This is a genomic window from Blastococcus litoris (assembly GCF_003075095.1).
Classification (GTDB): domain Bacteria; phylum Actinomycetota; class Actinomycetes; order Mycobacteriales; family Geodermatophilaceae; genus Blastococcus_B; species Blastococcus_B litoris.
Genome location: NZ_QCZF01000005.1, coordinates 340475 through 396596 on the forward strand (window position 1 = coordinate 340475; position 56122 = coordinate 396596).

The 56122-nt window shown below is 74.2% G+C and carries 56 protein-coding genes and 1 tRNA gene (2 of these 57 cut by a window edge); 25 read left to right on the top strand and 32 right to left on the bottom strand.

Annotation, left to right across the window (positions count from 1 at the left end; genetic code table 11):
• Together DCS98_RS13320 and DCS98_RS13325 are read right to left on the bottom strand one after the other, a co-directional pair.
• Nucleotides 1–440, bottom strand: the beginning of a protein-coding gene (locus DCS98_RS13320; protein WP_116451834.1) for an elongation factor G-like protein EF-G2. 1627 nt of this gene lie to the left of the window's left edge; 440 of the gene's 2067 nt are visible here — the first part of the coding sequence; its start codon is at nucleotides 438–440; its stop codon lies beyond the left edge, outside the window.
• A gap of 12 nt (nucleotides 441–452) precedes the next feature.
• On the bottom strand, nucleotides 453–653 hold the full coding sequence (locus tag DCS98_RS13325) for a DUF1918 domain-containing protein (protein WP_116451835.1): 201 nt from the start codon (nucleotides 651–653) through the stop codon (nucleotides 453–455).
• A 160-nt stretch (nucleotides 654–813) separates the two neighbouring features.
• Here DCS98_RS13325 and DCS98_RS13330 point away from each other — a divergent pair, with 160 nt between their 5' ends.
• The 4 genes from DCS98_RS13330 to DCS98_RS13340 all read left to right on the top strand — a co-directional run bounded on the left by DCS98_RS13330 (nucleotide 814) and on the right by DCS98_RS13340 (nucleotide 3590).
• Nucleotides 814–1245, top strand: coding sequence for a hypothetical protein (locus tag DCS98_RS13330; RefSeq protein WP_116451836.1), 432 nt, complete (start codon nucleotides 814–816; stop codon nucleotides 1243–1245).
• 160 nt (nucleotides 1246–1405) lie between these two features.
• Nucleotides 1406–2041 (top strand): hypothetical protein, encoded by a 636-nt coding sequence (locus DCS98_RS13335; RefSeq protein ID WP_116451837.1) that lies wholly within the window; start codon nucleotides 1406–1408, stop codon nucleotides 2039–2041.
• Nucleotides 2042–2112: 71 nt separating this feature from the next.
• Nucleotides 2113–2274 (top strand): hypothetical protein, encoded by a 162-nt coding sequence (locus tag DCS98_RS23025; protein WP_164704551.1) that lies wholly within the window; start codon nucleotides 2113–2115, stop codon nucleotides 2272–2274.
• Between the two features lie 29 nt (nucleotides 2275–2303).
• A complete protein-coding gene (locus tag DCS98_RS13340; protein WP_116451838.1) occupies nucleotides 2304–3590 on the top strand; it encodes a cation:proton antiporter domain-containing protein in 1287 nt (428 codons plus the stop codon).
• Nucleotides 3591–3735: 145 nt separating this feature from the next.
• On the opposite strand, the gene DCS98_RS13345 is transcribed toward DCS98_RS13340, so the two are convergent.
• Nucleotides 3736–4884, bottom strand: coding sequence for a S1C family serine protease (locus DCS98_RS13345; protein WP_241037911.1), 1149 nt, complete (start codon nucleotides 4882–4884; stop codon nucleotides 3736–3738).
• A 424-nt stretch (nucleotides 4885–5308) separates the two neighbouring features.
• On the opposite strand from DCS98_RS13345, the gene DCS98_RS13350 reads away from it, so the two are divergent.
• The 5 genes from DCS98_RS13350 (at nucleotide 5309) to DCS98_RS23030 (ending at nucleotide 9811) form a co-directional block, all read left to right on the top strand.
• Nucleotides 5309–7372 carry a PEP/pyruvate-binding domain-containing protein gene (locus DCS98_RS13350; RefSeq protein WP_116451839.1) on the top strand — a complete coding sequence of 688 codons (2064 nt, stop codon included), beginning with the start codon at nucleotides 5309–5311 and terminating at the stop codon, nucleotides 7370–7372.
• Complete coding sequence (locus tag DCS98_RS13355; RefSeq protein WP_116451840.1) at nucleotides 7369–7914, top strand: hypothetical protein; 546 nt, start codon at nucleotides 7369–7371, stop codon at nucleotides 7912–7914. The genes DCS98_RS13350 and DCS98_RS13355 overlap by 4 nt, the downstream gene beginning before the upstream one ends.
• On the top strand, nucleotides 7911–8321 hold the full coding sequence (locus DCS98_RS13360; RefSeq protein WP_116451841.1) for a hypothetical protein: 411 nt from the start codon (nucleotides 7911–7913) through the stop codon (nucleotides 8319–8321). Before DCS98_RS13355 ends, DCS98_RS13360 begins: the two co-directional genes overlap by 4 nt.
• A 93-nt stretch (nucleotides 8322–8414) precedes the next feature.
• Nucleotides 8415–9383, top strand: a complete 969-nt coding sequence (locus tag DCS98_RS13365; RefSeq protein ID WP_116451842.1) for a metallophosphoesterase family protein — start codon at nucleotides 8415–8417, stop codon at nucleotides 9381–9383.
• On the top strand, nucleotides 9380–9811 hold the full coding sequence (locus DCS98_RS23030; RefSeq protein ID WP_164704552.1) for a hypothetical protein: 432 nt from the start codon (nucleotides 9380–9382) through the stop codon (nucleotides 9809–9811). The genes DCS98_RS13365 and DCS98_RS23030 overlap by 4 nt, the downstream gene beginning before the upstream one ends.
• A gap of 95 nt (nucleotides 9812–9906) precedes the next feature.
• Here the strand turns inward: DCS98_RS23030 and DCS98_RS23920 are convergent, their stop codons facing one another.
• From DCS98_RS23920 to DCS98_RS13410, 9 genes are all read right to left on the bottom strand, one after another.
• Nucleotides 9907–10167: a formate/nitrite transporter family protein gene (locus DCS98_RS23920; RefSeq protein WP_277394612.1), complete on the bottom strand. Its 261-nt coding sequence runs from the start codon at nucleotides 10165–10167 to the stop codon at nucleotides 9907–9909.
• Nucleotides 10125–10547 carry a formate/nitrite transporter family protein gene (locus DCS98_RS23350; protein WP_206340248.1) on the bottom strand — a complete coding sequence of 141 codons (423 nt, stop codon included), beginning with the start codon at nucleotides 10545–10547 and terminating at the stop codon, nucleotides 10125–10127. The genes DCS98_RS23920 and DCS98_RS23350 overlap by 43 nt, the downstream gene beginning before the upstream one ends.
• Before the next feature lie 222 nt (nucleotides 10548–10769).
• On the bottom strand, nucleotides 10770–12344 hold the full coding sequence (locus DCS98_RS13380; protein WP_206340249.1) for a molybdopterin-dependent oxidoreductase: 1575 nt from the start codon (nucleotides 12342–12344) through the stop codon (nucleotides 10770–10772).
• A gap of 239 nt (nucleotides 12345–12583) precedes the next feature.
• Entirely contained in the window at nucleotides 12584–12997 is a 414-nt protein-coding gene (locus DCS98_RS13385; protein ID WP_116451844.1) for a hypothetical protein, read from the bottom strand.
• Between the two features lie 13 nt (nucleotides 12998–13010).
• Nucleotides 13011–13814 carry a TIGR02587 family membrane protein gene (locus DCS98_RS13390; RefSeq protein ID WP_116451845.1) on the bottom strand — a complete coding sequence of 268 codons (804 nt, stop codon included), beginning with the start codon at nucleotides 13812–13814 and terminating at the stop codon, nucleotides 13011–13013.
• Between the two features lie 211 nt (nucleotides 13815–14025).
• Nucleotides 14026–15243: a phospholipase D-like domain-containing protein gene (locus DCS98_RS13395; RefSeq protein ID WP_116451846.1), complete on the bottom strand. Its 1218-nt coding sequence runs from the start codon at nucleotides 15241–15243 to the stop codon at nucleotides 14026–14028.
• Nucleotides 15236–15724 carry a nuclear transport factor 2 family protein gene (locus tag DCS98_RS13400; protein ID WP_206340250.1) on the bottom strand — a complete coding sequence of 163 codons (489 nt, stop codon included), beginning with the start codon at nucleotides 15722–15724 and terminating at the stop codon, nucleotides 15236–15238. Before DCS98_RS13400 ends, DCS98_RS13395 begins: the two co-directional genes overlap by 8 nt.
• Nucleotides 15725–15796: 72 nt before the next feature.
• Complete coding sequence (locus tag DCS98_RS13405; RefSeq protein WP_164704553.1) at nucleotides 15797–16423, bottom strand: iron transporter; 627 nt, start codon at nucleotides 16421–16423, stop codon at nucleotides 15797–15799.
• Between the two features lie 183 nt (nucleotides 16424–16606).
• Nucleotides 16607–17578 carry a YihY/virulence factor BrkB family protein gene (locus tag DCS98_RS13410; protein ID WP_206340251.1) on the bottom strand — a complete coding sequence of 324 codons (972 nt, stop codon included), beginning with the start codon at nucleotides 17576–17578 and terminating at the stop codon, nucleotides 16607–16609.
• Between the two features lie 400 nt (nucleotides 17579–17978).
• Here DCS98_RS13410 and DCS98_RS13415 point away from each other — a divergent pair, with 400 nt between their 5' ends.
• The 6 genes from DCS98_RS13415 (at nucleotide 17979) to DCS98_RS13440 (ending at nucleotide 24739) form a co-directional block, all read left to right on the top strand.
• Nucleotides 17979–19112 carry an FUSC family protein gene (locus tag DCS98_RS13415; RefSeq protein WP_116451849.1) on the top strand — a complete coding sequence of 378 codons (1134 nt, stop codon included), beginning with the start codon at nucleotides 17979–17981 and terminating at the stop codon, nucleotides 19110–19112.
• 109 nt (nucleotides 19113–19221) lie between these two features.
• Nucleotides 19222–20724 carry a phosphatase PAP2 family protein gene (locus DCS98_RS13420; protein ID WP_116451850.1) on the top strand — a complete coding sequence of 501 codons (1503 nt, stop codon included), beginning with the start codon at nucleotides 19222–19224 and terminating at the stop codon, nucleotides 20722–20724.
• A complete protein-coding gene (locus tag DCS98_RS13425; RefSeq protein WP_116451851.1) occupies nucleotides 20721–21728 on the top strand; it encodes an alpha/beta fold hydrolase in 1008 nt (335 codons plus the stop codon). Before DCS98_RS13420 ends, DCS98_RS13425 begins: the two co-directional genes overlap by 4 nt.
• Complete coding sequence (locus DCS98_RS13430; RefSeq protein ID WP_116451852.1) at nucleotides 21725–22606, top strand: metallophosphoesterase; 882 nt, start codon at nucleotides 21725–21727, stop codon at nucleotides 22604–22606. The genes DCS98_RS13425 and DCS98_RS13430 overlap by 4 nt, the downstream gene beginning before the upstream one ends.
• Nucleotides 22607–22746: 140 nt before the next feature.
• Nucleotides 22747–23685: an alpha/beta fold hydrolase gene (locus tag DCS98_RS13435; RefSeq protein WP_116451853.1), complete on the top strand. Its 939-nt coding sequence runs from the start codon at nucleotides 22747–22749 to the stop codon at nucleotides 23683–23685.
• 274 nt (nucleotides 23686–23959) lie between these two features.
• Nucleotides 23960–24739, top strand: a complete 780-nt coding sequence (locus tag DCS98_RS13440) for a hypothetical protein (protein WP_164704554.1) — start codon at nucleotides 23960–23962, stop codon at nucleotides 24737–24739.
• Between the two features lie 278 nt (nucleotides 24740–25017).
• Here the strand turns inward: DCS98_RS13440 and DCS98_RS13445 are convergent, their stop codons facing one another.
• Both DCS98_RS13445 and DCS98_RS13450 read right to left on the bottom strand, forming a co-directional pair.
• Nucleotides 25018–25782: an LmeA family phospholipid-binding protein gene (locus DCS98_RS13445; protein ID WP_164704555.1), complete on the bottom strand. Its 765-nt coding sequence runs from the start codon at nucleotides 25780–25782 to the stop codon at nucleotides 25018–25020.
• Entirely contained in the window at nucleotides 25779–28088 is a 2310-nt protein-coding gene (locus DCS98_RS13450) for an MMPL family transporter (RefSeq protein ID WP_241037921.1), read from the bottom strand. The genes DCS98_RS13445 and DCS98_RS13450 overlap by 4 nt, the downstream gene beginning before the upstream one ends.
• 105 nt (nucleotides 28089–28193) lie before the next feature.
• Here DCS98_RS13450 and DCS98_RS13455 point away from each other — a divergent pair, with 105 nt between their 5' ends.
• On the top strand, nucleotides 28194–28757 hold the full coding sequence (locus tag DCS98_RS13455; protein WP_116451856.1) for a hypothetical protein: 564 nt from the start codon (nucleotides 28194–28196) through the stop codon (nucleotides 28755–28757).
• 52 nt (nucleotides 28758–28809) lie between these two features.
• On the opposite strand, the gene DCS98_RS23035 is transcribed toward DCS98_RS13455, so the two are convergent.
• Nucleotides 28810–29439 (bottom strand): hypothetical protein, encoded by a 630-nt coding sequence (locus DCS98_RS23035; protein ID WP_164704556.1) that lies wholly within the window; start codon nucleotides 29437–29439, stop codon nucleotides 28810–28812.
• Nucleotides 29440–29924: 485 nt separating this feature from the next.
• Here DCS98_RS23035 and DCS98_RS13465 point away from each other — a divergent pair, with 485 nt between their 5' ends.
• Nucleotides 29925–31094 (top strand): AI-2E family transporter, encoded by a 1170-nt coding sequence (locus DCS98_RS13465; protein WP_164704557.1) that lies wholly within the window; start codon nucleotides 29925–29927, stop codon nucleotides 31092–31094.
• Nucleotides 31095–31365: 271 nt separating this feature from the next.
• Nucleotides 31366–31527 carry a hypothetical protein gene (locus DCS98_RS23040; RefSeq protein WP_164704558.1) on the top strand — a complete coding sequence of 54 codons (162 nt, stop codon included), beginning with the start codon at nucleotides 31366–31368 and terminating at the stop codon, nucleotides 31525–31527.
• A 240-nt stretch (nucleotides 31528–31767) separates the two neighbouring features.
• On the opposite strand, the gene DCS98_RS13475 is transcribed toward DCS98_RS23040, so the two are convergent.
• Nucleotides 31768–31841, bottom strand: a tRNA-Pro gene (locus DCS98_RS13475).
• A 228-nt stretch (nucleotides 31842–32069) separates the two neighbouring features.
• On the opposite strand from DCS98_RS13475, the gene DCS98_RS13480 reads away from it, so the two are divergent.
• A complete protein-coding gene (locus DCS98_RS13480; RefSeq protein ID WP_241037923.1) occupies nucleotides 32070–34205 on the top strand; it encodes an MMPL family transporter in 2136 nt (711 codons plus the stop codon).
• A gap of 12 nt (nucleotides 34206–34217) precedes the next feature.
• Here DCS98_RS13480 and der read toward each other — a convergent pair whose 3' ends face one another.
• The 8 genes from der to DCS98_RS13515 form a co-directional block, all read right to left on the bottom strand.
• A complete protein-coding gene (gene der / locus DCS98_RS13485; protein WP_116451859.1) occupies nucleotides 34218–35564 on the bottom strand; it encodes a ribosome biogenesis GTPase Der in 1347 nt (448 codons plus the stop codon).
• Complete coding sequence (cmk, locus tag DCS98_RS13490; protein ID WP_116451860.1) at nucleotides 35561–36250, bottom strand: (d)CMP kinase; 690 nt, start codon at nucleotides 36248–36250, stop codon at nucleotides 35561–35563. Before cmk ends, der begins: the two co-directional genes overlap by 4 nt.
• Entirely contained in the window at nucleotides 36247–36609 is a 363-nt protein-coding gene (gene aroH / locus DCS98_RS13495) for a chorismate mutase (RefSeq protein WP_116451861.1), read from the bottom strand. The genes cmk and aroH overlap by 4 nt, the downstream gene beginning before the upstream one ends.
• 89 nt (nucleotides 36610–36698) lie before the next feature.
• Nucleotides 36699–37775 (bottom strand): ABC transporter ATP-binding protein, encoded by a 1077-nt coding sequence (locus DCS98_RS13500; protein WP_116451862.1) that lies wholly within the window; start codon nucleotides 37773–37775, stop codon nucleotides 36699–36701.
• 67 nt (nucleotides 37776–37842) lie between these two features.
• Entirely contained in the window at nucleotides 37843–38106 is a 264-nt protein-coding gene (locus DCS98_RS23925) for an acetylxylan esterase (RefSeq protein WP_277394613.1), read from the bottom strand.
• Complete coding sequence (locus tag DCS98_RS13505; protein WP_277394614.1) at nucleotides 38082–38834, bottom strand: acetylxylan esterase; 753 nt, start codon at nucleotides 38832–38834, stop codon at nucleotides 38082–38084. Before DCS98_RS13505 ends, DCS98_RS23925 begins: the two co-directional genes overlap by 25 nt.
• Nucleotides 38834–41176, bottom strand: a complete 2343-nt coding sequence (locus DCS98_RS13510; protein WP_116451863.1) for a beta-xylosidase/alpha-l-arabinosidase — start codon at nucleotides 41174–41176, stop codon at nucleotides 38834–38836. Before DCS98_RS13510 ends, DCS98_RS13505 begins: the two co-directional genes overlap by 1 nt.
• Nucleotides 41177–41261: 85 nt before the next feature.
• On the bottom strand, nucleotides 41262–42533 hold the full coding sequence (locus tag DCS98_RS13515) for an endo-1,4-beta-xylanase (RefSeq protein ID WP_206340252.1): 1272 nt from the start codon (nucleotides 42531–42533) through the stop codon (nucleotides 41262–41264).
• 137 nt (nucleotides 42534–42670) lie between these two features.
• Between DCS98_RS13515 and DCS98_RS13520 the strand changes: the two genes are divergently transcribed.
• The 4 genes from DCS98_RS13520 (at nucleotide 42671) to DCS98_RS13535 (ending at nucleotide 46982) form a co-directional block, all read left to right on the top strand.
• On the top strand, nucleotides 42671–43933 hold the full coding sequence (locus tag DCS98_RS13520) for an ABC transporter substrate-binding protein (protein ID WP_206340253.1): 1263 nt from the start codon (nucleotides 42671–42673) through the stop codon (nucleotides 43931–43933).
• A gap of 7 nt (nucleotides 43934–43940) precedes the next feature.
• Nucleotides 43941–44927: a carbohydrate ABC transporter permease gene (locus tag DCS98_RS13525; RefSeq protein WP_116451866.1), complete on the top strand. Its 987-nt coding sequence runs from the start codon at nucleotides 43941–43943 to the stop codon at nucleotides 44925–44927.
• Nucleotides 44924–45802, top strand: a complete 879-nt coding sequence (locus DCS98_RS13530; RefSeq protein ID WP_116451867.1) for a carbohydrate ABC transporter permease — start codon at nucleotides 44924–44926, stop codon at nucleotides 45800–45802. The genes DCS98_RS13525 and DCS98_RS13530 overlap by 4 nt, the downstream gene beginning before the upstream one ends.
• A 100-nt stretch (nucleotides 45803–45902) precedes the next feature.
• Nucleotides 45903–46982: a LacI family DNA-binding transcriptional regulator gene (locus tag DCS98_RS13535; protein ID WP_116451868.1), complete on the top strand. Its 1080-nt coding sequence runs from the start codon at nucleotides 45903–45905 to the stop codon at nucleotides 46980–46982.
• Between the two features lie 4 nt (nucleotides 46983–46986).
• Here DCS98_RS13535 and DCS98_RS13540 read toward each other — a convergent pair whose 3' ends face one another.
• Nucleotides 46987–47841, bottom strand: a complete 855-nt coding sequence (locus tag DCS98_RS13540) for a pseudouridine synthase (protein WP_116451869.1) — start codon at nucleotides 47839–47841, stop codon at nucleotides 46987–46989.
• A gap of 45 nt (nucleotides 47842–47886) precedes the next feature.
• On the opposite strand from DCS98_RS13540, the gene DCS98_RS13545 reads away from it, so the two are divergent.
• Nucleotides 47887–48696, top strand: coding sequence for an alpha/beta fold hydrolase (locus tag DCS98_RS13545; RefSeq protein ID WP_116451870.1), 810 nt, complete (start codon nucleotides 47887–47889; stop codon nucleotides 48694–48696).
• Between the two features lie 8 nt (nucleotides 48697–48704).
• Here the strand turns inward: DCS98_RS13545 and scpB are convergent, their stop codons facing one another.
• From scpB to ald, 6 genes are all read right to left on the bottom strand, one after another.
• On the bottom strand, nucleotides 48705–49568 hold the full coding sequence (gene scpB / locus DCS98_RS13550) for an SMC-Scp complex subunit ScpB (protein WP_116451871.1): 864 nt from the start codon (nucleotides 49566–49568) through the stop codon (nucleotides 48705–48707).
• Nucleotides 49565–50443 carry a segregation and condensation protein A gene (locus tag DCS98_RS13555; protein ID WP_116451934.1) on the bottom strand — a complete coding sequence of 293 codons (879 nt, stop codon included), beginning with the start codon at nucleotides 50441–50443 and terminating at the stop codon, nucleotides 49565–49567. The genes scpB and DCS98_RS13555 overlap by 4 nt, the downstream gene beginning before the upstream one ends.
• 29 nt (nucleotides 50444–50472) lie before the next feature.
• Nucleotides 50473–51000, bottom strand: coding sequence for a hypothetical protein (locus DCS98_RS23355; protein WP_206340254.1), 528 nt, complete (start codon nucleotides 50998–51000; stop codon nucleotides 50473–50475).
• A complete protein-coding gene (locus tag DCS98_RS13570) occupies nucleotides 50997–51899 on the bottom strand; it encodes a ParA family protein (RefSeq protein ID WP_116451872.1) in 903 nt (300 codons plus the stop codon). Before DCS98_RS13570 ends, DCS98_RS23355 begins: the two co-directional genes overlap by 4 nt.
• Nucleotides 51900–52111: 212 nt before the next feature.
• Nucleotides 52112–53092 (bottom strand): site-specific tyrosine recombinase XerD, encoded by a 981-nt coding sequence (locus DCS98_RS13575; RefSeq protein ID WP_241037932.1) that lies wholly within the window; start codon nucleotides 53090–53092, stop codon nucleotides 52112–52114.
• Nucleotides 53071–54186 carry an alanine dehydrogenase gene (gene ald / locus DCS98_RS13580; RefSeq protein WP_116451873.1) on the bottom strand — a complete coding sequence of 372 codons (1116 nt, stop codon included), beginning with the start codon at nucleotides 54184–54186 and terminating at the stop codon, nucleotides 53071–53073. The genes DCS98_RS13575 and ald overlap by 22 nt, the downstream gene beginning before the upstream one ends.
• Nucleotides 54187–54364: 178 nt before the next feature.
• Here ald and DCS98_RS13585 point away from each other — a divergent pair, with 178 nt between their 5' ends.
• Nucleotides 54365–55000, top strand: a complete 636-nt coding sequence (locus DCS98_RS13585) for a hypothetical protein (protein ID WP_116451874.1) — start codon at nucleotides 54365–54367, stop codon at nucleotides 54998–55000.
• On the opposite strand, the gene DCS98_RS13590 is transcribed toward DCS98_RS13585, so the two are convergent.
• Nucleotides 54993–56122 carry the 3' portion of an MFS transporter gene (locus tag DCS98_RS13590; protein ID WP_116451875.1) on the bottom strand. It continues 97 nt past the right edge of the window, so 1130 of the gene's 1227 nt are visible here — the last part of the coding sequence; its start codon lies off the right edge, out of view — the gene reads right to left on this strand; it ends in the stop codon at nucleotides 54993–54995. The genes DCS98_RS13585 and DCS98_RS13590 overlap by 8 nt on opposite strands.

Genomic DNA, 56122 nt, shown 5'->3' on the forward strand with positions numbered 1-56122 from the left:
GCACGGTCGAGCTGGGTGATGACGACGGCGCGGGGCATCCCGACCGCGGCGCACTCCTCCCAGAGCTGCACGGTGGCCGCGTCGACGCCGTTGACCGCCGAGACGACGAACAGGGCGGCGTCGGCCGCGCGGAGCCCGGCCCGCAGCTCGCCGACGAAGTCCGGCGAGCCGGGGGTGTCGAGCAGGGTGATGCGGTGGCCGGCGTGCTCGAAGGTGGCCACTCCGAGGGACACCGACCGCTGCTGCCGGACCTCCACGTCCTCGGTGTCCAGCGCGGTCGTCCCGTCCTCGACCCGCCCCGCGCGGGCCAGGGCGCCGGTGGCGACGAGGAGTGCCTCGGCGAGGGTGGTCTTCCCCGCCCCCGCGTGACCGACGAGAGCCACGTTGCGCACGCGTGCGGCCGGTCGCGGTGCCGGCGCCGTCCCGGTGTCCTTCGCCATCAGGCCGGGCGCTCAGCCGTGCGCGGCTTCGGCACGGACCACCGAGGCGGTGCCGGCCGGGTAGAAGAGGCCGGTGTGCCCGTCGGGCTCCCAGCGCACGCGGTACGGCGGCCCTCCCCCGGGCTCGGCGCACCCGAGGACCTCGCCCACCCGCTCGGGCTCGCCCTGGTGGGTGGACCGCACGACGATCCGGTCTCCGACATGAGCTTCCACGGCAGCCTCCGACGGTGCGACTGTGGCGTGCCTCACAGCCTGCCCGTCCGGTCCGGCCCGATCAAGGGCCGTTCCCATCCCCGGGCGGCCGTCTCGGCGACCACCACCTCATCCGGTGCGGATGGTGCCGGGGCCGCGCCCCGGAGGCACCGTCGGACGCATGCGGACCGGTGTGGCGGGGGTCGTGGTGGTCGTGGCCGGGCTCTGCGCCTGCTCGTCCGACGAGGACCCGGGCACGGCCGCCGGCACGACGAGCGCGGGAGCGGCGGAGTCCGTGTGCGGTTCCGTCGACGCCCTGCGGTCGTCGGTGGAGGAACTCCGCGCCGGGAGCGCCGTGCAGGAGGGCAGCGACGCCCTGCGGGAGTCCTGGACGGCGGTCCAGGAGGACTGGTCGCGGCTGGCCGACGATGCGCGGGCCTCGTACGCCGACGAGGTGGACGACGTGCAGGCGGCCGTCGACGACGTGCAGGCGGCCCTCAGCGCGGCCCAGGACTCCCCCTCCGCCGGGACGCTCGAGGACGTGGGGACCGCCGTCACGACCTTCGTCCAGGACGCCGACGGGTTCATGGACGAGGTGGGCTCGTCGTGCTGACCGGGCAGCGCCCGGCCCCTGCCCGGACCGGTCCCCGGCGCGCCGGCCGGCAGGGACGACGCGCCACATCCTCTCGCGCGGACGATGCCGCCCGTCCGCCCGAGGCGGGAGGCTCGGCGGACTAGCCCACGGACGGACCCGCACGAGAAGGAGGGCTCCCATGCCGGGTGTCTCCGAGCAGATGGCGGTGCCGGCTGCGATGCCGGTGCTCGCCCGGGGCAAGCACCGCAGTCCACGGCGGGGGGCGTGCTTCCTGGAGTACACCTCGCTCCTGGCCGGGGAACCGTTCTCGGACGAACCGCGGTGCGTCGACGAGGAGCTGGCCGCCATCCTGCGCGGCGCCAACGACAAGCTCGCCAACCGCGATCGCCACCGGCTGGTGCCGCTCCTCGGACGGGCCATCGGGCTCACCGTGGAGCCGCCGCTGCCCGGCAGCCCGCCGGGCCACTCCTCGGCGGCCCGGCGGCAGCGCCGGGCCGCGCTCGCGGCCCACGACGCACGGACGGCGCAGCTGCACCGCGCGGTGACCCGTCGCTTCGTCGCGGCGGTGGGCCCGTCGACCGCACCTCCACCGGTCAGGTACGGCGGCGGGGGCGACCTGTTCTGGCTGTTCTGGGACCTGATGTCCGAGCCGCACCAGCCGGCGGGGTCGGAGGGGTACGTGAGCCGGCTGGTCGAGCGCCTCGAACTCCTCCACGAGTGCTACGAGCAGGCGATGGACGAGCTGGGCCTGCCCCGCGCGCGGCCGGCCGGCCCCGCGCTCGGCTCCGAGGGGCCGCTCATCCCCCTGAGGTGAGGCCGGCCCCGCCGGGGCAGCCGACCATTCGGATCCCGCAGCCGCGAGCGACGTGTGCCTGGAGGTACGCCATGACCACAGCCGGCACCCGACCGCACGGACCGGCCGAACCCGTCGACAGCGGGTCGGGGTCCGACGAGTACAGCCCCGCCTTCGCCGCCTGGGCCCTGCTCCTCACCGTCGGGCTCCTGGTCGTGCTGGTGGTCGCGGTGTGGGGGTTGCGGGGTCTGTGAGCGCCCGCGTCCGGAGGCGGTAGGCGGCCATGGAGACGGCCGTGCTCCTGGTCACCGCCACGGTGTTCCTGTGGGGGGCGGTGTCGGCGCGGCTGGAGCGCGCCGACCTGAGCGCACCCATCGTGTTCGTGGCGGTGGGGACCCTCCTCGCCGCCACCGGCGTGGTCGACGCGGGCGCTGCCTCTCCGGGCCTGCGCCCGCTGGTCGAGGTCACGCTGGTCTGGGTGCTGTTCTCCGACGCGGCGCGCGTCCCGGTGCGGAGCCTGCGATCCGACGCCGGGCGCTACCTGCGGCTGCTCGCGATCGGTCTCCCGCTCACCCTGCTCGCCGGGTGGGGGCTCGCGTCCTGGATGTTCCCCGGACTGGGCCTGTGGCTCGCGCTGCTGCTGGGGGCCGCGCTGGCCCCGACCGACGCCGCGCTCGGGGTGCCGGTGGTGACGAACCCGGCGGTGCCCGTCGGGGTGCGCCGGCTGATCAACGTGGAGAGCGGGCTCAACGACGGCATCGTCACCCCGGTCGTGATGTTCGCCCTCGCGGGCGCGGCGTCCGCACAAGGCCTGGCCGACGCCCCCGGCTGGTCGGCCGCGCTGGTCGAGCTGGCCGTCGGTGCCGGGGTCGGGGTCGCCGTGGGCGCGGGTGGCGGCTGGTTGCTGCGCCTGGCCCGGGACCGCGGCTGGGCCGCCGAGGACTTCGCCGGCACCGCCGTCCTGGCCCTCGCCCTGGCGGCGCACGGCGCGGCCCTGGTCGTGCACGGCAACGGGTTCGTCGCCGCCTTCTGCGGCGGCCTGGCCTTCGGCGGGACAGCGGGACGGCGCGGACGACGCGAGCTGGCGTTCACGGAGCAGGCCGCCGGCCTGGTCTCGCTGCTCGTCTGGCTGGCCTTCGGCGCCGTCGCCGTCCCGATCGTGGTGGAGCGGGTCGACCTCGCCAGCGTGGTGTACGCGGTCCTCAGCCTGACCGTGGTGCGGATGCTGCCCGTCGCGCTGGCCCTGGTGGGCACCCGTGCGGACCTCGCGACGGTGGCGTTCATCGGCTGGTTCGGACCCCGGGGGCTGGCGTCGCTGCTCTTCGCCCTCCTCGCCCTGGAGGAACTCGGCCGCGACGCCGACGAGGCCGTCGCCGTCATCGCGGTGACGGTGGTCCTCAGCGTCCTGGCGCACGGGGTGAGCGCGGGTCCGCTGGCCGCCCGCTACGGCCGGTCCGCCGCCCGCGCTCCGGAGGAGCACCGGCCGGACGCCGAACTCCCGGTCCGCGGACTCCCGCGCCGGCATCGACCGGTCCGGCCGGAGACGCACGCAGGGGCCGTCCCGGGCTGATCCGGGACGCCGGGCGACCGGTCTGCCCGGGTCCGCTCGGGTACGGATCCACCGGCGGCGTCGTCGCTCGGCCGGACCGCGCCACCGCGGGCAGACCCCGGCACCGACGCGGAGTCGAGGTGCCGGGGCCTGGTCGTGGGTGGGCTCAGACGTCCGCCCGTCCGAGCACCACCTCGTGTTCGGAGGTCTCCCCGCCGCGGAGGAGGGTGAGGGCAACCGTGTCCCCTGGAGCGGCGCGCCGGACGGCAGCGGTCAGATCCTTCGACGTCGTGACCGGGCGGTCTCCCACAGCGGTGACGACGTCACCGGGGCGCAGGTCCGCCGCCGCCGGACTGCCGGGTCGGACCTCGACCAGTTCGGCACCTGTCGCCACCCGCCCGTCGGAAACCGTGGTGGCGCGCACACCCAGGACTGCCGTGCTCGCCGAGCCGTCGTGCACGAGCTCCATCGCGATCCGGTGCGCGGTGTTGCTGGGGATGGCGAAGCCCACGCCGATGTTCCCGCCGGAGCCGGCCTGACCAGGCCCTGCCGGCACGGACGCGATCGCCGTGTTGATGCCGATGACCGCGCCCGTGCGGTCGACCAGCGCCCCACCGGAATTCCCCGGGTTGATGGCGGCATCGGTCTGGAGCGCGTCGATGACGGCGCCCCCGCCCTCGTCCCCGCCCGGGGACACCGCTCGATGGGTCGCGCTGATGATGCCGTCGGTGACGGTCTGGGACAGGCCGAGCGGCGCGCCGATGGCCACCGCCAGGTCGCCGACCACGACGTCCTCCGAGTCGGCGAAGGTCGCCGGCGTGAGGGAGCCCGCTCCCTCCACCCGGAGGACGGCCAGATCCAGGGACGGCTGCGTCCCGACGACGACGGCGTCGTGGAGGGTGCCGTCGGCAGTCCGCACCTGCACCACTCCGCCGCTGCCATCGGCCGCGACGACGTGGTTGTTGGTCACGACGAAGCCGTCCTCGGTGAGGACGACGCCGGAGCCGCTGCCGGAACCCCCGCGACCGGTCACGTAGACGGTCACGACGCTCGGGGACGCCGCTGCCGACGCGGCGGCCACGTCGGTGGCCGGCTCCGACGTCTCGACGACCTGGCCGCTCGAGACGCCCGGCGAACCGGCGTCGCCGTCGGAGGTGACGACCACCGCGACCCCGGCCCCCGCTCCCCCTCCGAGGAGCGCGCCGGCGAGGAGGCCGACGACGCCCATCCGCAGCGGCCGGGCGCCCGGCGCTCCCGCCGAGCCCGGGACGGTGGGGGTGAGGTGGCCTCCCGGGGTTCCGGGGTGGTGGTTCACGGAGCCCAGCGCCCCCGGGTCATCGGTGGCGCGCCACCCGTCGCCGTGGGGACGCCTGTTCGGCCAGCGGTGCTCGATGACGAGCGTCCTTTCCCTCGGTGCGCCCCGGTCGGCCGCATGGGGGACCACGGTGCTGTCGGGAGCTGGACGACCCCTGCACCACCGCTGTGAGTCCGCTGCACGTCCGGTCCGGCAAGGGCTGGGGAGCTCGACCCGACGGGAGAGCCGGTGGGGCGACCACGGTCGCCGCGCCCGGGTCCACGTCAGTCCTCGAGGAGCATCGGCAGACACCTGTCAACGGGTCGCAACACATCGGTTCGACATGCCTGTGGTGTCACGACGACGGGAAACGCCCTCATGACAGTCTCCTGACAGAAGCCCCGGCGACGCCTCGCCAGCGTCACACGTGGCAACCCACGGGACCATGCACGCTGCCTCGACCGACGACGGATCCCCGACCTCACCCGTCCTCGCCGAGCCGCCTGTCGTCGCGCTGGACGACGAGACGGCCATGCACCAGGGCACCAGCGGGGCGAAGGCGGCCGCCCTCGCCACGGCGTACCGGCACGGCCTGCCGACCGTCCCCGGCTTCGTGATCAGCACCGCAGCCGTCGAGCGCATCGCGGCCGGCGAGCCACTGGCCGACGACGTGCTGACCGCCTGGCGGGAGCTCTCCGAGGACGGCCGCCGGGCGCTCGTGGTCCGCAGCAGCTCGACGGTCGAGGACCTCGGCGACTCCTCGATGGCCGGACGGTTCGAGTCGGTCGTGGGGGTGACCGGACCGGAGGAGTTCCGCCGCGCGGTGGACGTCGTCGTGGCCTCCCGGCACGAGGCCGCCGCGGGATCGGGGACCTTGACCGGCCGGGAGCCGCTCGCCGTCCTGGTGCAGCCGCTGCTGGTCGCCCGCAGCGGCGGGGTCCTGTTCGGGATCGACCCGGTGTCGGGGCGCGAGGACCGGCTCGTGGTCGCCGCCGTCGAGGGCGGCCCCGACCGCCTCGTGACCGGCGAGGTGGACGGGGACCGGTACGAGCTCGACCGGACCGGCCGGCGCACCGGCGTCACGCGCGGCGACGGCGGCGTCCGGCTGCGCCGCCCGCAGCTCCGGGCGCTGGCCCGGCTGGCCGAACGGACGGCGGAGGTGTTCGGCGGCCCCCAGGACGTCGAGTGGGCCTTCGACGAGGAGGGGCGGCTGCGGCTCCTGCAGAGCAGACCGGTCACCGCCGAACCACGAGGACGACCGCTCGGACCGGTCCTCGGCCCCGGTCCGGTGGCCGAGACGTTTCCGGAGCCGCTCCAGCCGCTGGAGGCCGACCTGTGGGTGACCCCCCTGCGCGAGGCGATCCGGCAGGCCCTGCTCCTCGCCGGTACCGCCGACGCCACGGCGGTGGACGCGTCCCCGGTGGTCACCGTGCTCGGTGGCCGGGTCGCCGTCGACCTGGACCTGCTGGAACCGCGACAGGACACCCCGCGGCTGCGGGACCGGCTCGATCCCCGGCCGCGGCTCCGGCGGTTGCGGGCGTCCTGGCGGGTCGGCCGGCTGCGCTCGGCGCTCCCCGCACTCGCCCAGGACGTGCTGGCCTCCGCCGACCACGTGCTCGCCGGCGTCCCGGTGCTCTCGACGCTCACCGACCGGCAGCTCGTGGCGGTCCTGCACCGCGTCGGTCCCGCCCTGGTCTCGGTGCACGCGCACGAGGTCCTCATGGGCATGCTCGTGGACCCCGAGGCACCCCGGCTCACCGGCGTGAGCGCGGCGATGCGGGCACTGGCCCGGTCGCGGCAGGCGGGCCTGCCCGACGCCGAGATCGTCGCCACGAACCCGGTCGTGCTGGCCCTCGCGGCGCCCGGCATCTGCCGCTTCCCGCAACTGCCACCCGAGGTCGAGGCGCCGGAGAGCCCGCCGCCGGGCGACGACGGTGACGCCGGACTGCTGCGCGAGGCGCTGCGCCTGCGGGCCCGGTGGCTGCAGGAGGTGACCGCCCGCGTCGCCTGGACGCTCGGTGAGCGGCTCACGAGGGCCGGCCGGCTGCCCCGCGCCGAGGACGTCCGTGGGCTCCGGTTGACCGACCTGGGCGCGGGGATCCACGACGGCGACCGGGAGCTGCGCCCGGAGTTCGTCGAGCCGGAGGAGCCGCTGCCCGCCCGGTTCCGGATGGGCGACACCGGGCGGCCCATCGCCGTGGGCGGCACCGGCGGCGGCACCGGAGCCGGCGGCGGAACCGGCAGCGGTCCCGTGGACCACGGGGACGACCCCCCGGCGGGCGCCGTGCTGGTCGTCCGCACGCTGGACCCGTCGCTGGCGCCGGTGCTGCCGCGGCTGGCCGGGCTGGTCGCCGAGACCGGCAGCGTCCTCGCCCACCTGGCGATCCTGGCGCGGGAGTCCGGTGTCCCGACCGTCGTGGGCTTCGCGGGCGCCGTGGACGCCTTCGCCGAAGGAACCGTCGTCCGGGTGGACGGCGCCACCGGTGCCGTCGAGGAGGAGACGTCGTGAAGAAGCTGAGCTGGATCGTCGCCACCGTCGCGTTGCTCGCGTGCGGCGGGTACCTCTTCGTCTACATCTACCGCTGGGAGTGGCACCGTGCGCTCCTCGTCGGGATCCTGTTCCTGGCGACCCTCGTCGGGTTGTGCACCGCCCTCGTGCTGCGGCGGGTCGCGTCGTCGGCCGCACGTGCGACGACACGCGACGACCGCCCGCCCGGAGCACTCGAGCGGCTGCGCGCCGCGCCGGTGGAGACCACGCCGTTCCCCTGGCTGCGGCCGGAGGCGTTCGACCGCAGCCACATCTTCATCCCGGTCCTCCTGGGCGGCGGGTTCGTGGTCTCCGGGATCGCCTGGCTGATCGAGCGGGTCGCCGGCAGCTCCGCCCGGTCCGGGGTGGAGGAGCAGCTCGCGACCGATCTGGGAGGCATCGCCTTCCCGACCGCCCCCCTGGTCCCGACCGACGCGGAGCTGCTGGCCTGCGGCGACGACTTCGCCGACGACGCCGCGCTGCGCGTGCTGCTGGGTCCGGCCGCCGCAGGGACGCGGCCGTGACGCGCGCCGTCGTCGGTCTCGTCGCGGTGGCCCTCGCGGTCGCGGGTGTCCTGCTGCTGCGGGCGGAGCTCATGACCGTCGAGGTCGCCCAGCCCGAGGGCTCCTACACCGATGTCGTGGTGGCCGCATCGACGGTGCGGGAGGACCCTGCCGTCCAGGAGGAGATGACCCGGGGCCTGGTCAGCGCCTGCCGGTTGCTGGTCAACGCCGACGTGGTGGAGGACTCCTTCGTCCAGCGAGGCGAGGGGGTCTTCGCGTTCCGGCTCCGACCGGGGCTCGACGAGTTCGACCGGCGGGAGCTCGGGGGTTGCCTGCGCGACCTGCGGGTCCAGCACCTGCTGCTCGACGTCCGGGAGTTGAGGACCATCAGCCCCGGCGGCCGGGACGACGCCGGTGGCCGGCCCTGAGCGCGGGGTGGTCGGAACGAGCAGCACCTCGCCCGTGTTGCACCGGGCAGGAGACGACCGGACCGGCGTACACACCGGAGGTGGACGGGGATCGTGCCGGAACTGAACCGACGGCAACTGCTCGCTGCCGCGCTCGGCGCTGCCGGGACGCTGGCAGCCGGCTCCGGAGTGACCAGCCAGCTCTGGCCGCTGCTCGGCCGCGAGGACCTGGTCCCCGGGCTCGCACCCCGGCTGGCCCTGCAGGAAGCCGCCTGGACGAGCGCGGCCGACCGGCTCAGCTTCGCGGCTGTCGGTGACACCGGCAGCGGCGGCCGCCAGGCCATGGCCGTGGCCAACCGGATGGCGGAGGGCTACCGCCGGGCGCCGTACGGGCTCGTGACCCACCTGGGCGACCTCTGCTACTACGGGAGCGTCGAGGACCGTTTCGACGACGTCTTCACCCGGCCGATGCGTCCGCTCATCGACGCCGGTGTGCGTTTCGAGCTCGCCATCGGCAACCACGACGGCGACCTGCACCACAGCGATGCGAGCCTGGCGGAGATCGACGCCGAGCTGCGCCTCCTGGGCACCCCCGCACGCCACTACACGAGCAGCCACGGGCCGGTCGACTTCTTCTACCTCGACTCCAGCACGCCCGGCCTCTTCGGAGATGACTCCTCCGAGCAGCTGGAGTGGCTCGACGACGCCCTGGCCAGTTCCACGAACCAGTGGAAGGTCGTGTGCATGCACCACCCGGTGTACTCGTCCGGCTCGCACGGTTCGACGCCGGGCGCGGACGAGGTGCTCGAACCGCTGCTCGGCCGGCGGAAGGTGGACCTCGTCCTCTCCGGGCACGACCACCACTACGAGCGCACGCGACCCCAGGACGGCGTGACCTACGTCGTCAGCGGCGGGGGGTGCAAGACCACTCCCGTGGGTCGCAGCCGCTTCACCGCGGCCGCGGCGTCGGCGCTGCAGTACCTGCACGTCGACGTCGTCGACGACCGGCTCACGGGGCGGTCGATCCGCGCTGACGGCAGGGTGCTCGACCGGTTCGAGCTGCGCGCCCGCGAAGGGCGATGACCCTCCCCCGCACCCTGGCCCTGGGCTACTCGGCCCTCGTGCTCGGCGCGGTCGTGGCCCCGGCGCTGGTCATCGGGCAGGCGGGTGAACGGGGTGGTCTGCCGACCCGGGAGGAGGTGGACCTCGTCGGGGCCAGCGTGGCCGTGGGTGTCCCGGCGGCCCTCCTGGCCTGGCGCCGGGTGCGCCCCCCGGCGACCAGGGAGCGCCCACGGATCGACGTCGCGATCGCCGCACTCATCTCCTTCGGCGTGCTGGCGGGAGCCGCGTCGGCCCTGCCGACCGTCGTCCTGCACGCCACCACAGGTCTTGCCGCGCTCGACGCCGATGCCGGCTGGCGGGTGCCCGTCGTCTGGGCCGGATCACAGCTGGCGGCCGTGGCCCTCGGCGAAGCGTCCCACCGCGGCGTCCTCCGCTGGCTGGCGAGATAGGGATTCGGGGAGGCACCGGGCCCGGGGCGCCGTCCGGCCCGGGGCCTGCCGTCCGACCCCGGCGACCGACGGCCGGTGTGACGCCGACCGGGGAGTCAGGCACCGGATCGGCTGCTCTTCACCTGGGCGGTGTGGGTGGAGGTGATGAGCAGCACCCCGCCGACGAGATTGCCGACCGTGGACAGCACGACGTTGGTGCCCAGGGCCGCGTAGCCGGCCGCGCCGTCCAGCCAGATGCCGAACAGCAGGTGCAACGCGGACACCACGACGTGGTCGAAGGGGCCCAGAGCCAGGAAGAAGCCGACCATGTAGGTCACGAGGATCCGTGCCGTGACGGTGTCGACCGCGTTGAGCATGTACGAGAGCAGGGTGAGGAGGGCCCCGGCCAGGATCGCGCGTACCAGCGTGGCCGCCCCTTGCTCGCGATCTCCTCCGCCAGCCGGGACAACGTGTCGGCCGCCCCCGTCGGCAGTGCTCCGTCCACGGTCAGCAGCGCGACCAGCAAGGCGCCCCCGACGAGGTTGAGCACCAGGGTGACTCCCCAGAGCCGCAGGAGCCTCGTCCAGGGCCGGCGGCCGGGGCGCTGGATGGCGGCCGCGACGGGGTCGAAGAAGTTCTCCGTGAACAGCTCCGACCGCCCCACCACGAGGAACACCACGCCGATGGCGAAGGCCAGCGCACCGGCCAGGCTCCCGACGCCCGCACCGAACCGGGGCGCGACGAGAGCATCGACCACGCCGAGGGCGACGAGGCGAAGATGATGGTCACGCCCGCGATGAAGCCGGTGGAGACCTGGTCGAGGACCGAGAGGGACAGCCGGCGTTCGCCCTCCGCGATGGCGCGCTCGTAGATCTGGTCGGGGTCGGGGGCGACGCTCACGTCGTCCCCCTCACCGGCGACCGGCCGGCGGGACCCCCGGCGACCGCGCCGATGCGACCGCCGGTGGGACCGGCGCCGCTCACGCCTCGACCACCACCTCGATCACCGGGTATCCCGAGGCGCCGTCGGGGGCCACCGGGGTGCGTTCGTCGGTCTGCACCTCGCCGAGTCCGTCGGTCGCACGTGCCGCGACCGTGTGCCGGCCCGGTGTCGCGTCCCAGGGCAGGTACCACTGCCGCCAGCAGTCGACGTCGAGGCGTTCGGCCAGCTCCGCCGGTTGCCACGGGCCGTCGTCGATGCGCACCTCCACCCCCTCGATGCCCCGCGTCGGTGCCCACGCGACGCCCGCGACCGGCTGCCGTCCGGCCGCGACCGTCGTCCCGGACCTGGGCACGTCGATCCGGGCCTGCGTCTTGATCGGCCCCTCCTTGGCCCAGCCGCGCGGGATCCAGTAGCCGTCGACGTCCCAGTCGGTGAGCTCGATCGCCTCCAGCCACTTGGTCGCCGAGACGTAGCCGTAGAGCCCGGGGACCACCAGCCGGGCGGGGAATCCGTGTTCGGCGGGGAGCGGCTCGCCGTTCATGGCGACGGCGACCATCGCCTCCTCCACGTCCAGTGCGGTCAGCACGGGGAAGCCGGCCGTGAAGCCGTCGACGGACCTGCCGACGAGCTGGGTCGCGCCCTCCTGCAGCCCGGCCCGGTCGAGGAGGGCGCGGAGCGGGACGCCCTGCCAGCGGGCGTTGCCGACCAGGTCACCACCCACCTCGTTGGAGACGCACGCCAGGGTGATGTCGGCCTCGATCTGGGGCAGCTCCATCAGTTCGGCGTAGGTCAGGGTGAACGGCTCGTCGACCATGCCGCGGACCTCGAGCTGCCAGCCGTCCGGCTCGACGATCGGGACCCGCAGGGCCGTGTCGATCCGGTAGAACTCCTCGTTCGGCGTGAAGAGCGGTGTCAGGCCCGGGATCTCGAGGTCGGCCCCGGCGGGTACGGGGCCGGCCCGCCGGAACGGAGCCGGCAGCCGGATGGCCGCGCGCAGCTCGCCCAGCCGCTCGCGCCCGGAGAGCAGGAAGCCTCCGACGCCGGCCAGCACGGCGAGCGCGGTCGTGCCACCGGCGAGGACGAGGAAGCGCCGCCGGTCCGACGGCTCCGCCATGACCGGTCGGGCCGTGCCCGCACCGTGCGCTCCGGCCTGCGCGGCCCGCGGTGTCGCTCCCGCCGCGTGGTCGGCCCGAGCCGCGCGGATCAGCACGAGGAGCACGCCGACACCGACCGCCGCGCCGACCGTGCCGACGAGCAGCGCCCCGAGGACCGTGCTCCGGGGGTCGGCCGGCGCGGCCGCGACGCCGAGGGCGGCGAAGGCGACGAACCCCGCGGCCGCCGGGAGGAACCAGCGCCGTGCGAGCAGGCCGAGGGCGGCGCCGAGCAGGGTGGAGACCAGCAGGATCCCGCCGATCAGCACCGGCTTGTCGGCGGTGCCGAGGGTGGCGATGGCGGCCCGCTCCAGCCAGCCCGGGACGCTGTCGACCACGGCGTCGCCCACGGCGATGACCAGGGACGGCACCCGATCGAACACGCCGGCGACCAGCTCTGCCGTGCCCAGAGCCGCCGCCACCGCAGCGATCCCCGCGAGCGACCCGGCGCCGCGGCGCACCGGTCGAGGGTCTCGGGATTGCCGGCGCGGCCGCTCATCTCTGTCCGTCACACCGGTCGCGGTGTCCGACGGCCGGCGCCACGACACTGGCACCGTCGGATTGACGCGGGATCGTCATGCACGTCGACGACAACGGCCGCCGGTGGGCAGGACACCGCTCGCCGGGGCCGCCGGCATCCGGGTGAGGGCCCTCCGGCTGGAACGCACGCGGATCCGTGATCACCGGCCCGGTCGCCGCGTCAGGCGACCCGGTAGCCCTCCGGGCCGACGGTGAGGTCACCGTCGTGCGGATCGGTCGAGAAGACCAGCACCGCGTCGCGCCGGCTCTCCGGCGGGACGTAGGCGATGGTGGCCGAGGCCCGCTCGACCTGCTGCCCGTCGCGGGCCAGCTGACCGCCGAGCAGGACCGACTCGGCCGTCGTGCCGCCGTCGTTGCTCACCCGCAGGTGCACCTCGTACCCGGCGCCCACCTGCTCGACCCCGGTGATCTCGACGGCCAGCTCCGGGCCGCTCTCGCGGACGGCGACGGGCTGGTAGCCCAGGAACGCGATGAGCAGGAGCACCAGCAGTCCGCCCAGCCCGCCCAGGGCGTACTCCCCCGCTGACGTACTGCCTGGTGCCTGGTCCTGGGCGTCCTCGTCGGACGGGGGCATGGGATTCCTCTCGTCACAGGATGAGCCGGGCTGCGGCAGCGCCCAGACTCGCCGGCAGCGCCAGGACGACCGACTCGGTCACCACCATGACCAGTCCGGTGTCGTCGAAGCGTCCGAGCGTCCACAGCAGGTACGCCGAGACGCCGACCGCGAGCGCGTAGCCGACGACGGTGAAGGTCGCGAAGGCCCGGACCGGCCCCTCGTCGTCCTCCTGCCCGCCGAAGCCGACCTCGTAGACGAAGGCGTGCATGAGCCCGAGGCTGATCCCGACGATCGCCAGCGCGTGCCACGCGGTGATCCACGCCGCCAGGAGGACGATCTCCTCCGTCGGCGCCAGGTTGGCCGCGAAGACCACCGCCCCGGCCACCATGAGGAAGACCTCGTGGCCGTACCCGGACCTGGCCGGCGACACGCTGCGCTCCCCCAGCTGGGCCCGGGCGTACGAGGCCCCGACGGCCGCGGGGAGCATTTCCAGGCCCAGGACGGACGTGGCATCGCGCCAGTCGCGCAGCCAGTCGAGCACGCCGAGGGCGGTGAGGATCACGGCCGCGGCGACCGCTGCGGCGAGGAACGCCACACCGGCGTCCGCCAGGCCGCCGCGCCACCCGCTGTCCACCGGGCCGCCGAGGTGACGGGCGAGCCCGATCACCAGCAGGACCGTCCCCACCACGAGGGCGGCCAGGCGGTACCGGTCGAGGGACAGACCCAGCCGCCACACCTCCATGGTCATCAGGACCGGCGTGGCGAACAGCAGGGCTCCACCGACGGCACGGCCGAACCCCGTGAGCAGTGGGCGCGCCTCGATCGGATGCGGCATCGCGCTCCTGTCGGTTCCCGTCACGCACGGTGGTCAGGCCCTGCCGTCGTCGACGCCGGACCACGACGTCCTGGTACGACCGGTGTCCTCCGTCGCCGCGGTCCCCGGATCGGGCCGGGGGGACCCGCGGGCCGCGCAGGGAGCGGGGCCCGGTGCGCATCCCCGTGCCCCTGGAGGGCGTCGTCCTCGTTCCCGGCAGAGGCGGGGCCGGTCACGGGACACGGCCGGCCAGCCCCAGGGCACCCCACCCGCGCAGCGGCCGGCCCACCAGCTCGGCAGCCGTCTCCAGGGCCCGGCGGCGGACGCCCCGCGCGCGCCATGCCTCCGGCAGCACGCGTTCGCTCGCGGCCAGGTCGTCGTCGAAGTGGGCGTCGAGGACGGCGACGACGGCGCGGTCCTCGATCATGAGGCTCACCTGTTCGTTCAGCGCCAGCGAACGGGTGTCGACGTTGGTCGTCCCCACCATCGCGACCGCGCCGTCGACCGTGACGACCTTGGCGTGCAGGAGTGCGGGCTGGTAACGCCAGATCTCGACACCGGCGTCGAGCAGTGTCTGGAACTGCGTCTCGCCCTGCAGGTGCACGCCCGGCCGTGCGACGTGCGGACCGGAGACCAGCAGCTGGATCCGGACACCGCGCCCGGCCGTGTCCCCCACGAGGTCCAGCAGCCACCCGGGGAGGCGCGCGTACGGAGTGGTGATCCGCACGGTGCCGCGGGCGGTGTGCAGGAGCACGGCGATGGCGACAGCCGCCTCGTTCCACCCCGGCTGCGACGGTGGGTGGAGCACCTGGACGGCGGAGTTCCCGGCGGCTTCCAGCGGGGGGAACTCGTCGCGGTCGGACACCAGGTCGCCGCGCAGCCGGACGGCGGCCTGCATCCAGGACGAGACGAAGGCCGCGCGCAGGCCGGCGACCGCGGGCCCCTGGACCCGGAACGCGGTGTCGCGCCAGTCCCCCGGCCGGTCGCCGCGCCCGGACCACATCCGGTCGATGCCGGTCCCGCCCGTGAAGGCCACCGTGTCGTCGCACACCAGGACCCGGCGGTGCGTGCGCAAGTTCCAGACCGTCGGCCGCATGCTGGGCACCGGCCGGTAGAAGACGACGGTGCAGCCGGCCCCCCGCAGGCGCCGCAGGTCGGCCTGCCGGATGTGCCGCCCGCCGAAGTCGTCCAGCACGATCCGCACGCGGACGCCCGCGGCAGCCCGCTCGGCGAGGGCGTCGGCGACCTGCCCGGCGACGGCACCCCCCTCCCAGGCGAACCAGAGCAGGTCGACCGTCCGGCGGGCAGCGGAGACGGCGGCCAGCAGCGCCGGGAAGGTCTGCGCCCCGTTCTTCAGGACGTCGATCCGGTTGCCTTCGGTGAACGGCACCCCGACCAGCGCCTCCAGGACCGGACGACATCCCGTGGTCGCGACGACGCACTCAGCCATCGGTCAGTTCGGACTTCCGGTCCGGGTCGTCGACGCGGTGCACACCGGGGTGCGGTGTGCCGGCGAGCAGATCGCCGTCGGTGGACAGCGCGACGTCCTCCACCCGGTAGTGGATGGTCTGCACGCGGATCCACCCCTCCTCGATGAGGTAGGAGTCGACGCCGCACCGCACCCGGACGTCCTCGTCGCTCCCGCTCCACTCGAGCAACGCCATGCGGTCGTCGGCCAGCGCGTAGGTGTAGCGGTAGGAGCTTCCGTCGCCGAGGGCCTTCCACAGTCGGTGCGCCGACGCCCGCAGACCGTCGTGTCCCCGGAACACCTCGCGGGCGGTCAGGACCACCAGTTGCGGGTCGTAGTTCCGGCGCAGGTCGGCCTCCAGATCGCCTGAACGGCGCAGCCGCAGGTGGTCGGCCAGCACCTCCTCGCTGGTCCGGGCAGCCAGCGCTGCCCGGTCGCCGTCGGCGGGGCTTCTCGTCGTCACGCCGGATCTCCTCCTCATCTCCGTCGCACAGCTGACCGGTCGACAGGGCCCGGCACGCCGGGACCCGCGGCGTCAGCCCGCGTACGGCGTCTCGGGACCGCGCGGGCCGGCGTCGGGGCTCGGCTTGCGGCCCGGTTCGAACCCCACGTCCGCGAAGACGACGTCGACCGGATCGGCGTAGCGCTTGCCGTTGCGGGGGTCGTGCCGCATCCACGACGGCGGCTCGATGTGCACGGAGACCGTGAACGGCCCCTCCCCCGGCACCTTCGCGTTGAACCCGTAGTGGTGCAGGAAGGGATGCCACAGGAACGGCGCCTGCTCGCTGAAGAGCTCGCGGTCGCCGTCCCGGACGGTGACCGTCACGTCCAGGCCCGGGACGAACCGGCCGTCGGCGAGATCGGCCACGGCCACCTCGATGTGGGCGTTGGCCTCCTCCGGCGCCTCCCGCCAGACCAGACCGTCGTCGCCGTCGCGGGCGTACATGCCCTCGGCCTGCTCGTTGACGAGGGCCACGACGAAGTTGCCCGCCTCGGTGACGGCCGCGCCGTCCTCCTCCTGCATGGCGTGCAGAGCCGCGCCGTAGGCGTCCCCCTGCTGCCTCGCCGTGTCCAGCTGGCCGGGTTCCGCCTCGTTGCTCTCGTCCATGGGCGGCACCGCCGCCGGCGTCGTCCGGTCCTCGACAGCACGTCCTGCGGCCACGGGCTGACTCCTCTCGATCGGCGGTCGGTCCCGGATCCGCTGCCCCGGGGCGCTGTCCGGAAACGACCGCACCGGCGCTGTCACATCAATGACACAGGGACCGCCGAGGGACCCGGGACGGCGTCCCGTACCCGCGCAACGTCCGTGGCAGGGCACCGGGTGCTGCCGGACGCCGCGCGAAGCTCAGGTGCCCGCCCGCTCCGGATCCGGTGCCGCGCCGCGCTCGATGCCGGCATGCCGTGCCTCGAGCTGTGCGGTCACGGCGAACCCGATGAGGATCGCCACCGAGGTCAGCTGCGTCCACAGCAGGAGCGCGATGACGCCGGTCAGCGGCCCGTAGACGATCCCGAACGCGGCGGAGAGCTGGACGTAGGCCGCGAGCGATGCGGTGAAGGTCAGCCACAGCGACGCCGTGACCGCCGTGCCGAGAGCCAGCCAGGCCCACCCGGGCTGACGACGCCGAGGTGCGAGCCGGAGCATCCCCAGCACCGCGCAGAGCACCATGAGGACGCCCAGAGGCACCGCGGCGGCCATGACCGCGTCGTCGTCCCAGCCGTAGACCTCCTCCACGGCGTCACCGAAGGCAGCGCCGGCGAGGAGCACGCCCGACCCGGCCATCGCGGGCAGGCCGGCGAGGAACGCCATCCCCAGCGCGCGGCCGTACTTGTGCCCGCTGGGCCGGTCCCGGGCGATCCCGTAGATGCGGTTGGCCCCGCGTTCGATCTGACCCATGGCGGTGGTCAGGGTCGCGAGCGCGAAGGCGAGTCCGAACCAGAGCGCCGCCGTGGCGCCCTCCCCCCGTTCCAGGGTGTCCCGGACCAGCGTTCCCGACCCACCCGGGCTCACGCCGATGATCGTCGCGCGGAGCACCCGGCCCAGGTCGTCGGTCGCCAGGGCCCCGCTGAGACCGACGGCGGCGATCACCAGCGGGACGAAGGCGAGGGTGAGCTGCAGGGCGAGCGCGCGGGAATGGGAGAACCCGTCGCCGTAGCGGAACCGGGCGAACGCCTGCTGCCAGAAGGACCACGTGGCCGCACGGACCGCGCGGACGGCGTCGCGTGCCGTCAGGTCGCCGCGGGGCAGCCCGCCACCCTCGGGCACACGGGGAACCGTGCCGGAGGCGCCACCCCGGTCCCGGCCGCCGTCAGTGGTCACCGGAGCGGCACCCCTCGTCGTCGACCGATGCCGGTGGCGCCGGAGGCACAGGATTCTCGGGAACGTCCCTGCAAGCCGGACATGACCGGATTGCAGCACGCCGCGGTGGTCGCCGCCGCACTGGGAGTCTCGGCCGGACGATCCGACGTCCTGGGAGGGAGCGGACGGCGGAGAGGGCCCGAGCAGGACCGATGACGGTTCCGTGACGATCGGGGGGCAGCCCGGATCCCGGCGCCCGCCCAGGGCAGCAGGCACGGGACGGGAGAAGCGGTCGCCTCGCGGCGCCCAGCGGTGGAGGGAGACGCCTCGGCTGCGTGCGCACCGACCCACCCGGGCGCCGCCGCGCAGTGGCGGCGTCCGTCGGATGACGGGTGGGTGTCGCGCGGCCCGGCACGGACGCATGACGACGGACGACGACGCCCGGGAGCGACCTCGACGCGCTGAGCGGCCCGCGCGGTGGCTGCGGCACACTGCGCAGACGCTGACGGCGAACCCCCGGTTCGGCCTGGCCGTCAGGGCCGCGACGGCGGCCTCCGTCTCCTGGGGGCTCGTGACCGCCCTTCCGGGATTCGCTGCGGACTACCCCTACTACGCCCCCCTCGGCGCGGTGATCGCCACGTCCACGACGGTCGCGGGCTCGATGCGGCAGTCATGGCAGACGGTCGCCGCCATCACGATCGGCGCCGGGGTGGCACTCGCGATCGAGCAGCTCCTGGGCCGGAACCTGGGCACCGTCGCCGCCGTCGTGGGCATCGGCGTGCTGCTCGGCGGATGGAAGCGGCTGGGCAGCGGAGCCGGGTGGCTGCCCACGTCGGCGCTCTTCGTGCTGCTCCTGGGTGACCAGCACCCGCTCGACTACGTGGCCGGCTTCGCTGGGCTCACCCTCGCCGGGGCCCTGGTCGGGCTGGCACTGGTCACGGCGTTCCCGCCGCTGCCGTTGGCGTCGGCGAAGGCGGCCCTGGACCGGCTCCGGGGAACCCTCGCCGACCAGCTGGAAGACCTCGGTGCCGAGCTCCGGCGGGAGGGCGCACCGCTTCCCGACGATGTGCGCCCCCGCGGCCACACCATCGACGTCGTCGTCGCCCAGGCGCGTGATGCGGTGCACCAGGTGGAGGAGGCACGGAGAGGCAACCGCATCGCGAGCAGATTCCGAGGCTCCCTGGAGCGGCAGCACCGGCAGGCCCAGGCACTGCAGCGGCTGGCCTTCCTGGTCACGAGCACCACGCAGCTGCTCACGGAGAGAGCTCCCGCCGACGGGCACGACAGCACGCTCGGGCCGTCCCTGCGCGCGCCCGTGGCGGCCGCGCTGGACGGCGTGGCCGGCGTCCTGCGCACACTGCACGGGCAGACGGCCGATCCGGCCGCCGTCGACCGGGCGCGGGAGGCGGTACGGACTCTCGTCGCGGAGGTACGTCGGACACCGGCCACGACGGAGGACGACCACCTCGTCGTGAGCAGCGTCGTCGAGGACATCCGCCGATCGCTGCGCACCCTGCAGTCGGAGGACGACGGTCTCCAGCCGGCCGCACGGTGACACCACCGCCGCACGGGGTCGAACGGCGATGCTCGCCCGCGCCGATGTCACCGGACCGTAAGGCCGTCAGGAGTTCGTGGCGTGCGTGGCCGAGGGTAGCGCCAGGAGGATGCCATCCTCCCCTGCCCCCGGTACGCCCGAGAACCCCGCGAGCACCTCGGGGATCGGCCGGTTCGAGGCGCGGTCCGCCCTCGGCTGGCTGGCGGTGCTCCTCGGCGCCGTGCCCTTCCTGCTCCTGTGGCTGCTCGTCCAGCGGTCCTGGTCGCCGCTGTCCGCGCTCGACGGCGACGTGGCGGCGGGGCTGAACTCCGTCGTGAGCGGCTCGCCGCTCGTGGTGGGCGCGCTCCGGGCCGTGACCGACCTGGGCGGGACCGGGACCGCGGTCCTCCTCCTCGTCCTCGCCACGCTGTTCCTCCTCATCCGAGGGCAGCGACGGCTGGCGGCCTTCGTCGCCACCACAGGTCTGGGACTGGCCGTGCTCGGCCCGCTGACCAAGGCGATCGTCGACAGGGCCCGACCGGTCGTGGACTCGCCGGTGGTCGAGACACCGTCGAACGCCAGCTTCCCCAGCGGTCACGCGATGACCGCGCTGGTGACCTGGGGCGTGCTCCTGCTGCTCACGTTGCCCGCGGTCCGCCGATCGGTGCGCCCCTGGCTCGTGGCCGGCACCGTGCTCCTCGTGGTCGCCGTCGGGTTCACCCGGCTGGCACTCGGGGTGCACTTCGTCTCCGACGTGCTCGCGGGCTGGGCCCTGGGAGCCGGCTGGCTCGCCGTCACCACCGCGACGTTCCGCGGTTGGCAGCACCGCCTCGGGGTGGATCCCGACGAGCCCCTCGACCCGCTGGACGTCGACCCGGGAGAAGAACCGCACCTGGCGTCCGCGGCTGGGCGGGACGGCTCCCGGGCACGGTCGGTCTCGCTGCGGCTGCTCGCCGCCGCCGCCGCCGTCTTCGCCGTCATCACCGCGCTCGGCCTGGTCGCCACCGCGGTCCTCACCGACACGTGGCTCGGCCGGTTCGACCGCGGCGTCGTCCGCTGGTTCGTCGAGGTCCGCGACGACGGCCTCACCACGGCCATGGAGTGGGTCTCCGTCCTGTCCGGTACGCGGGCGGTGATCGGCGTCGGGCTCGCGCTCGCCGTCCTGGGAGTGGCGGTGGCCGCCAGGTGGCGGCCGGCGATCTTCGTCGCCGTCACCCTGGTCGGCGAGGTGGCGCTGTACTTCCTCAGCGCTCAGGTCGTCAGCCGGATGAGGCCCGCCGTGGCGGACCTGACCTCGGGGCTGCCGAGCGCCGCGAGCTGGCCCTCGGGCCACGCCGCGGCCGCCGCCGCGCTCTACGGTGCCGCGGCCGCGCTCGTCATCGCCTACCACGGCAGCCGGTGGCGATGGGCGGTCCTCGCGCTGCCCCTGCTGCTCGCCCCGGCGATCGGTGTCTCCCGGATCTACGTCGCTGCCCACTACCCGACCGACGTGCTCGCCGGCCTGCTGCTCGGCGGGTCGTGGGTCTGCACCTGTGCCCGGGTGCTCCTGCCGCGCCCCGGCCACGGTCCTCGCGCCGGCATCGAGCCCACCGTCGGTCGCACGCATGACGCACCGGTAGTGGCGCACCGGTGAGCGGCAGGGTCGCCTGGCCGGTCGGGGCAGCGCTGATCACCGGACTGGCAGCGCGGCTGGTCCGTGCGCGACTGCTGTCGGAGCAGCTCGACGGGGTCCCGCCGTCCGTGCGGACCGACGACGGCATCAGGCTGCACGTGGAGGTGGCAGGCCCGCCCGGTGCTCCGCTGACCGTCGTCTTCTCGCACGGATTCGCTGCTCGCGGGTCGGTGTTCGACCCGCAGTGGAAGGCCCTGCGTGACGAGGTCCGCCTCGTCCGCTACGACCAGCGCGGCCACGGAGACAGTGGCTGGGCCGGCTTCCGCGCCGCCACGGTCGAGCGACTGGGACTGGATCTCGGGCAGGTCGTCGACGCCCAGGGCGGTCAGGGGCCGGTCGTCGTGGTCGGCCACTCGATGGGTGGCATGGCCGTACTGGAGCTCGCCCGCCTGCGGCCGGAACTCCTCGGTGACCGGATCGCCGGTGTCGCGCTGCTGTCCACCAGGGCGGCACCGCTGACCGCGGGCGAGCGGAGTTCCGGCGTGACCCTGCGGATCCGTACCGCCCTGTCCACGGCCGGCGCCTGGGTCGTGTGGCTCGCCGCCCCGCTGGTACAGGCCGTGCACCCCTTCCGCACGCACATCGGGCGCCGGTTGCTGCGCCGGCGTCTGTTCGGCGGCGCTCCGACCGACCAGGTCATGTCCGCGACCCAGGACATGTGGGAGCGCACCCCCGCCGCGGTGATGTCGGCCTATCTCCCGAGCCTCGCCGGCTACGACGCCCGTGCTGCAGTGGGGCCGCTGGAGGACGTGCCCGTGGTGGTGCTGGCGGGCAGCGACGACTCGACGATCCCCCCGCGTTCCGCCCGCCGGCTCGCCGAGCGCATCGGCGGGCGCACCCGGCTGGTGGTCGTGCCCGGCGCCGGCCACATGGTCACCGTGACCCACGCCGCCGCGGTCGACGCCGCGCTGCGGGACCTGCTCGCCGACGTCCGGACGGGCACCGACGGAAGGACGACATCGTGAGGCGCCTGCTCCCCCGCATCGGACTCGCGCTCGGGACTCTTCTCGTCCTGCTGCTGGCCTACGGCGTGCTGATCGAGCCGCGGGTGATCCTCGACGAGGAGCACGCCGAGGTCGCCCTGCCGCAGCTCGGGGACGAGCTGGCCGGCACGGAGGTCGCCGTCCTCTCCGATCTGCAGTTGGGGATGTGGTTCGCCAACCACGGCATGGTGGAGCGCGCCGTGGAGGCCACCCTGGAGGCCGATCCGGACGTGGTGCTGCTGGGCGGGGACTTCGTCTACAGCAGCGACCCCACCGTGCAGACGCAGATCGACACGCTGCTGGAGCTGATCGGTCCGCTGATCGACTCGGGCATCCCCACCTACGCCGTGCTCGGCAACCACGACTACAAGGTCGGCGCCGCCGAGGAGCTGACCACCGCGCTGGAGGACGCCGGCATCCCGGTGCTGAGCAACACCGCCGTCCCGGTGCCCGGTCCGGTCGACGACCCTGCCGAGCAGCTCCACGTGGTCGGCATCGGTCCGGACCTCCCCAACCGGGTCGACGTCGACGCCGCCCTGGCCGACGTCCCGGACACCGCGCCCCGCGTGGTGCTGATGCACAACCCCACCGTCTTCGACCAGCTGCCGGCCGGCACCGCGCCGCTCGCACTGGCCGGGCACACGCACTGCGGCCAGGTGGCCCTTCCCGGCACCCCGGACTGGGCGTACCTGGCACTGACCAGCGAGGAGCGGATCGTCGCCGACGGCTGGGCTCCGGAGGGGTACGGGGCCGAGGGCAACCGGATGTTCGTCACCTGCGGCATCGGGTTCAGCGTCGCACCGATCCGGATCAACGCCGCTCCCCAGGTCGCCTTCTTCACGCTGCAGCCGGAGAACTGAGGCCTGGCGGCCGGTGGAACGGGGTCCACCCGCCGGCGGCCCGCGTCGCGGCCCCGGCCCCGTCGGGCGGCCCGCATGACATTCCTCGGACAACGCCGCCCGCCGCACCGATCCGCCGGACCCGCGGGTAGCCCACCTGCATGACCGACGTGACTTCTTCAGACGGCACCCGCTTGGCGCTCGGCGAGTGGGGGCCGACGGACGCACCACGGCTGCTGCTCGTGCACGGGCTGGGGCTCTCCGCCGAATCCTGGGGCACGGTTCCGCAGCGGCTGTCGGACCGGTACCGGGTCACCGCCTACGACCTGCGTGGCCACGCCCAGAGCGGGGACGCCCGCTCCGGTGACTACACCTTGGGTGCGCACGCCCGGGACCTCGATGCCGTCCTCACCCACGTGGCACCCGACGGCGGCCCGGTCGTGGTCGTCGTGCACAGCCTCGGTGGCGGCATCCTCCTGACCCACGTCGATGCCGCCCCCGACGACCGGGTCGCCGGGGCCGTGTTCGTGGGCTCCGGCGGCTCGGGCGTCACCGCGCCGGGACTGGCCGCGCGTCACCTGCCGGGGTGGCTGCAGCAGACGCTGCGGTGGTGGTGGTGGAACGCGCTCCGGGGCGGCGTCCGGGTCGGCCGACTGGTCGAGCCCGTGGAGACCCTCTCCGACCGACTGGTCCGCCGGGCCGCCTTCGCACCGGGTGAGCCCGAGCAGTTCGTCGCCCAGGTCCGCGACAGCTTCCTGGGCAGCCGGCCGCGCGCCCTCTCCGGGACGACGATGGCCAGCCTGAGCCACGACGGCGTCGAGCTGGCCCCGGCGCTCCGTTCCCCGACGCTCCTGGTCCACGGCAGCGCCGACCCGGAGGTCCCGGCGGAGGAGATCCGCGAGCTCCTGTCGGTCCTGGCGGACGGCGAGCTCGTCACCGTTCCGGACGCCGGCCACATGCTCCCGCTCACCCATCCGGATGTCGTGGTCGCTCAGGTACGCCGGTGGATGGAGCGGATCGCACCGCCCGGCCGTCCGAGCGGGTCGCGGGAGCGGCACGGGGACGGGACCGTCACGGGTGGGGTCCCGACGACCGGTTGACCGCTCCGGCCGGGCCGCGTTGCACTCCCGTGACGGAACTGGCTCGTCCGTGCCCGGCCCCCGACCGGCGCCCGCACCGATCCCCGGCCGCGGAGATCCCTGCTCAGCGGTCCGGCCGGTTGCCCCCGCCGTCCCGTGGAGGGGAGTCCGCCCCTTACGGACTCGTGTCAGAAGGTCCGCATCCGGCGTCCGGATCGAGCGCGGGGGCAGACCTCGGGGTGTCCCGCACACGCGGCGCTGCACCGCGGCCCGCTCTCGAGCAGAGGAGAGAAGCATGAGCAGCACAGGAGGACGATCCACCGGGTTCCGTCCGAACGGGAAGGGCCGGACCGCAGCGGCCGTGCTGGCTGCCTTCGTCGGCATGGGCGGCCTGGCCGCCTGCTCGGACGACAGCGCGGGCCCCGAGACGGGCACCGACGTCGAGGACGTCGCCGAGGAGCCGGAGGACGGCGACGAGGCGTTGGCCGACCCGATGACGGGACAGACGGTCACCGTCAGCGCGGAGATCGAGGAGGTCGTGGCGCCGAGCGCCATCCGGATCGGGGAGGAGAACCTCCTGGTGCTCAGCGCCGGGCCGACCTTCGAGGACATGGGGTTCGAGCTCGTCGACGGTCTCGTGGAGGACGACGTCGTCCTCCAGGTGACCGGGACGGTGGGCACACTGGTCTTCCCCGACATCGAGAACGAGTTCGGCATCGATTGGGACGACGAGGAGCTCGTCGACTTCGAGGGCGAACGCGTCCTCGTCGCCAGCGAGGTCGACACGCTGGCCGGAGAGCCGGTGACCTTCGCCGGCGAGGTCCAGGACGTGATCAGCACGGTGTCCTTCCAGGTCGCCGGAGCCGGATGGAGCGTCGTGGTGCTGGACGCCCAGCAGGCCGCCGTCGCCGAAGGCGAGTACGTCCAGGTCAGCGGGACCATCCGGGAGTTCGACATCGCCACGATCGAGGAGGAGTTCGGCCTGGACCTGGACGACGAGCTGTACGCCGACTTCGACCAGCGGTTCGTCGTCGTGGCCGAGAACGTGGTGTCCGCCGCACCGGTCGCCCCGTGATGTGAGGAACGCTGGTCGTGGTACCGGGTCTCCGCTTCTCGGGTCCGCCGACGCCGGAGCTGCCCCTGCGGGGAGTACCTCGTCGGGTGGAGCCGGCGGCCGCACCGTCCTGCCCGCCGCGGGCCCACCCGCGGCGGGCAGGACCTGCGCCGCCCCGGGTCACCACGTCGTGACGACGGCCGTCCGACCTCATGGTCTGCCTGCCGGTCGCGCGCACGGCACTCCACCGCTCGGGTCCTGACCCGGCGTCGAGCCCCCTCTGCCGGCGCGCCGCCCGGTCAGCCCCGGAGGACGACCCCGGAGCCCCCCGTCCGGACGGTGAGCGCCTCCTCCCCCAGTTCGAGGTCCGCTGCCTCCTGGCCGAAGGGCAGCGGGTCCAGCGGCACCCGGAAGCGGAAGCGCTCGGCGAGCAGCAGCTCGGCGGAGCGGTCGAGCTGCTGCTCGGTCCGCACCTCGGTGGGGCGCACGACCAGCGCGCCGGTCGTGGGCTCGACGACCGCCGTTGCCGAGGCCTGGTAGCGGCGGTCGAGCAGCTGCCCGGTCGCGGTGAGGCGCACCTCGTCGGCAGCTCCGGACCCCTCGGGGAGCACCGTCATGGGTCGCCCGGTGAACTGCAGGTAGCGGTCGAGCGCGTCGTAGCCCAGCCACGCCTGCGCCGCGCTGCGCTCGAACACCACGACGTCCGCCTCACGGACCAGCAGGTCGTGGAACGACAGGTGGACGCCGTGCAGCTGTGCTTCCACCCGGTCGAAGGTCAGCGGCCCGTTGGACACGTCGTCGAGGGTCACCTCCACCTCCTCGTAGCGGCCACGCAGCGCCTGCAGCAGGACCGGCCCGCCCTGGACCTCCACCGTCGGGGTCGCGACGGTGCCGGTCGCCTCCTGCAGGGTCTCGGCGATCAGTGCCTGGACCGTCTGCCGGGCGAGCCGGTCCAGGCCCCAGAGCAGCAGCCCCGTTCCGAGGACGACGCCCACCAGCACCGCGACGAGCCACGGGCGTCCCACGCGCGGGCGGCCGACCGCGGTCGCCCCCGACCCGGTCACCGGCCCCGCCCGTCGGAGGTGGCCAGCGGGCCGGCACCGACCGGTTCCGGCTCCTCCCGCGGAGGTGCCGGGGCACCTTCCGGGAGATCGTCGGGCCGGGGTGACGTGCGGATCCGGCGCCCCGGCCAGCCGGCCCACCGGCCGAGCAGCGTCAGGACGGCGGGCGTCAGCACCGGCCGGATGAGGAAGGTGTCGATCAGCAGACCCACGGCCATGACGAAGGCGATCTGCCGGAACAGGCCGAGCGGGATGATCGCGACCATCGCGAACGTGGCGGCCAGGATGAGGCCGGCGGCGCTGATGGCGCGGGCGCTGGCCGGCATCGCGACCCGGATGGCATCGCGCAGCGGCCGGCGGCCGGCCTGCTCCCAGATCGCTCCGACGGCGAAGACGTTGTAGTCCGAGCCGAGCGCGAGCAGCAGCACCGCGGTGGTGAAGGGCGCGAAGAACAGCAGCCCGGGGTTGCCGAGCAGGCCCTGGAAGACGACGACGGCCAGACCCAGCGCGGCCGCCACCCCGAGCGCGCTGCACATCAGCAGTAGGAGCGGCGCCAGGAACGCCCGCAGGTACAGGCAGAGGATGACCAGTTCGATGACGAGGGCGGCGATCAGGATCGTCCGGAGGTTCTCGCGGGTCAGCTCGGCCAGCTCGGCCGCGATGGCGGTCTGGCCGCCGACGGCCACCGTGGCGTCCTCGAGCCCGGCCGTCGCGGCCAGGTCGTCGATGCGGTCGTCGAACCGGTCCAGGTCGGCGATCGCGGGGGCGCCGAGCGGGTCGCTGTCGAGGATCACGATGAACCGTGCCGCGTCACCGTCCTCGGCGAGGACGAGGCCGAATCCGTCGCTCAGGGGGTTCTGCGCCGGGCCGATGACGTCGGCGACACCGGGCTGCTCGGAGATGGCCGCCTGCAGGCGCTCGAGCGCACCCCGCTGCGCCGCCACGCCGTCCCCCTCGACCAGCACCTCGGTGGGGGCGACGGCACCCCGGATGCCGGCGTCCTCCAGCACCCGGGCGCCTGCGCGGATCGGGTCGTCGGCCGGCAGCTCCGAGATGAAGGACGTGTCGATGCGCATGGCCAGCAAGGGCAGCGCCGCAGGCACCAGCACGGCGAGGCTGAACAGCACCGCCAGGACGGCGCCGCCGCGCCGCGACACCGTGTCGGCCAGCCAACGGATCGCGAGGCTCGGCTCGTGGCCGCTGGGGCCGGAACGCTCCGCGCCACCCATGGTCAGGAACAGCCGTCGCCCGAAGATCGCCATGAGCGCGGGCACCAGGGTGAGGGAGACGAGCATGCCGACGACGACCGTCAGGGCCAACGCCGGACCGAATGCCCGGAACAGCTCGAAGGAGGCCACGAGCAGCGCCGCGCACCCGGCGGCGACGGTGAGACCGGCGACCGCGACGATCGGCCCCTCGGTGAGCACGGTCCTCCGGGCCGCCTCCCGGCGGTCCAGGCCGCGGCCCAGCTCGCGGCGGAACCCGGAGAAGTACAGGACGCAGTAGTCGGTGACCACCCCGATCAGCAGGGCGGCCACCAGTGGCCGCAGCTGCTCGGGCAGGGCGAACCCCAGGGCGGCGGCCAGCCGGTCGAGCACCTGGAGCGTCACCAGGTAGCCGAGGGCCACGGTGAAGAGCACGACCAGCGGGGCCACCACCGAGCGGAAGGCGAGTGCGACGACCACGGTGATGAGGACCAACGTGGCGATCTCGAACGTGTGCAGGTGCGCCTGCAGGTAGTGGACCTGCTGGACCTGCGCCGGCAGCACGCCCGTCACGTAGGCGTCGACCCCGGGCTGGTTGGTGAAGTGGGCGGCGTACTGCTGGCTGAGGTTCACCCGCTTCTCGAGCGAGGTGTAGGGCGAGATGTAGAGGTAGGTGACCGCGGTGTCCGCGGAACCGGTCGGCAGCGGGACGGCGCCGATGATCTGTCCCCTGCCCGGCGGGACGCGCCCCTCCAGGTAGGCCTGCGTGTGGGCCAGCGCCCACAGCGTGGAGTCGGCCCGCGTCAGCAGGTCCAGCCCGTCCGGGTCGTGCACCACGACCGAGGTGTCCGAGAGCACCGGCACGCCGAAGTGGTCCAGGGAGCGTTCCTGGACGGCGACGGCGTCGCTGCCGGGTGGCAGGAGGCTGCCGATGTCCCCGCTGGTGCTCCCCTGCGAGGGGCTCGGGACCACCACGGCGAGCACCGCGCTCGCCACCCAGAACGCCAGCACGAACCAGCGGCCCGACACCACGGCCGTGCGCAGGCCCCGGCCCAGGGCCGCCGGCACCCGCGCCATCGCGCGGAACACCGATCCTCGGGGCACGAGCGCCTCCCGACGCGGCCGTCGGATCGGCCGGCTGGGTGGTGGATACCGCCGGGACGGGCCGGGTAAAGCTCGGATCACCAGAACTCACGGGAAAGGTCCACCATGACCCAGGCCGGGCCGGGAACCGCAGGGCAGTCCGATCAGCCGGCGGGGTCAGGGGCCGCCGACGCGTCCACCGGTTCTCGCGCTCCGGAGGCTCCCGCGCCCCGGGGCCCGGCCGCCGGTTTCCGCACCGGCCTCGTCGTCGCCGTGGTGTTCCTCCTCGGCCTGACCCTCGGAGCGGTCACGGTCGGGCTGCTCAGCGACTCCGCGCCGCTCCCGGCGGCCGGGCAGCCCGGCGCCGACGCCGGGGACGGCCCGCTGATCGACGTGGACCTCGACCAGGATCCCGGCCCCTTCCAGGTCAACGCACCCTGCCTCCGCGCCTTCAACGCCGCACAGGACGCGTACGTGGCCATGGACGACCTGGGGCAGGCGGCGGCGGCGCTGGACGCGGCGCAGCTGGACGAGGTGGTCCGCCGACTGCAGCCCCTGCAGCAGCAGCTGGAGACGGGGCTGGCGGCGTGCCGGGTGACTGCGGTCGACGACCCGTCGGACGAGGAGTCGTCGCCCGGCGGCACCAGCTCGCCCCGGCCGACGGCAGCCACCCCGTCCCCGACGGACTGACCACGGCCGGACCGGTGACGGGCTCGGCAGCGGCGGACGCACGGGGTCCCCGTCAGTCGCCGGCCGGCGCCTCCCCGACCTCGATCCGGGTCGCGGCGACGGCGACCTCCCCCTCGGCCTGGGCCAGCCACGTCTCCGGAGAGGGGAACAGCTCGTCGGCCGCGATGCCGAAGTCCGCCTCGAAGGTGTCGGGATCGACCTCCACAGCGGTGCCGGTCACCTCGACGAGATCCCCCGTGGCCACGCCCGGCGGCGGCGTGGCCGACACGACGGCGACCGGCTCCCCGACGTCCCCGGTCACGCGGAACGCGCTCGCGACGTCGCTGGAGGACAGGACCTCCGTGACCTCGCCGCGCACCGCGATCTCCTGGCCGAGGAAGGACCGGGGGTCGCCGAAGAACGTGTCGTCACCGCCCGGGACGCCCGGTTCCGCCCCCGGGCCCCCGGGACCACCGTCGTCCGGTGGGTCCTCGAGGGCGGAGAGCCGGTCCTCCACGTCGGTGACCCGGTCCTCCAGGGCGTCCACCTGCTCCCGGATCCCGTCCAGGTCCTCCGCCGTGAGCGCGGAGGGATCGACGGCGGCCGGTCCGCTGCAGCCCGCGACACCCAGGGTGACGACCAGCGCCACCCCCGCTACGGGCCCCCTCCGGATCCGGGTGGGGCGCCTGCGTGTGCTGCTCATCCGCTCCTCCGTGTCGCTGCCCGGGGTGGGAGGCCCGTGATCGTCCACCTCCTCCGGTCGGATGCCCGTCCGGGCGGCCGGCCTCACGACTGCGTGCGCTCCGACACCAAGTCGCAACACGCCGCCCGCCGACGTCGTCCGGCCCGTCCGCGGGGAGGTCGGTCCGCCGGCGCCCGCACGTCGTCACCGGGGGCGGGCGACCACGGTCCATGACGATCGGCTGACATCTGCGCCGGCGGGGGCGGACCGGCACGGTGCGCGGGCATGCACTCCCACCGGGACGACGTCCTGCGACCCGGGCCACGGGTCGTCCGGTCGGCGGCCCGTACGTCCCGGGCAGGAGAAGGGAAACCAGGAGCCGTGCATGCCACCAGAACGCGCCGACGAGAACACGCCCGCGGTGGGGCCCCGCTGCCGGGCTCTCGGATGACCGCCTCCACCGGGCGATGCCGGCCGGCGACGATCCGGTCGGACGGCGGGGCCCGGTGAGCGCGACGCCGGCGCCCTCCATCCCCGACGACACCGGACGACGCCGGCCGGCGCTCCCTCGCGTGCCGGCCTGGACGGTGCGCACGATGGCCGTCGGTGGCGCGGTCCTGGCGGTCGCCGCGATGGCCTGGTTGGCGTGCTGGCTGCTGCTCCGGCTGCCGTTGGTCACCTTCGCCGTGGCGGTGGCCGTGCTCCTGACGGCGCTGATGCTGCCGCTGTCCCGTGCGCTGCGTCGCGCCGGCCTCCCGGCGGCCGCATCGGCCCTGCTGGCCGTGCTCGCGCTGGCCGCCGTCCTGCTGGGCATCGGTTTCCTCGTCGGGTTCCGGGCCGCGTCGGCGGTGCAGGACCTGACCCGGCCGCTGGCCGCGGGGATCGACCGCATCCGCGTCTGGGCGATCGAGGGGCCGCTGGGTCTCGATCCCCAGCAGGTGGCCGACATCCGCAACGAGATCGTCACGTGGCTGTACCAGGCGAGCCCGACCCCGACGGCCGGAGCCCGCATGGCCGTGTACGTGCTCGGCGGGTTGACCCTGGTCGCCTTCCTCGTGTTCTTCCTGCTCAAGGACGGCGCCGCGATGTGGGCCTGGCTGCTGGAGCGCGTGCCCGACCGGCGGCGCGACCAGGTCGACGGGGCCGGCCGCTCGGCGTGGGACACCCTCGCCAGCTACGTGCGCGGAGCCGTGGTCGTCGCGCTCATCGACGCCGTCGGCATCGGCGCCGGCCTGCTCGTCCTCGGCGTCCCGCTGTGGTTGTCCCTGACGCTGCTGACGTTCGTGGGCGCGTTCATCCCACTCCTGGGCGCCACGGTCAGCGGAGCCGTGGCGGTGCTCGTCACCCTGGTCACGAACGGCACGACCGACGCGGTCATCATCCTGGTGGTCGTCCTGGTGGTGCAGCAGGTGGAGGGCAACCTGCTGCAGCCGCTGATCATGGGGCGAGCCCTGCACCTCCACCCCGCCGGCATCCTGGTCGCCGTCACGGCGGGCGGCCTGCTGCTGGGCGTGGCGGGGGCGTTGCTCGCCGTACCGCTCGTGGCGGTGACGTACCGCGTCCTCGAGTACCTCCGCCTGCACCCGGTGGACCCCGTCCGTTCTGCTCCGCTGGAACGGACGCATCTCGAGACACCCGCTGTCGCGTCGGCCCGGCGAGAGCGTCCGGCCGGCTGATATGTCCTCCCTCGGTTCGTCCCACCGGCGTCGGCAGCCGGCCGGGACGGAGCTCAGGCCCGGTGCCCGAGCAGCCGCGTGCGACGCGGCCCACGGCGTGACGGCTTCGTGACATCCCCGATCGGCCGGCCACGGGAGGGCCGGAACGGGTACCGCCGAGGTCGTGGAGCACTCGAGCCGGACACACGACGGCGGTGACCCGCGACGGTCGCCGAAGGCCGAGGCCACCGCGGCCGGCGCACTGAGACCCCCCGGTCGGTCCGCACGGACGTTGCGGCTGTTCCTGGACGTCTTCGTGCTCGTCCCGTGCGCGGTGAGCGGGGCGCTCCTGCCGTTCACCGCGGTCCCGGTCCTGTACGCGGTGGTGCTGCTGGCCGTGGCCCTTCTGGCCGCGGTCGACCTGGCAGCCACCCTTCGGCGCACGGGCCGGTGACCGCCCAGCCCCCTGACGGCGACGGGCTGCTCGCTCAGCTCCACCCTGCAGGCCCGGCGCTCCGTTCGCGGCACCCGGCGGGCACTCGAGCTCGCCGCCGCGAGGGGCGCCCTCGGCACCGCGTCCGGCGGGTGAGGACGGCCCGACCGAGGCGAAGGAGTCGTCGAACGTCCCCGCGAAGCGGTCAGGGGCCGTTCCGGATCTCTCCGGAACGGCCCCTGACCTGCGAGTTCCACACTGTCGGGCTGACAGGATTTGAACCTGCGACCCCTTGACCCCCAGTCAAGTGCGCTACCAAGCTGCGCTACAGCCCGCGCGCCGTCGCACCTGCCGGGAGCTCCCCGGCCGCGCGACGACCGCCTGAGCAGGTTACCGCACCGGTCTTCCTCCTCCGTCGCCCCCCGGACCGCTCGCAAAGCCGGTGACAGCTCCACCCGGCCGTCGCTAGCGTCGCCCCGCACGGGGGTACCACCGCGCAGCCGAGCGCGGACGCCAGTGGGGTGCCGGAGGTCTCCGTCATGGGCAGGTCGTTCGCGTCGCGCGTGAGCCATCCACGGCTGAAGTGGGTGGTGCTCGTCTTCTGGCTGGTGCTCGCCGGGGTCTGCACCCCCCTGGCCGCCGGCCTCCTCGACCAGCAGGACAACGAGATCTCCTCGTGGCTGCCCGGCGACGCCGAGTCCACCCTCGCGCTCGAGCAGCAGATCGCGCTCGGATCCGACCCCGACGTGGTCCCAGCCGTGGTCGTCTACGAGCGCACCGACGGGCTCACGCCGGCCGACGTCGAGGCCATCCAGGACGACATCGCGGCCTTCGGGAGCACCGAGGGGCTCGACGGGGACGTCGTCGGTCCCATCCCGTCGGAGGACGGGCAGGCGGCGGAGGTCATCGTCCCGATCGACGCCGGCCCCGACGGCTGGGAGGCGATCGCGCCGATCGTCGACGACCTGCGCGCGGAGGCGTCCGACGGACCGGACGGGCTCGACACCTGGGTCGCCGGTCCGGCCGGCAACGCAGCGGATTCCTCCGAGGCCTTCTCGGGCCTGGACACGACCCTGCTGTTCGCGGCCCTGGGCGTGGTCATCCTGATCCTGCTGGTCACCTACCGCAGCCCGATCCTGTGGATCCTGCCCATCTTCTCGGCCGTCATCGCGCTGCAGTGCTCGCAGGCGCTCATCTACCTGCTCGCCCGGTACGCCGACCTCACCGTCAACGCCCAGAGCGCGAGCATCCTCACCGTCCTGGTCGTCGGCGCCGGCACCGACTACGCCCTGCTGCTGGTCGCCCGCTACCGCGAGGAGCTCCGGCTGCACGCCGACCGGCACGAGGCGATGACCGAGGCCGTCCACCGCGCCGGCCCCGCGGTGCTCGCCAGCGGCGGCACCGTCGTCCTCGGGATGCTGTGCCTGCTGGCCGCGGACATGAACTCCACCCGGGGCCTCGGGCCCGTCGCCGCCATCGGCATCGCGGTGACCCTCGTGGTGCTCATGACCCTGCTGCCGGCGCTCCTGGTGATCTGCGGCCGGTGGGTGTTCTGGCCGGTGCGGCCGACCCTCGGCAGCGCCGAGCCGAGCGCGTCCGGCTTCTGGGCGCGGATCGGCGCCCGCATCCAGCCGCGACCGCGCGTCGTCTGGGTGGGGACCAGCGCAGTGCTGCTGGTCGCCTGCCTCGGGTTGTTCGCGCTCAACGCCAAGGGCCTGACCCAGGCCGACTCGTTCCGCGGCACGCCGGAGTCGGTGGAGGGCGACGCCGTGGCGGTCGAGCACTTCCCCGCCGCGGCCGGCAACCCGGTGCACGTGCTCACGACCGCCGACGACGCGGACGAGGTGGCTGCGGCGGTCGCGGCGAACGACGGCATCGCCGACGTCGCGGAGCCGCAGGTCGTCGGCGACGAGGCCATCATCGAGGCCGAGCTCGCCGATCCCGCCGACAGCGACGCCGCCTACGACACCATCCGGTCGCTGCGGGTGGAGCTGGACGACGTGGGGGACGGCCAGGCCCTGGTCGGCGGGAACACGGCGATCAACCTCGACGTCCAGACCGCCTCCCAGCGCGACAACCGGGTGATCATCCCGCTGGTCATGCTGGTCGTGCTGCTGGTCCTCGGGGTGCTGCTCCGGGCCGTCGTCGCCCCGCTCGTCCTCGTCGCGACCGTCGTGCTGTCCTTCGGCGCCGCGCTGGGGATCAGCGCGCTGATCTTCGACTGGACGATCGACGTCAGCGCCACCGACAGCTCGTTCCCGCTGTTCGTCTTCGTGTTCCTCGTCGCCCTGGGCATCGACTACAACATCTTCCTGATGACCCGGGTGCGGGAGGAGGCGTACGACCACGGCACCCGGCGGGCCGCCCTGATCGCGCTGGCCGCCACCGGCGGCGTCATCACCTCCGCGGGCCTCGTGCTCGCGGCGACGTTCGCCGTGCTGGGCACGCTGCCGCTGACCTTCCTCACCCAGCTGGGCATCGCGGTCGCCCTCGGCGTGCTGCTGGACACCCTGGTCGTCCGCTCCGTGCTGGTCACCGCCCTGAACCTCGACGTCGGCCGGTGGATGTGGTGGCCGAGCAGGCTGGCGCAGCGCCGGGACGAGCCGGGGTACTCCCGGCACCCCGGAGCGGACGGCACCCGGGTGCCCACGCCCCGCAGCGACCGGGACGCCGCCCAGGACGTCCGGCCGGGGAGCTGACGGGCGCCGGGGTCAGCCCTTGCCCCGGTCGCTCCCCCGGCCCTCGCGCACCTTCACCGAGACCTCGATCGGCGTCCCCTCGAAGCCCCAGCGCTCGCGCAGCTTGCGCTCGAGGAACCGCCGGTAGCCGGCCTCGAGGAAGCCGGTGGAGAAGACGACGAAGCGCGGCGGGCGGACGTCGGCCTGCGTCACGTACTTGATCTTCGGGGCGCGCCCGCCTCGTGCCGGGGGCGGCGTCTCCTGGACCAGTGCCCGGACGAAGGTGTTCAGCTCCGCCGTGGGCACCCGCGACTCCCACGAGGCCAGTGCTGCCCGCAGGTGACCGGCCAGCTTGTTCACCCCGCGACCGGTGCTGGCCGAGATGTTCACCCGGCTCGCCCACCGGACCCGGGCGAGCTCGCGCTCGATCTCCTTCTCCAGCTGGTAGTGGCGGTCCTCGTCGAGGGTGTCCCACTTGTTGATCGCGATGACCAGGGCGCGGCCGGCCTCCACGACCTGGCTGATCACCCGCTGGTCCTGCTCGCTGATCACCTCGTCGGCGGCCAGCAGCACCACGGCCACCTCCGCGGCCTGGATGGCGGCCTCGGTGCGCAGGCTCGCGTAGTACTCCATGCCGCTGGCGGTGTTCACCTTGCGGCGCAGGCCTGCGGTGTCCACGAACCGCCACTCCTCGCCGCCGAGGGTGACGATCGAGTCGACCGGGTCCACGGTGGTGCCGGCGACGGAGTCGACGACCGAGCGCTCCTCCTTGGCCAGCCGGTTGATCAAGCTGGACTTGCCCACGTTGGGACGGCCGACCAGCGCCACCCGGCGCGGACCGCCCTCGCCCTCCTGCTCGCGCGGCGCGTCGGGCATCGCCTCGAGGACGAGGTCGAGCAGGTCGCCGCTGGACCGCCCGTGCAGGGCGCTGACCGGCTGCGGCTCCCCCATGCCGAGGCTCCACAGCTCGGCGGCGTTGGCCTCGCTGCGCTCGTCGTCGACCTTGTTGGCCACCAGGATCACCGGCCGGTCGCTGCGGCGCAGGATCCGCGCGGCGGCCAGGTCGGTGTCGGTGGCGCCGACCTGGCTGTCGACGACGAAGACGATGACGTCGGCGGTCTTCATCGCGTACTCGGCCTGGCGGGTGATCGCCGCACCGAGGCCGGCCGCCTTGGGGTCCCAGCCGCCGGTGTCGACGACGGTGAACCGCTTGCCGTTCCACAGCGCCTCGTAGCTGATCCGGTCGCGGGTCACCCCGGGGGTGTCCTGGACGACGGCGGCGCGGCGGCCCAGGAACCGGTTGACCAGCGTGGACTTGCCGACGTTGGGCCGCCCGACGATCGCGACGACCGGCAGCGGCCCGTTCTGCTCCTCGCTCATGCCCGCTCCCCCGCTCCGACGGCCGCCAGCTCGAGGATGCGCTCGATCACGCCCTGCTGGTCCAGCTCCGTGCTGTCCACGACCACCGCGTCCTCCGCCGGGCGCAGCGGGCTGTCGGCCCGGCTGCTGTCGTACTCGTCACGACGGCGGAGGTCGGCCGCGAGGGCGGCGATCTCCGCGGGGTCGGTGATGCCCAGCTGCCCGGCCCGGCGCTCGGCCCGGACCTCGGGCGCCGCGGTCAGGTAGACCTTCAGCGTCGCCCGGGGCAGGACGACGGTGCCGATGTCCCGGCCCTCCACGACGACGGCGTCGGCCGCGGCCACCAGCGCGCGCTGCTGGTCGACGAGCTGCCGGCGGACGGCCGGCACCGCGGAGACGGCGGAGACGTTCCGCGTCACCTCGGCCCCGCGGATGCGGGTGGCGACGTCCACGCCGTCGACGAGCACCAGCTCCGTCCCGGCCTCGGTGCCCACCTCGATGCGGGCCGCGGCGACGGTGCGCTCGACGGCGTCGGCGTCCTCCGGGTCGACCCCCGCGTCGAGGACGGCGACGGTGGCGGCCCGGTACATCGCGCCGGTGTCCAGGTACGAGGCGCCCAGGCGGGCCGCCACACCGCGGGCGACGGTCGACTTCCCGGTGCCCGAGGGCCCGTCGAGGGTCACCTGCCCCCGGAACGTCGCGGTCACTGGGCGATGTCCCGTCGCAGGGCCACGGCGCCGCGCAGGTACACGTGCTGGATCTCCGCCCGCGGCTTTGCCGTCTCGACGTGCGCCATCAGCCGCAGCACCCGCGGGAGGGCGTGCGCGACGTCGATCTCCGTGGCGCACATCAGCGGCACGTCACCCATCCCGAGCTCGCGCGCGGCCAGCGCCGGGAACTCCGACACGAGGTCGGGGGTGGCGGTGAACAGGATGCTGATCACGTCGTCGTGGCCGAGCTCGTTGCGCTCCAGCACGGTGGTGACCAGCTCGCGGGTGGCCTCGAGCACCTGCTCCCGGTCGTCGGCGTCGACCTGGGTCGCGCCCCGGATGGCTCGGACGGCCATGCACTTCTCCTCGTTCGCGGTGCGGCGTCCGGATCGCCGGCGCCCCGTCGAGTCTAGAGAGCCGCCGCCACCCGCCTCCCCCGAGCGGTTCAGCCGCCCAGGCGCTCGCCGCTCCCCAGGTCGAACAGGTGCACGTGCCCCTCCCGCGGGGTCACGTGCAGGACCTCCCCCTTGGCCGGTGGACGGCGGCCGTCCACGCGCGCGGTGATCTGGTGCTCCGCGTCGCCCAGCCGGGTCCGCCCGTAGACGTAGGCGTCGGCGCCGAGCTCCTCGACGACGTCGACCTCGACCGGCAGCCCGCGCTCGGACACCTCGAGGTCCTCGGGCCGCACCCCGAGCACCACCTGCGGGTCGGCGGCCTGCCCCAGCACGTCCCGGGCGACCGGGTGCACGACGTCGCCGAGGACGACGCCGCCGTCGGTCACCGGCAGCGTGAACAGGTTCATCGCGGGCGAGCCGATGAAGCCGGCGACGAAGACGTTGCGCGGGCGGTCGTAGAGCTCGCGCGGCCGCCCCACCTGCATGAGCAGGCCGTCCTTGAGCACGGCCACCCGGTCGCCCATCGTCATCGCCTCGACCTGGTCGTGGGTGACGTAGACCGTGGTGATGCCCAGGCGCCGCTGCAGCTGGGCGATCTGCGTGCGGGTCTGCACCCGCAGCTTGGCGTCGAGGTTGGACAGCGGCTCGTCCATGAGGAAGACCTGCGGCTGGCGCACGATGGCCCGGCCCATCGCCACCCGCTGCCGCTGGCCGCCGGAGAGCGCCTTGGGCTTGCGGTCGAGGTACTCCTCGAGGTCGAGCAGCGCGGCCGCCTCCTTCACCCGCGCGGCGATGTCCGCCTTGGCCATCCCGGCGATCTTCAGGGCGAAGCCCATGTTGTCGGCCACGCTCATGTGCGGGTAGAGCGCGTAGTTCTGGAACACCATCGCGATGTCCCGGTCCTTCGGCGCCACGTCGGTGACGTCCCGGTCGCCGATGAGGATCCGCCCCTCGGTGACGTCCTCCAGCCCGGCCAGCATCCGCAGCGACGTCGACTTGCCGCAGCCCGACGGGCCGACGAGGACGAGGAACTCGCCGTCCTCGACGGTGAGCTCGAGCGCGTCGACCGCGGGCCGCTCCGCGCCGGGGTAGACCCGCGTCGCCTTCTCGTAGGTGACCGTTGCCATGTCGTGCTCCTGATCTGCTGCCGGCTGCATTGCCGGGTCCCGGACTGTCCGGTGGGTGGTGCGGTGGTCAGGCGTGCCGGGCGGGGACCCGGAGGACGCCGCGCAGCCAGGCGAGCTGCTCGCGCTGGTGGTGGGCCTCGCCGCCCTCGTGGTCGTTGAACGGGTAGACCGAGATCTCCTTGGGGCCGCCGTAGGCCGCGTGGGCCGCGAACACCGTCGACGGCGGGCAGATCTCGTCCATGAGGGCGACGGAGAACAGCGCCGGGGCCGACGACCAGCGGGCGAGCACCGCCGCGTCGAAGTAGCTCAGCGTCTCGAAGACCCGCTCCACCCGGTCGCGATGGGCCTTGAGGTAGCGGGCGACCTCGCCGTACGGGCACCCGGGGCGATCCGCGTGGCGCGCGGGAAGTCGCAGAGGAAGGGCACGTCGGGCAGGACCGCCGCCACCCCCTCCGCCAGCGCGGAGACGGCCAGCGCGATGCCACCGCCCTGGCTGATGCCCGTCACCGCGACGCGGTCGGCGTCGACCTCCGGGCGACCCCGCAGCACCTCGAGGGCCCGGACCGCGTCGGTGTAGACGCGCCGGTAGTAGTAGGCGTCCGGGGACTCGACGCCCCGCGTCAGGAAACCCGGCTGGGCGGCGGGTGAGCCCACGGGGTCCCCCGTGTCGCCGACGGCCCAGCCGCTCCCCTGCCCGCGGGTGTCCACGACCAGCTGGGCGAACCCGGCCGTGGCCCAGAAGACGTGCTGGTGGGCCAGGCCGCGGCCGCCGTTGTAGCCCTGGAACTGGACGACCCCCGGCAGCGCGCCGTTCTCGCGCAGTGCCCGGGCGGGCAGGTGCAGCCAGGCCCGCACCGGCGCGCCGCCGAAGCCGGCGAAGGACACGTCGGAGGTCTCGACCGCGACCAGCCCCGAGTCGACGGGGGTGGACGACACGTCGAGCGGCCGCCCGGCGGCCTCGCCGAGGGTGGCGTCCCAGAACCCCCGGAGGTCCGCGGGAGCCGGGAGCTGCGGGTCGTAGCGGCGCAGCTCCTCCAGCGGCAGGTCGGTGTGCGGCATCAGTCCGCCGTCGAGTGCCGGACGGCGCTCTCGGGGTGCAGCCGGCGGTCCGCGCCGACGGTGCGGCGCGCACCGGCGAGCGTGAACCGCAGCGTCTCCCGCACGTCGGCGCTGGAGGCGCCCACCCGCAGCTCGACCTCGCCCGGCTCCACGATCCGTGCGCCGTCCCGCCCGGTGAAGGACGTGAGGTCGGCGTGCAGGGCGAACCGGACCGTCGCGGCCGACCCCGGCGCGAGGTCGACCCGCCGGGCGGCGAGCAGCGACTGCACCGGGCGGACCACCTCCGCGGCCGGGTCGTGCAGGTAGACCTGGACGACCTCGGTGACCTCGCGGTCGATCTCGTTGCGCAGCTCGACCTCGATCTCGGCGGTGCCGTCGGTCGCCCACTCCGCCCCGTCCAGCGCGCGGACCGCTGTCCAGGTGGCGGAGCCGTAGCCCAGGCCGTGCCCGAAGGGGAACAGCGGGGTCGGGTCCACGACGCTGACGTCGGTGCGCCGTCCCAGCGCGGCCGCCAGGTAGGTCCCGGGCTGGCTGCCCTCCGCGCGCGGGAAGCTGACCGGCAGGCGTCCCGACGGCGACACCCGCCCGCTCAGGACGTCGGCGAGCGCCGGACCGCCCTCCTCGCCGGGGAAGAACCCGCAGACCACCGCGGCCAGCCGGTCGACCTGCCGGGACAGCTCGTAGGGCCGGCCCACGAGGAGGACCAGCACGACGGGGGTGCCGGTGGCGAGCAGGGCCTCCAGCAGCTCCTCCTGGCGGCCCGGGAGACGGAGATCGGCCGCGTCGCAGCCCTCCCCGGAGGTGCCGTTGCCGAACAGGCCCGCCTGGTCGCCGAGCACCGCCACGCACACGTCGGCCTCGGCGGCGGCACGCACCGCGGCCTCGATCCCCTCGTCGTCACCGCCCAGCACCGGGCACCCCTGCGCGACCACCACGTCGTAGGCCGCCGGCGAGGCCCGCAGCGCGTCGGCGACCGTCGGGATGCCCACCCCCACGGCCACCTCGGGGTGGTGGACGCCCACGTGCATCGGGAACGAGTAGCAGCCGAGCATCGCCTGCGCGGTGTCGGCGCGGGGGCCGACCACCGCGAGGCGCACGCCCTCGCGCAGCGGCAGCGTGCCGTCGTTGGCGAGGAGCACGACCGAGCGGCGGGCCAGGTCGCCGGCGATCTCACGGGAGTCCGGGGAGTCGAGGTCGACCTGCCCGTCGAGGACGGCCGGCGCGTCCGCCGACCAGTCGGGGTCGAGCAGGCCGAGCTCGCACTTCTGCAGCAGCACCCGGCGCAGCGCCCGGTCGACCAGCGCCTCGTCGACGGCGCCGCTCCGGAGAGCCTCGACGAGCGGTTCCCCGAAGGCGCTCACGGTCGGCAGCTCCACGTCGATGCCGGCCTCGAGGGCCAGCCCGGCCGCCTCGCCCGGGGACGCGGCCACCCCGTGCAGGGTCTGGAGGAAGGCGATGGAGAAGTAGTCGGCGACCACGGTGCCGGTGAACCCGTAGGTGTCGCGCAGCAGCGTGGTGAGCAGCGCCGGGTCACCGGCCGACGGCACCCCGTCGATGTCGGTGTAGGAGTTCATGACCGACCGCGCGCCCGCGCGCAGGGCCATCTCGAAGGGCGGGAGGAGGACGTCGGCGATCTCGCGGGGGCCGGCCGAGACCGGCGCGAGGTTGCGCCCCGCGCGGGACGCCGAGTAGCCGACGAAGTGCTTGAGCGTGGCGACGACGCCGCTGGACTCCAGCCCGCGCACGTAGGCGCTGCCGATGGTGCCGACCAGGTGCGGGTCCTCGCCCATGGTCTCCTCGACCCGCCCCCAGCGCAGGTCACGGACGACGTCCAGGACCGGGGCGAGCCCCTGGTGGACGCCGAGGCTGCGCATGCTCGCCCCGATCTGCGCGCCCATCCGCTCGACGAGCTCGGGGTCGAAGCTGGCGGCCCAGCACAGCGGCGAGGGGAACACCGTCGCCGTCCATGCCGCCAGGCCGGTGAGGCACTCCTCGTGGACCAGCGCGGGGATGCCGAAGCGGCCGGCGGCCATGATCTGGCGCTGGCTCTCCGCCAGCCCCTTCGCGCCGAGGAGCGGGTCCACCGGCGCCGTGCCGAAGGGCCGGGTCAGCTGCCCGAGACCGCTTCGGATGAGCCCGTCCCAGTCGACCGGCGCCGCGGCCATCTCGTGCTGGTGCGGGGCGACCTCGCCCTCGGTGGCGTCGATGCCCACCCACACGCCGTACAGCTGGGCGACCTTCTCCTCGAGCGTCATGCGCTCCATGAGGTCGGTGACCCGCGCCTCGGCCGGGACCTCCCGGTCGCGCCACGGCGCGGGATCGATGTCGACGTTGGTGCCCATGTGCGTGGAAGTCCGTCCTGTCCGTGGTTGCGCGTGCGCTCGGCCGGGGGCCGGCGCGTGGTCGGGGTGGTGCTGGGTGCGGCCGTCAGGCCAGCGTGGTCTCGGCCGCCGGCTCGCCCTGCCGCAGGGTCCAGGTCGCGGAGGCGTCCCCGGTCGACACCCTGTAGTCGCCGGACCAGCCCCGCAGCGCGACACGACCGTCGGCGTCGGTGCGCAGCCGGGTCGGCGGGAGCCACCAGTCCCCCTTCACGAGGCCGCGGAGGGCGTCGTAGGCCGGCTTGGGCGTCCCGTCGGCGCGCACCAGCCCGGCGGGCGCGTTCAGCCAGGCGCCCCGGTCGGTGATGCCCCAGTAGGTCACGGCCTCGACCGCGGGGTGTGCCAGCAGCGTGCCGTAGTGGCGGACGACGTCGTCGGCCTGCCGCGCCTCGCCCTCGGGCGTGGAGGGCCACTCGGCGACCTGGTGGTCGTTGAGGTCGACGATCTCCGGCGGCATCAGGTCGCCGGAGACGAGCGTCGTCTCGGTCCAGTGCAGCGGGAGGCCGTACCGGGCGAAGCGCTCGAGGACCTCCTGCGTGCGTTCCTCGCCCCAGTAGCCCTGGTGCATGTGGCTCTGCAGGCCGATGGCGTCGACCTGCACGCCGGCCTCGAGGACGCCCTCGATCAGGCACTCGTACGCCGTCGACAGGTTGAAGTCGTTGAGGACCAGCGTGGCGGCGGGGTTCGCCCCCCTCGCCTCCTCGAAGGCGAGGCGGATCGTGGGGATGCGGCCGATCCGCCGGCAGAGGGCGGTGATCGCGTTCTGCCGTTCCTCGTTGGAGAACACCGGCATGATCACGACCTCGTTGATCGCGTCCCAGGTGTCGATCAGGCCCGCGAACGAGCCGGCCTCGCGCCGGACCCGCGCCCGCACGACCTGCTCCACGTCGTCGGCGGGGCGGTCTCCCAGCCAGTCCGGCGCGAGGGTGTGCCAGACCAGCGGGTGGCCCTTGACCCGCACCCCGCGGTCCCGGAACCAGGCGGCCGCGGCCTGCAGGCGCCGCGTGTCGGGCTGCCCCTCCACCGGCTCGAAGCCCGCCCAGTAGAACGGGAGTGTCGCGGTGGTGAACAGGTCGAGCCAGAGCTCCTCGAGGCGCTTGGCCGCCTCCGGGTCGGCGCCGCCGAACACGTTCTCGCGGCCCTCGCCCTCCTCGCCGTTGGCCAGACCGACGAAGTCGAAGCCGATGTTGCCGAAGGAGAACCCGTGCCGGACCTGCTCGACGACCACGTCCGTGTCGGGGCAGGGCGAGCCGTCGGCCCGGCGCACGGTCAGACTGACGTCGGATCGCCGGAGCTCGTCGGCGGCAGTGGAGCAGGTCACAGCGAAAACGTTATCGACAACGTTTGACATCGACAAGCGTCCCCTGCCATCTTCTGCCCTGTGTCCCACGCCACTGGCGGCGTGCGGTGGAACGAAGGGGTTTCAGAATGCGGCGTTCGGGGCGAGCAGCTCTCTCGGTGCTGTGCAGCAGCGCAGTGCTGCTGACGGCCACTGCCTGCGGCGGTGGGGACGACAGCAGCGCGTCGGGAGACGAGAACACGATCACCTGGTGGCACAACTCGAACAACGAGCCCGGCAAGGGCTACTACGAGCAGGTCGCCGAGGACTTCGAGAAGGACCACCCCGGCGTGAACGTCGAGGTCGTCGCCATGGCGCACGAGGACATGGTCGACAAGCTGGAGGCCGCCTTCCAGAGCGGTGACGTGCCGGACGTGTACATGGAGCGCGGCGGCGGCGAGCTCGCCGACCACGTGGAGGCCGGCCTGGTCCGCGACATCTCCGAGGACGCGTCGGAGGAGATCGACAAGATCGGCGGCTCGGTCGCCGGCTGGCAGGTCGACGACAAGACCTACGCGCTGCCGTTCTCCGTCGGCGTCGTCGGTTTCTGGTACAACACCGAGCTCTTCCAGCAGGCGGGCATCACCGAGCCGCCGGCGACGATGGAGGAGCTGGCCGCCACCGTCGAGACGCTCAAGGGCGCCGGCATCACGCCGATCTCGGTCGGCGCGGGCGACAAGTGGCCCGCTGCCCACTACTGGTACTACACGGCGCTGCGCTCCTGCTCCGAGGACGTGCTGACCGACGCGGTCACCAGCCTCGACTTCTCGGACGAGTGCTTCGTGAAGGCCGGCGAGGCGCTGCAGGGCCTGGTCGAGACCGACCCCTTCAACCCCGGCTTCCTGACCACCCCGGCGCAGGAGGGCGCGACCTCCGCGTCCGGCCTGCTCGCCACGGGTCAGGTCGCGATGGAGCTGCAGGGCCACTGGGAGCCCGGCGTCATGCAGGGCCTCACCGAGAGCGGCGAGGGCCTGGGCGACAAGACCGGGTGGTTCCCCTTCCCGGCGGTCGAGGGCGGCGACGGTGACCCCGAGGCCGCGCTCGGCGGTGGCGACGCGTGGGCGGTCGCGGAGACCGCGCCCGACGAGGCCGTCGACCTGGTGAAGTACCTGCTGTCGGACGACGTGCAGCAGGGCTTCGCGGAGAACGACATGGGCCTGCCGACGAACCCGGCTGCCTCGGAGTCCGTGACCGACCCGGCGCTGGCCGGTCTGCTCGCGGTCCGCGACGCCGCCCCGTTCGTGCAGCTCTACTTCGACACGGCCTTCGGAGCCTCCGTCGGTGGTGCGATGAACGACGCGGTCGCCCTGCTCTTCGCGGGGCAGGCCACGCCGGAGGACATCGTGGCCCAGACCCAGGACGCCGCGGACCAGGAGAAGTGATCCCTCGATGAGCTCACCGGTGACCGCTGCGCCGCCCGGGACCGACCCCGGCGCAGCGGTCACCCGGCGCCCAGACGAGCGCCGGGTGACCAGCCGCCGCCCCGGTGCCGGGAAGCGTCGGCAGCGCCTGGAGATCCTGCTCTTCGTGGCGCCGGCCCTGGCGCTGATGGCGACCTTCGTCGTCTACCCGGTCTACTCCGCGGCCCGGATGTCGTTCTTCCGCTGGAAGGGCTTCGGCCCGATGGACGACTTCGTGGGCCTGGACAACTACGTGCGCGTCCTCAACGACGACGTCTTCACCGACGCCGTCGTGCACAACTTCATCATCGTGTTCGCGTCGATCCTGGTGCAGCTTCCGCTGGGTCTCGCGCTGGCCCTGCTGCTCAACCGCCGCATCCGCGGGCGGGGCCTCCTGCGCACGATCATCTTCGTCCCCTACGTGCTGGCCGAGGTCATCGCCGGCGTGGTGTGGTTCCAGCTGCTGCAGCCGCGGACCGGTCTCCTCGAGACCATGCTGGGCTGGGTCGGCATCCCGGCGCCCGAGCAGGGCTTCCTCGGCACCCCCGACCTCGCGCTGGCCACGGTCTTCGTCGTCCTGACGTGGAAGTACCTCGGCCTGGCCGTGCTGCTCTTCCTGGCCGGGCTGCAGGGCGTACCCGACGAGCTGCACGAGGCCGCGCAGCTCGACGGCGCCTCCTGGTGGCAGGTGCAGCGGCGCATCGCGATCCCGCTGATCGCCCCGACCATCCGGACCTGGTGCTTCCTGTCGATGATCGGGTCCCTGCAGCTGTTCGACATGGTCTGGATCCTCACCGGCGGCGGGCCGGCGAACGCGACCACCACGATGGCCACGTACCTGATCAGCCAGGGCACCCAGCGCAGCAACTTCGGCATCGCCGGCGCCGCCTCGGTGATCCTCTTCCTGATCGGGTTCGCCATGGCCGTCGCCTACCAGTTCCTGGTCCTCCGGCGTGACACGAAGGCGGACGCATGACCGCGACAGCACAGGCACCGGCGCGGACGGCCCGCGGGCGTTCCCGGCGGATGGCGTCCTACGGGAAGGGCGGACCGTTCGTCTACCTGGTGGCGCTCTCGGTGGTGGCGCTGACGCTCGGGCCGGTCCTCTACGGCGCGCTCGGCGGCTTCCGCAGCAACGAGCAGCTGGCGCGCAACCCCGCGGCGCTGCCCGACCCGTGGCTGGGGCGCAACTACGAGGGCGTCATCACCAACCCGGACTTCTGGCGGTACGCCGTCAACTCGACGGTGATCGCGCTGCTCACGACCGCGGTGGCCGTCATCGCGGGCGTGATGGCCGCGTACCCGCTGGCGCGCTACCAGTTCAAGCTCCGCGAGCCGCTGTTCCTGGTGTTCGTCCTCGGGCTGCTCTTCCCGGCGGCGGTGGCGATCGTCCCGCTGTTCATCCTCGTGACCCGCGACCTCCAGCTCGGGAACACGTGGTGGGGCGTGGCGCTGCCGCAGGCGGCGTTCGCGCTGCCCATGACGGTCGTGATCCTGCGGCCCTTCCTCATGGCCCTGCCCAAGGAGCTCGAGGAAGCGGCGATGCTCGACGGCGCCGGCCGGATCCGCATCTTCTACCGGATCGCGCTGCCCCTGTGCATGCCCGGGCTGGTCACGGTGGGCGTGCTGGCGTTCGTCGCCTCCTGGAACGCCTACCTCCTCCCGCTCCTGCTGCTGCGCGGCGAGATGCGCACCCTGCCCCTGGGTGTCGCGGACTACTCGACCGAGCACTCGGCCGACACCGCCGGCGTGCTCGCGTTCACGACGCTGGCGATGATCCCCGCGCTGGTGCTGTTCCTGGCGCTGCAGCGGCGCATCGTGAGCGGGCTCCAAGGGGCGGTGAAGGGCTGAGCCGCGCAGCGGCCGCCGCGGGCCGCAGACATGGTGCGTGCCTTCGGCGGCCCGGCCTGCGAGCCTGTCCGCCGGGCCCCCGGACGACGAGAGGTTGTTCATGACGCTCCACACTTCGCGCGACGGTGCCGCCGTGGGTACCGCCCCGGGGCCCCAGATCGTCCCGTCGCCGGCCCTGCGCGGGCGCGTCACCATGCAGCAGGTGGCCGCGGAGGCCGGTGTCTCCATCTCCACCGTGTCCAAGGTGATCAACGGCCGGTACGGCGTCTCCTCCGAGACCGTCGACCACGTGACCCGCGTGATCGAGCGGCTGGGGTACGAGGCGAGCCTCGTCGCGCGCAGCCTCCGCAACCGCCGCACCAACGTCGTCGGCGTCCTGGTGATGGACTTCGAGCCCTTCAGCACCGAGGTGCTCAAGGGCGTGGCCGACGCGATCCACGGCTCCGGGTACGAGCTGATCGCCTACTCGGCCGGTGGGCACGTCGAGGCCCAGGTGGGCTGGGAGCGGCGCTCCCTGTCGCGGCTGATGGGCAGCCTCGTCGACGGCGCCGTCCTCGTCACGCCGACCGTGACCGACGTGCAGACCGACGGGCCGGTGGTGGCGGTGGACCCGCACACCGGTCCCTCCGGTCTCCCCTCGGTGGCCGCGGACAACCTGCAGGGCGCACGGCTCGCGGTGGAGCACCTGCTCGCGCTCGGGCACACGCGGGTCGGCATGATCACCGGCCGCTCCGACCTCGCCTCCGCGCAGCAGCGCGAGCAGGGCTACCGCGAGGCGCTGGCCACGGCGGGGCTGCCCGTCGACGAGACGCTGATGCCCTCCGGCGGTTTCGAGCCGGAGCTCGCGCGCACGGCGGCCCGGCAGCTGCTGTCCCTGCCCACCCCGCCGACGGCGATCTTCGCGGCGAACGACCTCTCGGCGCTGGCCACCCTCGAGGTGGCGCGGGAACTCGGGTTCGACGTGCCGGGCCGGCTGTCGGTGGTCGGCTTCGACAACATCCCGGAGTCGGCGATGGCCGAGCCGCCGCTGACCACGGTGCAGCAGCAGATCCGGCGGATGGGCCAGGAGGCGACGGAGATGCTCCTGGCGCTCATCGCCGGGGAGGAGACGACCGGGCCGCACCGCACGCTCGACACCTCGGTCGTGGTGCGGGCGTCCACCGCTCCCCCGCAGCCCTGAGGGCTCAGAGCCCGACGAGCTCCTGGAGCGTGCCGAGCTCCTCCTTGGACAGCCTGCGGATCGAGCCCGAGCGCATCCGCTGCAGCTGGATGGGACCGACGGCCGTGCGGGTCAGCCGCGACACCGGCAGGCCGACGTGGGCGAGCAGCCGCCGCACGATGTGCTTGCGGCCCTCGTGCAGCACCACCTCCACCACCGACTGGCCGGCGTGGGTGTCGACCACGCGGAAGGAGTCGACCTTCACCGGGCCGTCCTCCAGCTCGACGCCGGCGCGCAGCCGGCGGGCGAGGTCGCGCGGCACCGAGCCGGAGACCTGCGCGAGATAGGTCTTGCGCACCTCGTAGGAGGGGTGGGCCAGGCGGTGGGCGAGCTCGCCGTCGTTGGTGAGCAGGAGCAGGCCCTCGGTGTCCTGGTCCAGCCGGCCGACGTGCACGAGGCCCTTGGCCAGGTCGCCGACCATGTCCCCGACGCATGCCCGCGCCCGGTCGTCGCTCATGGCGGTGATGACGCCCGGCGGCTTGTTCATCGCGTAGGTGACCCGGTCGTCGCGGATCTCGATCCGCACGCCGTCGACGGCGATCCGGTCCCGCGCCGGGTCGACCCGCATGCCCTGCACCTGGACGACGGCGCCGTTCACGCTGATCCGCCCGGCCTCGATCATGTCCTCGCAGACCCGGCGTGAGCCGACGCCGGCCCGGGCCAGGACCTTCTGCAGCCGCTCGCCGTCCCGGTCGTCGGAGTCGGGTCCGGGCCGGTCGCCCGGGTGCGCCGGGGCCAGCTCCATGTCCTCGGACCAGCCCTCGCCGCCTCCGGTGGTGCTGTCGTCGTCCTGGGTCGGGTCGTCCGGTGCGCCGTTCATCGCCGTCCAGTCTCCCATCCCCCGGCCGCGGGCTAGCGTCCCTCCATGGAGCCCGCACCGGGGGGACCCCTCCTGCGCCTGTCCACCGGCATCAGCACCGCCGTCTCGGAGCACGGCTCCCGGGACGGGTCCCCTCCCCTGGTCCTGCTCCACGGCTGGGCGGGTTCCCGTCGCTCCTTCGCCGCCCTGCTCCCCCTCCTCCCTCCGGCGCTGCGCACGGTGACCGTGGACCTGCGCGGCCACGGCGACGCCGACAAGCCGTCCACCGGCTACGACCTGCCCACGCTCGCCGGGGACGCCGTCGCCGTGCTGGACGCCCTCGACCTCCCGCGCGCGGTGCTCGTCGGGGTGTCCAGCGGCGGTTACGTGGCGCAGCAGGTCGCCGTCGACGCGCCGGAGCGGGTGGCGGGGCTGGTGCTGGCCGGCGCACCGCGGAGCCTGCGCGGCCGGCCGCCGTTCGCCGACGAGCTGGACCGGATCAGCGACCCGGTCGACCCCGGGTGGGCGCGGGCCTTCGTCGGCGGGTTCACCGATCTCGACCGGCTGCCGGCCTGGTACGTCGACGTCATGGTCGAGGACGCGCTGCGGCTCCCGGCCGCGGTGTGGTCCGCCTCCTTCGAGGGTCTCGTCCGCTCGCGGCCCCCGACGGACGACGCGGTCATCACCGCTCCCGCCCTGGTGGTCAGCGGCGCCCGGGACGAGCTGCTGGCCCGCGAGCACACGGCGGCCCTCGTCGCGGCCGTGCCCGGCGCCGAGTGGATCGAGTACCCGGACACCGGGCACCTGGTGCTGGAGGAGCAGCCCGACTGGCTGGCGGCCGACATCGCGGCCTTCGTGGCGGAGCTCGCCGGCTGACCTGTGGCTCAGCTGTCGGGGTGCTCGTCGAGCATCGCCGACGTCTCCGGCAGGAGCGGCGCGAGCTCCGGCAGGTCGGCGAGGCTCGCCAGGCCGAGCCGCTCCAGGAACAGCGGCGTCGTGGCGTAGAGCCCGCCGCCACTGTCGGGGTCGGAGCCGACCTCGTGCACGAGCCCGCGGGTCAGCAGGGTGCGCATGACGCCGTCCACGCCGACCCCGCGGATCGCCGACACCCGGGCCCGGGTCACCGGCTGCCGGTAGGCGATGACCGCCAGGGTCTCCAGGGCTGCCTGGGTGAGCCGGCTCCGCTGCCCGTCGACCAGGTACCGCTCGACGACCGGCGCGTGCTCCTCGCGGGTGTAGAGCCGCCAGCCCTCCCCCACCCGGCGCAGCGTCAGCCCGGAGCGGCGCCGGTCGTAGCCCTCGGCGAGCTCGGCGAGGCCGCTGCGCACCTGCTCGACCGGGCAGCGCAGCGCGCCGGCGAGGGTCTGCTCGTCGACCGGGTCGTCCATGACGAACAGCAGCGCCTCGAGCCCGCCCCGCAGCTCCTCCGGGGCGAGCAGCTCGAGCTGCTCCTCGGCCTCGTCGGGCGCCGGCTCCCCCGCCGGGACGTCGGCCGGTGTGGGGTCCTGCGGCGGCTCCGGGGCGGGCTCGACGTCGGGGTCGGGTTCCTGCGGGACCGGCGGCGGTTCGGGGACCTCCAGCGGCTGGTCGGCCACGCGCGCGGCCAGCTCGGCGGCGACGGCGTCCCAGGCGGCCGGGTCCTCGTCGCCGCGGTCCTGCGCGAGCTCGCGGGTGGCGGCCAGCTCGGCGGCGAGCGCCTCCCACGAGATGGGCGCGGGTTCCGGTGCCTGCGGGTCCTGCTCGCTCACGTGTACTCCTCGTCCAGGGCCGTCGTCCCGTCGTCGGGGTCCTCGACGGCTCCGTCGACGTCGTCGCTGTGCCGGTCGGCCGGCGCGCTCGTGCCCGTCCACCGCACGTGCAGCTCGCCCAGTGGCGTGAGCTGCTCGAACACCACCCGCTGCTGCCGGTAGAGCTCCAGGAGCGCCAGGAATCGCGCCACCACCTCGAGGGTGTGCCCGCAGTCGGCCGTCAGGGCCCGGAAGGTCGCCGTCCCCGACCGGACCAGGTGGTTGCGGACGGCGAGCAGCTGCTCGGAGACGCTGACCGGCGGCGCGTGCAGGTGGGAGACGCTCACGACCTCCGGTGCCTTCGGCGCGAGCACGCGGGCGGCCAGTGCGGCGAACTGGGCGGGGCTCAGGTCGAGCACGACCTCCGGGACGAGGTCGGCGAAGCGCGGTTCGAGGGCCGTCGACCGCGGGAAGCGCTGCGCGGCCCGGGCCTCCCCCTCGCGGAGGAACGACGCGGCCTGCTTATAGGCCTTGTACTGCAGCAGCCGGGCGAACAGCAGGTCGCGCGCCTCGAGGAGCTCGAGGTCGTCCTCGTCGTCGACGTCGGCGGCCGGGAGGAGGCGGGCGGCCTTCAGGTCGAGCAGCGTCGAGGCGACGACGAGGAACTCGCTGGCCTGGTCGAGGTCGAGCTGGTCGCCGAGGGCGCGCAGGTGGGCGATGAACTCGTCGGTCACCGTCGACAGCGCGATCTCGGTGACGTCGAGCTTGTGCTTCCCGATCAGCTGGAGGAGCAGGTCGAACGGGCCCTCGAAGTTGGTCAGCCGGACGGTGAACCGCGACGGCGCGGCGCCGGGGGCCGCAGGTGCCCCCGGTGCCGCGCCGTTCTCGCTGCTCACGGACGCCGAGCCTATGCCCGGCAGCCCGGTCACCCCTTCAGGCGCCGGACCAGGATCGAGTCGTCGCCGCGCTCGCCGAGGTCGGCCAGCAGGACCGAGATCGCCTCGCGCACGATGCGGCCGCGGTCGGCGGCCACCCCGTGCTGACCCCGGAGGGTCAGGCGGGCGCTCTCGAGAGCGAGGAGCTCGTCGGCCGAGATGTAGACGGTGATCTTCTCGTCGTGCTTGGTGCGTTCGGTGCGCCGGGCCGGGCGGCCGCGGGTCGGCACGTGCGGCTGGAGCGTCGGGACCGGCTGCGGCGCCCCGAGCTGCTGCGGCATCGGACGGAACCCGGCCAGCTCGTCGCCCGCGGCAGCGCCACCGGGGACGAGCGTGAGCGGCATGCCCGGCTGCCCCTCCCCCGTCTCGTCGCGGCGGCCGGCGACGGCGCCGCGCAGCGCGGGCGAGCTGGTGGTGGAGCTCAGGCTGGGCAGCTCGGTCACCTCGGGGGTGGTGGGAGCCGAGTCGGTGCGGCGGAACAGCTCCGACGCCCCCGGGAGAATCGGCCGACGCGTCACAGCGACAGCACCTCCTTGGCGAGGTCGCGGTACGCCGAGGCGCCCGACGACGTGGGCGCCCACGTGGTGATCGGCTGGCCGGCGACGGTGGTCTCCGGGAACCGCACGGTGCGCTGGATGACGGTCTGGAAGACCACGTCGTCGAACGCCTCGACGACGCGGCTGAAGACCTCGCGGCAGTGCACCGTCCGCGAGTCGTACATCGTCGCGAGGATCCCGGAGATCTCCAGCGACGGGTTCAGCCGCTCCTTGACCTTGTCGATGGTGTCGACGAGGAGCGCCACACCGCGCAGCGAGAAGAACTCGCACTCCAGCGGGATGATCACGCCCTGCGCCGCGGTCAGCGCGTTGACCGTGAGCAGGCCCAGCGAGGGCTGGCAGTCGATCAGGATGTAGTCGTACTCGTCGCGGACGTCGGCGAGGACGCGGAGCAGGGTCTGCTCCCGGGCGACCTCGCTCACCAGCTGCACCTCGGCCGCCGAGAGGTCGATGTTGCTCGGCACCAGGTCGAGCCCGGGGATGTCGGTCGGCACGCGGACGTCGGCCAGCGTGGTCTTCCGCTCCATGAGCGCGTTGTAGATCGTCCGGTCCATGTTCTGCGCCGGGACGCCCAGCCCGACCGACAGCGCGCCCTGCGGGTCCAGGTCGATGAGCAGGACCCGGCGGCCGTACTCGACCAGGGCGGCACCCAGGTTGATGGTCGACGTCGTCTTGCCGACGCCGCCCTTCTGGTTGCACATGGCGATGATGCGCGCGGGCCCGTGCTGGGTGAGGGGCTTGGGCTCGGGCAGGGGACGCTGCCGCGCCCGCGCCGGGTCCAGCCGCGACGTCGCGCCCATCTCTGCGTCGCTGTCGTGCGGGCGCGCGACGGCAGAGGCCGCGTCCGCTCGGGTAGCCATGGGTCTGTTGCCTCCACCTCGTGCCCGGTCCCGGTCGATCCGGGTGCGGTCAGCCGTCCTGCCCGCTCGGGTGATGAGGACGCTACGAAGGGTGGCGGAGCTTCCCAAGACGGCACGCCGACCACATGTCGACATGGCGCTAAATGACAACTGCTGTGACTGCTCAAGCCGAACCGGTGCCAGAACCTGCCAATACCCACCCCCGCCGGGTGTCAGGTGAGCGCCCTCGGGTGGCTCGTCGCGTAGACCTCGCGCAGGCGGTCGACGGTCACCAGCGTGTACACCTGCGTGGTGGTCACCGAGGCGTGGCCGAGCAGCTCCTGCACCACGCGGACGTCCGCTCCGCCGTCGAGCAGGTGGGTGGCGAACGAGTGCCGCAGGGTGTGCGGCGAGACGGTGGCCGGGTCCAGGCCCGCGCGCTCCGCCGCCGAGCGCAGGATCGTCCAGGCGCTCTGGCGCGACAACGCACCGCCGCGCGCGTTGAGGAAGAGGGCGCCGCCCCGGACCCCGCCGCGGCCGTTCGCCGCGAGGGCCGGCCGGGCGCGCACCACGTAGTCCTCGACGGCGCGCAGCGCGTAGCTGCCGACCGGGACCACGCGCTCCTTGCCGCCCTTGCCCGCGAGCCGGACGGCCGCCTGCCCACGGTCGAGGTCGTCGACGGCCAGGCCCACCGCCTCGGAGATCCGTGCCCCGGTGCCGTAGAGCAGCTCCAGCAGCGCCCGGTCCCGCAGCCCCCGGGGGCCCTCCACCGAACCGGCGGCCTCGATGAGGGCGACGACGGACTCGACCGGGATCGCCTTCGGCAGCCGCCGGGCCGGCGTCGGCGGACGCACCTCGTGGGCGACGTCGTCGGGGACGAGACCGTCGAGCAGCGCGAACCTGTGCAGCCCGCGGACGGCGACCACCGCCCGCGCCGCGGACGTCGTCGACAGCGGCGGGTGGTCGTCGTCCCCCTCGCGCAGTGCGGAGAGGAAACCGGACACGTCCGACTCGGTGATCTCCCGCAGCCCGGTCACCCCGGCGGCGGCGAGGTACTCGGTGTAGCGCCGCAGGTCGCGCCGGTACGAGGCGATCGTGTTCGCGGCGAGGCCGCGCTCGACGGTGAGGTGGTCGAGGTACCCGGTGACGACCCGCTCGATCGCCCCGGTGGTGGAAGCGGTGGCCGTGGCGGTCAGACGAGCACCTCCTGCCACGGCACGGCGGCCATGCCGTGCGCTTCGGCCACCTCGGGCAGCACGACCTGACCGGCGACCACGTTGACCCCGTGGGCGAGCGCGGGGTGGCTGCGGACCGCCGCGGCGGTGCCCTCGGTGGCCAGCTCCATCACGTACGGCAGCGTCACGTTGGTGAGCGCGTGGGTGGAGGTGTTGGGCACGGCACCCGGCATGTTGGCCACGCAGTAGAAGACCGAGTCGTGCACCCGGAAGGTCGGGTCGTCGTGCGTGGTGGGCCGGGTGTCCTCGAAGCAGCCGCCCTGGTCGACGGCGATGTCCACCAGCACCGATCCGGGCTTCATGCGCGACACGAGCTCGTTGCTCACGAGCACCGGGGCCTTCGCACCGGCCACCAGCACCGCGCCGATGACCAGGTCGGCGTCGAGCACCGCCCGTTCCACCTCGTAGGCGTTGGAGGCCACCGTCTGCAGGTGGCCCTGGTAGATCCTGTCGGCGGCGCGCAGCTTGTCGATGTCGCGGTCGAGGACGACGACCTCGGCCTGCATGCCCAGGGCGATGGCCGCGGCGTTCATGCCCGACACGCCGGCGCCGATGACGACGACCTTCGCCGCGTACACGCCCGACACGCCGCCGAGCAGCACGCCGCGCCCGCCGTGGGCGCGCTCGAGGCTGTGCGCGCCCACCTGGGGCGCCATCCGGCCGGCGACCTCGGACATGGGTGCGAGCAGCGGCAGCGCGCCGTCGGCGGTCTGCACCGTCTCGTAGGCGATGGCGGTCGTGCCGGAGGTGACCAGCGCGTCGGTGCACTCCTTCGACGCGGCCAGATGCAGGTACGTGAACAGGGTCTGGTCGGCGCGCAGCCGCCCGTACTCCTCGGCGATCGGCTCCTTGACCTTGAGCAGCAGGTCGGCGTCGGCCCAGACGTCGTCGGCCGCGGCGACGATGCGGGCGCCGGCGGCGACGTAGTCGTGGTCCGGGATGGAGGAGCCCTCCCCCGCGCCGCGCTCGACGAGCACCTCGTGCCTGGCACGCACCAGTTCCGTCACACCGGCCGGCGTCAGCGCCACCCGGTACTCACGGTTCTTGACCTCTCGGGGAACCCCGACCCGCATGTGTCCACTCCCTGGTGTCGGCGGGCACTCCCCCGATGGTGACGGAGTCCGTTCCCGCGGTCGGGCCACCCGGTCGGGGTGCGCCTCGGGCGGAGTGTAGGCACGGAGGCGCCGCGCACCCGGATCCGTCGGCGATTCGCGGGCTGCGGTCCCGGCGTCCCGACCGCAGGATCGAGCGATGCAGCTCTACGCCCAGCACCCGGTCCACCGCTCGCGCCAGGTCACCGCCGACCTCGGCGTGCTCGCCTGGTTCGTGCTCTGGGTCCTGGTCGCCCGCGTCGTCCACGGCGCGGTGCTCGTGCTGGCCGAGCCCGGCCAGGCGGTCGAGGACCTCGGCCGGTCGGTCGCCGGCACCATGGACTCGGCGGCCGGTGCCGCCGAGGACGTGCCCCTGGTGGGCGACGAGCTGTCGGCGCCCTTCGGCGCGCTGGCCGACGCCGGCGGCTCGGTCTCGGGGGCGGGGCAGTCGGCGCAGGACGCCGTGGGCACGCTGGCCGCGGTCCTGGCCGTCGTGCTCGTCGTCCTCCCGGTCGGCTGGCTGCTGCTGCGCTGGCTCCCCTGGCGGCTGCGCTGGGTCCGCGAGGCGGAGGCCGCCCGGACGCTGCTGCGCGGGACCCCCGACCTGCACGTGCTCGCCGCGCGGGCGCTGGCGACCGCCCCGCTCCCCCAGCTGGCCACCCTGCCGCCCGGTACCGGTGCCGCCTGGCACGCCGGCGATCCGGGAGCCGTCCGTGCGCTCGCGGGGCTCGAGCTGCGCCGGCTGGGCCTGCGGCCCCCGGCCCCCGACGTCCTCGCGGGCGGCCCCGTCAGCTGAGGCGGGCCGTCCCACGGGACAGCCGGGCCATGGCGACCGCCCCCAGGGCAGGTCCCACGGCGAGCACCAACGCCGCGCCGGGCCACCCGGCGAGGTCGACGAGCACCGGGACCAGCTGGATGCTCACCACGGTGAGCGAGTAGCCGATCGCCGTCTGGATGGTGAGGGCGGTACCGACGTAGCGGGGATCGACGCTCTCGCTCAGGGCCGTCGAGAACATGGCCGAGTCCGCGATGACCGAGGCGCCCCAGACGAGGCAGACGAGGACGAGCAGGTGGGGGGACCGACCGAACACCGCCGCCGCCGCGACGCAGCTGGTGGCGCTGGCGACCAGGGCGACCAGGGCCGTGCGGGCGGGACCGTGACGAGCGCTGGCCCGCCCCGCCAGCAGGCAGCCGGCCAGGCCGGCGACACCGACCGCGAGGAACGCGAGGACCCCGGCCGACAGGGTGAACGGCAGGTCCTGCCCGCCGGCCGCCACGCTCGCGCTCACGAAGGCGGGCAGCCAGGCCCACACCGCGTAGAGCTCCCACATGTGGCCGAAGTAGCCGAGGTTGGCCATCCGCGAGGCCGGCTGCCGGAAGATCGTGAGCACGTAGCGCACGTCGAGGGGCGGCGCGAGGGCCGCCAGCGGCCCCGGACGGATGCCCACGAGCGCGAGGACGGCCGCCGCAGCGGCGGCCGCCGCCGCTGCGTGCAGCACCAGCTCCCACGGCAGCGCCAGCCCGCTGAGCAGCTGGGGCAACGAGCTGCCGAGGGTGAGCGCACCTACCATCACCGCCAGGGCGTGGCCGCGCCCCCGTCCGAACCAGGTGGCCACCAGCTTCATCCCGGGCGGGTAGACGCCGGCCAGGGCGACGCCGGTGAGGAACCGCAGCGGCACGGCCCAGGCGAGGCCGTCGGCGACGGCGGCGGTCAGCGCCGTCGTCCCCGCCGCCGCCAGGGAGGCGACCGCGACGAGCCGGTGCGCCGGCACGATGTCCGGCAGGTTCACCAGCGCGGAGCCCACGGCACCGACGACGAACCCGACCTGCACCGCGACCGTGAGCAGCCCGGCGCCGCCTCCCCCGAGCCCCCACTCCTCGCGCAACGACGGGACCACGGCCGAGGCGGAGAACCAGG

Excerpts from the sequence above, each read along its gene's own strand:
- DCS98_RS13330 (WP_116451836.1), top strand. The coding sequence starts at position 814 with ATGCGGACCGGTGTGGCGGGGGTCGTGGTGGTCGTGGCCGGGCTCTGC.
- DCS98_RS13335 (WP_116451837.1), top strand. The coding sequence starts at position 1,406 with ATGCCGGGTGTCTCCGAGCAGATGGCGGTGCCGGCTGCGATGCCGGTG.
- DCS98_RS23025 (WP_164704551.1), top strand. The coding sequence starts at position 2,113 with ATGACCACAGCCGGCACCCGACCGCACGGACCGGCCGAACCCGTCGAC.
- DCS98_RS13340 (WP_116451838.1), top strand. The coding sequence starts at position 2,304 with ATGGAGACGGCCGTGCTCCTGGTCACCGCCACGGTGTTCCTGTGGGGG.
- DCS98_RS13350 (WP_116451839.1), top strand. The coding sequence starts at position 5,309 with ATGCACGCTGCCTCGACCGACGACGGATCCCCGACCTCACCCGTCCTC.
- DCS98_RS23030 (WP_164704552.1), top strand. The coding sequence starts at position 9,380 with ATGACCCTCCCCCGCACCCTGGCCCTGGGCTACTCGGCCCTCGTGCTC.
- DCS98_RS23920 (WP_277394612.1), bottom strand. The coding sequence starts at position 10,167 with ATGCTCAACGCGGTCGACACCGTCACGGCACGGATCCTCGTGACCTAC.
- DCS98_RS13385 (WP_116451844.1), bottom strand. The coding sequence starts at position 12,997 with ATGCCCCCGTCCGACGAGGACGCCCAGGACCAGGCACCAGGCAGTACG.
- DCS98_RS13390 (WP_116451845.1), bottom strand. The coding sequence starts at position 13,814 with ATGCCGCATCCGATCGAGGCGCGCCCACTGCTCACGGGGTTCGGCCGT.
- DCS98_RS13395 (WP_116451846.1), bottom strand. The coding sequence starts at position 15,243 with ATGGCTGAGTGCGTCGTCGCGACCACGGGATGTCGTCCGGTCCTGGAG.
- DCS98_RS13415 (WP_116451849.1), top strand. The coding sequence starts at position 17,979 with ATGACGACGGACGACGACGCCCGGGAGCGACCTCGACGCGCTGAGCGG.
- DCS98_RS13420 (WP_116451850.1), top strand. The coding sequence starts at position 19,222 with ATGCCATCCTCCCCTGCCCCCGGTACGCCCGAGAACCCCGCGAGCACC.
- DCS98_RS13435 (WP_116451853.1), top strand. The coding sequence starts at position 22,747 with ATGACCGACGTGACTTCTTCAGACGGCACCCGCTTGGCGCTCGGCGAG.
- DCS98_RS13440 (WP_164704554.1), top strand. The coding sequence starts at position 23,960 with ATGAGCAGCACAGGAGGACGATCCACCGGGTTCCGTCCGAACGGGAAG.
- DCS98_RS13455 (WP_116451856.1), top strand. The coding sequence starts at position 28,194 with ATGACCCAGGCCGGGCCGGGAACCGCAGGGCAGTCCGATCAGCCGGCG.
- DCS98_RS23035 (WP_164704556.1), bottom strand. The coding sequence starts at position 29,439 with ATGAGCAGCACACGCAGGCGCCCCACCCGGATCCGGAGGGGGCCCGTA.
- der (WP_116451859.1), bottom strand. The coding sequence starts at position 35,564 with ATGAGCGAGGAGCAGAACGGGCCGCTGCCGGTCGTCGCGATCGTCGGG.
- aroH (WP_116451861.1), bottom strand. The coding sequence starts at position 36,609 with ATGGCCGTCCGAGCCATCCGGGGCGCGACCCAGGTCGACGCCGACGAC.
- DCS98_RS13500 (WP_116451862.1), bottom strand. The coding sequence starts at position 37,775 with ATGGCAACGGTCACCTACGAGAAGGCGACGCGGGTCTACCCCGGCGCG.
- DCS98_RS13505 (WP_277394614.1), bottom strand. The coding sequence starts at position 38,834 with ATGCCGCACACCGACCTGCCGCTGGAGGAGCTGCGCCGCTACGACCCG.
- DCS98_RS13510 (WP_116451863.1), bottom strand. The coding sequence starts at position 41,176 with ATGGGCACCAACGTCGACATCGATCCCGCGCCGTGGCGCGACCGGGAG.
- DCS98_RS13525 (WP_116451866.1), top strand. The coding sequence starts at position 43,941 with ATGAGCTCACCGGTGACCGCTGCGCCGCCCGGGACCGACCCCGGCGCA.
- DCS98_RS13530 (WP_116451867.1), top strand. The coding sequence starts at position 44,924 with ATGACCGCGACAGCACAGGCACCGGCGCGGACGGCCCGCGGGCGTTCC.
- DCS98_RS13535 (WP_116451868.1), top strand. The coding sequence starts at position 45,903 with ATGACGCTCCACACTTCGCGCGACGGTGCCGCCGTGGGTACCGCCCCG.
- DCS98_RS13540 (WP_116451869.1), bottom strand. The coding sequence starts at position 47,841 with ATGAACGGCGCACCGGACGACCCGACCCAGGACGACGACAGCACCACC.
- DCS98_RS13545 (WP_116451870.1), top strand. The coding sequence starts at position 47,887 with ATGGAGCCCGCACCGGGGGGACCCCTCCTGCGCCTGTCCACCGGCATC.
- DCS98_RS13570 (WP_116451872.1), bottom strand. The coding sequence starts at position 51,899 with ATGGCTACCCGAGCGGACGCGGCCTCTGCCGTCGCGCGCCCGCACGAC.
- ald (WP_116451873.1), bottom strand. The coding sequence starts at position 54,186 with ATGCGGGTCGGGGTTCCCCGAGAGGTCAAGAACCGTGAGTACCGGGTG.
- DCS98_RS13585 (WP_116451874.1), top strand. The coding sequence starts at position 54,365 with ATGCAGCTCTACGCCCAGCACCCGGTCCACCGCTCGCGCCAGGTCACC.